The 57,115-nt window shown below is 70.3% G+C and carries 52 protein-coding genes and 8 pseudogenes (2 of these 60 only partly in view); 40 read left to right on the top strand and 20 right to left on the bottom strand.

Going from position 1 to position 57,115, the window contains the following annotated elements:
- The 3 genes from OG966_RS21720 to OG966_RS21710 all read left to right on the top strand — a co-directional run.
- Positions 1-112 carry the final stretch of an SDR family NAD(P)-dependent oxidoreductase gene (locus OG966_RS21720; RefSeq protein ID WP_326651418.1) on the top strand. 728 nt of this gene lie to the left of the window's left edge, so only the last 112 of its 840 coding nucleotides appear in the window; its start codon lies beyond the left edge, outside the window; the stop codon is at positions 110-112.
- 150 nt (positions 113-262) lie between these two features.
- Positions 263-1,057 (top strand): GNAT family N-acetyltransferase, encoded by a 795-nt coding sequence (locus OG966_RS21715; RefSeq protein WP_326651416.1) that lies wholly within the window; start codon positions 263-265, stop codon positions 1,055-1,057.
- A gap of 62 nt (positions 1,058-1,119) precedes the next feature.
- A complete protein-coding gene (locus tag OG966_RS21710; protein ID WP_326651415.1) occupies positions 1,120-1,371 on the top strand; it encodes a hypothetical protein in 252 nt (83 codons plus the stop codon).
- 15 nt (positions 1,372-1,386) lie between these two features.
- Here the strand turns inward: OG966_RS21710 and OG966_RS21705 are convergent, their stop codons facing one another.
- Positions 1,387-3,225 (bottom strand): APC family permease, encoded by a 1,839-nt coding sequence (locus OG966_RS21705; protein WP_326651414.1) that lies wholly within the window; start codon positions 3,223-3,225, stop codon positions 1,387-1,389.
- Positions 3,226-3,435: 210 nt separating this feature from the next.
- Here OG966_RS21705 and OG966_RS21700 point away from each other — a divergent pair, with 210 nt between their 5' ends.
- Positions 3,436-3,999, top strand: a complete 564-nt coding sequence (locus OG966_RS21700; RefSeq protein WP_326651413.1) for a hypothetical protein — start codon at positions 3,436-3,438, stop codon at positions 3,997-3,999.
- A 130-nt stretch (positions 4,000-4,129) separates the two neighbouring features.
- Entirely contained in the window at positions 4,130-6,163 is a 2,034-nt protein-coding gene (locus OG966_RS21695) for an APC family permease (RefSeq protein ID WP_326651412.1), read from the top strand.
- Between the two features lie 1,185 nt (positions 6,164-7,348).
- On the opposite strand, the gene pspAB is transcribed toward OG966_RS21695, so the two are convergent.
- The 5 genes from pspAB to OG966_RS21670 form a co-directional block, all read right to left on the bottom strand.
- A complete protein-coding gene (pspAB, locus tag OG966_RS21690) occupies positions 7,349-7,927 on the bottom strand; it encodes a PspA-associated protein PspAB (protein ID WP_326651410.1) in 579 nt (192 codons plus the stop codon).
- 20 nt (positions 7,928-7,947) lie between these two features.
- Positions 7,948-8,871 (bottom strand): zinc metalloprotease HtpX, encoded by a 924-nt coding sequence (htpX, locus tag OG966_RS21685; protein ID WP_326651409.1) that lies wholly within the window; start codon positions 8,869-8,871, stop codon positions 7,948-7,950.
- Positions 8,872-8,876: 5 nt separating this feature from the next.
- Complete coding sequence (gene pspAA, locus OG966_RS21680; protein ID WP_326651408.1) at positions 8,877-9,155, bottom strand: PspA-associated protein PspAA; 279 nt, start codon at positions 9,153-9,155, stop codon at positions 8,877-8,879.
- Positions 9,152-9,970: a PspA/IM30 family protein gene (locus OG966_RS21675; RefSeq protein WP_442806812.1), complete on the bottom strand. Its 819-nt coding sequence runs from the start codon at positions 9,968-9,970 to the stop codon at positions 9,152-9,154. Before OG966_RS21675 ends, pspAA begins: the two co-directional genes overlap by 4 nt.
- Before the next feature lie 397 nt (positions 9,971-10,367).
- Positions 10,368-10,514: a hypothetical protein gene (locus tag OG966_RS21670; RefSeq protein WP_326651407.1), complete on the bottom strand. Its 147-nt coding sequence runs from the start codon at positions 10,512-10,514 to the stop codon at positions 10,368-10,370.
- 336 nt (positions 10,515-10,850) lie between these two features.
- Between OG966_RS21670 and OG966_RS21665 the strand changes: the two genes are divergently transcribed.
- The 4 genes from OG966_RS21665 to OG966_RS21650 all read left to right on the top strand — a co-directional run bounded on the left by OG966_RS21665 (position 10,851) and on the right by OG966_RS21650 (position 13,445).
- Positions 10,851-11,474, top strand: coding sequence for a hypothetical protein (locus tag OG966_RS21665; protein ID WP_326651406.1), 624 nt, complete (start codon positions 10,851-10,853; stop codon positions 11,472-11,474).
- A 13-nt stretch (positions 11,475-11,487) separates the two neighbouring features.
- Positions 11,488-12,219, top strand: coding sequence for a CBS domain-containing protein (locus OG966_RS21660; protein WP_326651405.1), 732 nt, complete (start codon positions 11,488-11,490; stop codon positions 12,217-12,219).
- Between the two features lie 21 nt (positions 12,220-12,240).
- Positions 12,241-12,654 (top strand): flavodoxin domain-containing protein, encoded by a 414-nt coding sequence (locus OG966_RS21655; protein WP_326651404.1) that lies wholly within the window; start codon positions 12,241-12,243, stop codon positions 12,652-12,654.
- Positions 12,655-12,749: 95 nt separating this feature from the next.
- Entirely contained in the window at positions 12,750-13,445 is a 696-nt protein-coding gene (locus tag OG966_RS21650; RefSeq protein WP_326651402.1) for a response regulator transcription factor, read from the top strand.
- Between the two features lie 17 nt (positions 13,446-13,462).
- Here the strand turns inward: OG966_RS21650 and OG966_RS21645 are convergent, their stop codons facing one another.
- The 4 genes from OG966_RS21645 to OG966_RS21630 form a co-directional block, all read right to left on the bottom strand.
- Positions 13,463-15,184 (bottom strand): sensor histidine kinase, encoded by a 1,722-nt coding sequence (locus OG966_RS21645; RefSeq protein WP_326651401.1) that lies wholly within the window; start codon positions 15,182-15,184, stop codon positions 13,463-13,465.
- A gap of 73 nt (positions 15,185-15,257) precedes the next feature.
- Complete coding sequence (locus OG966_RS21640; RefSeq protein ID WP_326651400.1) at positions 15,258-15,434, bottom strand: DUF2180 family protein; 177 nt, start codon at positions 15,432-15,434, stop codon at positions 15,258-15,260.
- Positions 15,435-16,069: 635 nt separating this feature from the next.
- A complete protein-coding gene (locus OG966_RS21635) occupies positions 16,070-16,603 on the bottom strand; it encodes a hypothetical protein (protein ID WP_326651399.1) in 534 nt (177 codons plus the stop codon).
- A 505-nt stretch (positions 16,604-17,108) separates the two neighbouring features.
- Positions 17,109-17,963 (bottom strand): slipin family protein, encoded by an 855-nt coding sequence (locus OG966_RS21630; RefSeq protein WP_326651398.1) that lies wholly within the window; start codon positions 17,961-17,963, stop codon positions 17,109-17,111.
- A 441-nt stretch (positions 17,964-18,404) separates the two neighbouring features.
- Here OG966_RS21630 and OG966_RS21625 point away from each other — a divergent pair, with 441 nt between their 5' ends.
- The 3 genes from OG966_RS21625 to OG966_RS21610 all read left to right on the top strand — a co-directional run bounded on the left by OG966_RS21625 (position 18,405) and on the right by OG966_RS21610 (position 21,818).
- Positions 18,405-18,863: a universal stress protein gene (locus OG966_RS21625; RefSeq protein ID WP_326651397.1), complete on the top strand. Its 459-nt coding sequence runs from the start codon at positions 18,405-18,407 to the stop codon at positions 18,861-18,863.
- A 239-nt stretch (positions 18,864-19,102) separates the two neighbouring features.
- Positions 19,103-20,620 (top strand): cation-translocating P-type ATPase, encoded by a 1,518-nt coding sequence (locus OG966_RS40860; RefSeq protein ID WP_442806811.1) that lies wholly within the window; start codon positions 19,103-19,105, stop codon positions 20,618-20,620.
- Positions 20,601-21,818: an HAD-IC family P-type ATPase gene (locus OG966_RS21610; protein WP_326651396.1), complete on the top strand. Its 1,218-nt coding sequence runs from the start codon at positions 20,601-20,603 to the stop codon at positions 21,816-21,818. Before OG966_RS40860 ends, OG966_RS21610 begins: the two co-directional genes overlap by 20 nt.
- 26 nt (positions 21,819-21,844) lie before the next feature.
- Here the strand turns inward: OG966_RS21610 and OG966_RS40855 are convergent.
- Both OG966_RS40855 and OG966_RS21605 read right to left on the bottom strand, forming a co-directional pair.
- Positions 21,845-21,977, bottom strand: a pseudogene (locus tag OG966_RS40855) (CBS domain-containing protein); the annotation flags it as partial.
- Between the two features lie 33 nt (positions 21,978-22,010).
- Positions 22,011-22,483 (bottom strand): annotated as a pseudogene (locus OG966_RS21605) (Crp/Fnr family transcriptional regulator).
- Here OG966_RS21605 and OG966_RS21600 point away from each other — a divergent pair.
- From OG966_RS21600 to gap, 8 genes and pseudogenes are all read left to right on the top strand, one after another.
- A pseudogene (locus tag OG966_RS21600) lies at positions 22,443-24,095 on the top strand (pyruvate formate lyase family protein); the annotation flags it as partial. The pseudogenes OG966_RS21605 and OG966_RS21600 sit on opposite strands and share 41 nt — an antisense overlap.
- Entirely contained in the window at positions 24,092-24,838 is a 747-nt protein-coding gene (gene pflA / locus OG966_RS21595) for a pyruvate formate-lyase-activating protein (RefSeq protein WP_326651395.1), read from the top strand. The pseudogene OG966_RS21600 and the gene pflA, both read left to right, overlap by 4 nt.
- A gap of 87 nt (positions 24,839-24,925) precedes the next feature.
- Entirely contained in the window at positions 24,926-25,072 is a 147-nt protein-coding gene (locus tag OG966_RS21590) for a hypothetical protein (RefSeq protein WP_406731351.1), read from the top strand.
- A 152-nt stretch (positions 25,073-25,224) separates the two neighbouring features.
- Positions 25,225-26,130, top strand: coding sequence for a universal stress protein (locus tag OG966_RS21585; RefSeq protein WP_326651394.1), 906 nt, complete (start codon positions 25,225-25,227; stop codon positions 26,128-26,130).
- A 22-nt stretch (positions 26,131-26,152) separates the two neighbouring features.
- The gene (locus tag OG966_RS21580; protein ID WP_326651393.1) at positions 26,153-27,175 is read left to right on the top strand and encodes a zinc-dependent alcohol dehydrogenase; all 1,023 of its coding nucleotides are present in this window, start codon (positions 26,153-26,155) and stop codon (positions 27,173-27,175) included.
- 5 nt (positions 27,176-27,180) lie between these two features.
- Positions 27,181-28,053 (top strand): universal stress protein, encoded by an 873-nt coding sequence (locus OG966_RS21575; RefSeq protein ID WP_326651392.1) that lies wholly within the window; start codon positions 27,181-27,183, stop codon positions 28,051-28,053.
- 15 nt (positions 28,054-28,068) lie between these two features.
- Positions 28,069-28,336: pseudogene (locus tag OG966_RS21570) on the top strand (phosphoketolase); the annotation flags it as partial.
- Positions 28,337-28,390: 54 nt separating this feature from the next.
- Positions 28,391-29,404, top strand: a complete 1,014-nt coding sequence (gene gap / locus OG966_RS21565) for a type I glyceraldehyde-3-phosphate dehydrogenase (RefSeq protein ID WP_326655312.1) — start codon at positions 28,391-28,393, stop codon at positions 29,402-29,404.
- Between the two features lie 329 nt (positions 29,405-29,733).
- Here the strand turns inward: gap and OG966_RS21560 are convergent, their stop codons facing one another.
- Positions 29,734-30,162, bottom strand: coding sequence for an STAS domain-containing protein (locus OG966_RS21560; RefSeq protein WP_326651391.1), 429 nt, complete (start codon positions 30,160-30,162; stop codon positions 29,734-29,736).
- Positions 30,163-30,623: 461 nt separating this feature from the next.
- Between OG966_RS21560 and OG966_RS21555 the strand changes: the two genes are divergently transcribed.
- From OG966_RS21555 to OG966_RS21540, 4 genes and pseudogenes are all read left to right on the top strand, one after another.
- The gene (locus OG966_RS21555; protein WP_326651390.1) at positions 30,624-31,388 is read left to right on the top strand and encodes a universal stress protein; all 765 of its coding nucleotides are present in this window, start codon (positions 30,624-30,626) and stop codon (positions 31,386-31,388) included.
- Between the two features lie 1,483 nt (positions 31,389-32,871).
- Positions 32,872-33,213, top strand: a complete 342-nt coding sequence (locus OG966_RS21550; RefSeq protein WP_326651389.1) for a plasmid mobilization relaxosome protein MobC — start codon at positions 32,872-32,874, stop codon at positions 33,211-33,213.
- Positions 33,210-34,170: pseudogene (locus OG966_RS21545) on the top strand (relaxase/mobilization nuclease domain-containing protein); the annotation flags it as partial. The gene OG966_RS21550 and the pseudogene OG966_RS21545, both read left to right, overlap by 4 nt.
- Positions 34,171-34,758: pseudogene (locus OG966_RS21540) on the top strand (sensor histidine kinase); the annotation flags it as partial. It lies immediately after the preceding pseudogene.
- A gap of 63 nt (positions 34,759-34,821) precedes the next feature.
- Here OG966_RS21540 and OG966_RS21535 read toward each other — a convergent pair.
- The gene (locus OG966_RS21535; protein ID WP_326651387.1) at positions 34,822-35,526 is read right to left on the bottom strand and encodes a response regulator transcription factor; all 705 of its coding nucleotides are present in this window, start codon (positions 35,524-35,526) and stop codon (positions 34,822-34,824) included.
- A 258-nt stretch (positions 35,527-35,784) separates the two neighbouring features.
- Here OG966_RS21535 and OG966_RS21530 point away from each other — a divergent pair, with 258 nt between their 5' ends.
- From OG966_RS21530 to OG966_RS21510, 5 genes and pseudogenes are all read left to right on the top strand, one after another.
- Positions 35,785-36,693: a universal stress protein gene (locus OG966_RS21530; protein WP_326651385.1), complete on the top strand. Its 909-nt coding sequence runs from the start codon at positions 35,785-35,787 to the stop codon at positions 36,691-36,693.
- A 194-nt stretch (positions 36,694-36,887) separates the two neighbouring features.
- On the top strand, positions 36,888-37,772 hold the full coding sequence (locus OG966_RS21525; protein ID WP_326651384.1) for a universal stress protein: 885 nt from the start codon (positions 36,888-36,890) through the stop codon (positions 37,770-37,772).
- 446 nt (positions 37,773-38,218) lie between these two features.
- The gene (locus tag OG966_RS21520; protein ID WP_326651383.1) at positions 38,219-38,854 is read left to right on the top strand and encodes a hypothetical protein; all 636 of its coding nucleotides are present in this window, start codon (positions 38,219-38,221) and stop codon (positions 38,852-38,854) included.
- Between the two features lie 160 nt (positions 38,855-39,014).
- Positions 39,015-39,785, top strand: a pseudogene (locus tag OG966_RS21515) (HAD family hydrolase).
- 2 nt (positions 39,786-39,787) lie between these two features.
- Positions 39,788-40,507 (top strand): annotated as a pseudogene (locus OG966_RS21510) (glycoside hydrolase family 65 protein); the annotation flags it as partial.
- Here the strand turns inward: OG966_RS21510 and OG966_RS21505 are convergent.
- The 3 genes from OG966_RS21505 to OG966_RS21495 are packed head-to-tail and all read right to left on the bottom strand — an operon-like array spanning position 40,405 to position 42,334.
- Positions 40,405-41,061: a helix-turn-helix domain-containing protein gene (locus OG966_RS21505; RefSeq protein WP_326651382.1), complete on the bottom strand. Its 657-nt coding sequence runs from the start codon at positions 41,059-41,061 to the stop codon at positions 40,405-40,407. The pseudogene OG966_RS21510 and the gene OG966_RS21505 overlap by 103 nt on opposite strands.
- Positions 41,062-41,092: 31 nt before the next feature.
- A complete protein-coding gene (locus OG966_RS21500; RefSeq protein ID WP_326651381.1) occupies positions 41,093-41,707 on the bottom strand; it encodes a cation-translocating P-type ATPase C-terminal domain-containing protein in 615 nt (204 codons plus the stop codon).
- An 18-nt stretch (positions 41,708-41,725) separates the two neighbouring features.
- Positions 41,726-42,334 (bottom strand): Rv1733c family protein, encoded by a 609-nt coding sequence (locus OG966_RS21495; protein ID WP_326651380.1) that lies wholly within the window; start codon positions 42,332-42,334, stop codon positions 41,726-41,728.
- 972 nt (positions 42,335-43,306) lie between these two features.
- Here OG966_RS21495 and OG966_RS21490 point away from each other — a divergent pair.
- The 10 genes from OG966_RS21490 (at position 43,307) to OG966_RS40850 (ending at position 54,493) form a co-directional block, all read left to right on the top strand.
- Positions 43,307-44,494 carry an MFS transporter gene (locus tag OG966_RS21490; protein ID WP_326655311.1) on the top strand — a complete coding sequence of 396 codons (1,188 nt, stop codon included), beginning with the start codon at positions 43,307-43,309 and terminating at the stop codon, positions 44,492-44,494.
- A gap of 11 nt (positions 44,495-44,505) precedes the next feature.
- Positions 44,506-45,081 carry a hemerythrin domain-containing protein gene (locus OG966_RS21485; protein ID WP_326651379.1) on the top strand — a complete coding sequence of 192 codons (576 nt, stop codon included), beginning with the start codon at positions 44,506-44,508 and terminating at the stop codon, positions 45,079-45,081.
- Entirely contained in the window at positions 45,078-48,821 is a 3,744-nt protein-coding gene (locus OG966_RS21480) for a nitrate reductase subunit alpha (protein ID WP_442806736.1), read from the top strand. The genes OG966_RS21485 and OG966_RS21480 overlap by 4 nt, the downstream gene beginning before the upstream one ends.
- Positions 48,821-50,551: a nitrate reductase subunit beta gene (gene narH / locus OG966_RS21475; protein WP_326651378.1), complete on the top strand. Its 1,731-nt coding sequence runs from the start codon at positions 48,821-48,823 to the stop codon at positions 50,549-50,551. The genes OG966_RS21480 and narH overlap by 1 nt, the downstream gene beginning before the upstream one ends.
- Positions 50,548-51,204 (top strand): nitrate reductase molybdenum cofactor assembly chaperone, encoded by a 657-nt coding sequence (narJ, locus tag OG966_RS21470; protein WP_326651377.1) that lies wholly within the window; start codon positions 50,548-50,550, stop codon positions 51,202-51,204. Before narH ends, narJ begins: the two co-directional genes overlap by 4 nt.
- Positions 51,201-51,938 (top strand): respiratory nitrate reductase subunit gamma, encoded by a 738-nt coding sequence (gene narI / locus OG966_RS21465; protein ID WP_326651376.1) that lies wholly within the window; start codon positions 51,201-51,203, stop codon positions 51,936-51,938. The genes narJ and narI overlap by 4 nt, the downstream gene beginning before the upstream one ends.
- Positions 51,938-52,324, top strand: coding sequence for a cupin domain-containing protein (locus tag OG966_RS21460; RefSeq protein ID WP_326651375.1), 387 nt, complete (start codon positions 51,938-51,940; stop codon positions 52,322-52,324). The genes narI and OG966_RS21460 overlap by 1 nt, the downstream gene beginning before the upstream one ends.
- Before the next feature lie 800 nt (positions 52,325-53,124).
- Positions 53,125-53,556 (top strand): SRPBCC family protein, encoded by a 432-nt coding sequence (locus OG966_RS21455; RefSeq protein WP_326651374.1) that lies wholly within the window; start codon positions 53,125-53,127, stop codon positions 53,554-53,556.
- A gap of 30 nt (positions 53,557-53,586) precedes the next feature.
- Positions 53,587-54,312 (top strand): hypothetical protein, encoded by a 726-nt coding sequence (locus OG966_RS21450; protein ID WP_326651373.1) that lies wholly within the window; start codon positions 53,587-53,589, stop codon positions 54,310-54,312.
- 91 nt (positions 54,313-54,403) lie between these two features.
- Complete coding sequence (locus OG966_RS40850; RefSeq protein WP_406731375.1) at positions 54,404-54,493, top strand: hypothetical protein; 90 nt, start codon at positions 54,404-54,406, stop codon at positions 54,491-54,493.
- A 188-nt stretch (positions 54,494-54,681) separates the two neighbouring features.
- Here the strand turns inward: OG966_RS40850 and OG966_RS21445 are convergent, their stop codons facing one another.
- Positions 54,682-55,812: a site-2 protease family protein gene (locus tag OG966_RS21445; protein ID WP_326651372.1), complete on the bottom strand. Its 1,131-nt coding sequence runs from the start codon at positions 55,810-55,812 to the stop codon at positions 54,682-54,684.
- Positions 55,813-56,059: 247 nt separating this feature from the next.
- Between OG966_RS21445 and OG966_RS21440 the strand changes: the two genes are divergently transcribed.
- Positions 56,060-56,347, top strand: a complete 288-nt coding sequence (locus tag OG966_RS21440) for a hypothetical protein (protein WP_326651371.1) — start codon at positions 56,060-56,062, stop codon at positions 56,345-56,347.
- A gap of 151 nt (positions 56,348-56,498) precedes the next feature.
- On the opposite strand, the gene OG966_RS21435 is transcribed toward OG966_RS21440, so the two are convergent.
- Complete coding sequence (locus OG966_RS21435) at positions 56,499-57,026, bottom strand: SixA phosphatase family protein (RefSeq protein WP_326651370.1); 528 nt, start codon at positions 57,024-57,026, stop codon at positions 56,499-56,501.
- On the bottom strand, positions 57,023-57,115 hold the 3' portion of the coding sequence (locus OG966_RS21430; protein ID WP_326651369.1) for a hypothetical protein. Its footprint extends 714 nt past the window's final position; 93 of the gene's 807 nt are visible here — the last part of the coding sequence; its start codon lies beyond the right edge, outside the window; it ends in the stop codon at positions 57,023-57,025. Before OG966_RS21430 ends, OG966_RS21435 begins: the two co-directional genes overlap by 4 nt.

Here is a 57,115-nt window from a genome sequence, read left to right as displayed (position 1 = left end):
CGCCTACTACGACCGTGACCAGCGCGTCGACCCCGCCCCACTCGCCATCGAGGCGCGCACCATCAAGCGCCTCAACAAACTCGCCTCCCTGCTCGTCGGCCAGAACACCTGAAGGAGAAGACAGCCATGTCCAAGCGCGCCCGCAAGAAAAAGGCCCGCCGCAAGAGGAAGGCCAACCACGGCAGCAGGGCCGGCCAGCGCTGACCACCCCGCGGGGCGGCCCCTCCCGGGGCCGCCCCGCGACCGATACAGGGGACTCTCCGTGATCGAGCTCTCGACCCAGCAACTTCCCGCCTTCGCCCGGTGGTTCCCCGCCGGGGCACCGGGTCCGGCGGCCATGGCGGAACATGCTCTCACCACCGGCACCGGCCGCTGGTGGGCCGACCAACCTGTTCAGCCACGGGCCGCCGCCGTCGCCTGCGCCGACCACGTGCTGCTGCGCGGCGAACCGACCGCCCTCACCCCGGCCGCCCTGGCACCGCTCGCGGGCAGCTATGTCGAGGCACCCTCGCGGTTCCTGCCGGTCCTGGGCGCGGCCTTCGACCGGGTCGTGCCGTGGGAACGCATGGTGTACGTGCACCGCGCACCCGTACTGGCACCCCGACTGCAGCGGGGCGTAACGGTACGCCGACTGGTGCCCAGCGACGCTCCGGCGCTCGCGTCACTCACCGAGCTCGGCACCAATGCAGCCTGGATTCACTCCAGTTGGGGCGGCCCGGTCGGCCTCGCCGCCTCCGGTCACGGCTGGGCCGCCTTTCACAAGGGCAGGGTCCTGGCTGTCGCCTGCACCTACTTCCTCGGCAGCACATACGAGGACATCGCCTGCGCCACCGCCCCCAACCGCCGACGTCAGCACCTCGCCCTCGCCTGCGTCACCGCCCTGTGCGCGGACATCTCCGCCCGCGGCCGCACGGCGAGCTGGTCCTGCTCGCGCGACAACCGTCCCAGCCGCCTGCTGGCCTGGACTGCGGGCTTCAGGCTGGAGCGCGAGTACGTCCACTACCTCACCGGAAATCCCGCGGCGCGGAGCCTGGCGGGCGGCAGAATCCCGGCATGAGCTACGAGCCCGTGGTACGCAGACTGACCGCCGACGAGGAGTAGTTCACGATCCACTACACGGTGACCCCGCCCCTGCCGAACGGGGACGACGAGCCTCCCGTGCTGCTGTCGCTGCAGGCGGAGGACGACCTCGGCAACGAATACCTCGTCGGGGGCGGTGCCTACGGCACCGCCCCCGACGGCTCGTACACCGACGGCAGCATCACCGGCCAGCCGGCGCCCGCAGCAGGGGCACGTGTCCTGCGCGTGCGGATCACCTTCCTGCGCGGCGGCGAGGAGTTCCCGTACGAGCTGACGCTGCCCCTGCCGTGACAGTCCGGGAGGCTCTTACAAGCGGAACCGCAACCGGCAGATCACCGCGTCCGTATCGCGGCGCACCGCATGCGCGACGACAGCACCACGCTGGTTCTGCAGCACCCGCTGCCACAGACGAGCCGGTTCGACCTCGGGGATGAGCACGGTGATCCGGGTCTCCGGATCGGCGGCTGCCAGCTCGCGTACGTAGGCGGCCATCGGGCGGCCGACGGTGCGGCGGGCCGAGGGAACGCGGACCAGCGGGACGCCCGGGTTCCACAGGTCCCAGTCCCGCTCCAGGGCTTCAGTCTGCTCACGGTCCTCGGGGTCGGGGTGGCAGACCGTCACCGCGCGCACCTCATCGCCGAGAGACACCGCGGCGGTCAGGGCCTCGCTGGTGAGCCGGGTCAGGGAGGAGACCGGAACCAGGACCAACGACCGGTCACGGCGCGGGGGTTCGGGGATGCGGCCGACGCCGAGGCGTTCGCCGATCCTGCCGTACGCACGGTGGATGCATTCGAACCCGGCGACCAGCAGCGGCAGGGCGACCACGATCAGCCAGGCGCCGTCGTGGAACTTGGTGGCGGTGACGACGACCGCGCTGACTCCCGTGAGCAGCGCGCCCAATCCGTTGAGCACCGCCTTGCCTGCCCACTTGGGGCCGCGCACCTGGCGCCAGTGGATGACCATGCCGGTCTGCGCGATGGTGAAGCCGACGAAGACACCGATCGCGAAGAGCGGGACGAGGGTGTTGGTGTCGCCGCCGGAGAAGAGCAGCAGCGCGGCGGAGACGGCCGCGAGGGTGAGGACGCCGTGGCGGTGGACCTGCCGGTCGGCCTTGAGGCCGAAGACGTGCGGCAGGTAGTTGTCCCGGGCCAGCAGCTTGAGCAGGACCGGGAGGCCGCCGAAGGAGGTGTTGGCGGAGAGTGCCAGCAGAACCATGGTGGCGAACTGGATGACGTAGAAGGCGAGATTGTGGCCGAAGGACGCGTCGGCGAGCTGGGCGAGCACGGTGACGCCCTCGACCGGCTGCAGCCCGAATCGGGAGATGAGCACGGACAGGCCGATCAGCATCACGCCGAGCAGCGCGCCGAGCGCGACTTCGGCATGCTGGGCGCGGCGGGCGGCGGGGGCCCGGAAGGACGGGACGGCGTTGGCGATGGCCTCGACGCCGGTCAGTGCCGAGCAGCCCGAGGCGAAAGCCTTGAGAAGAAGCAGCGCGCCGATGGTGGTGGCGTTGTCCGCGAGAACGGAGGCATGGCCGGCGGCCGCCTCGGTGCTGACCGGTGCGTCGCGGAACAGCCCGATGACTATGAGCACCAGGATCGAACCGATGAACACGACGGTCGGCACGATGAAGACGCGCGCCGAGTCGACGATCCCGCGCAGATTCACCGCCGTGATCAGCACGAGGACCAAGAGGCACAGCCACAGCCGGTCGCCGTACAGCTGCGGGAAGGCGGAGGTGAGCGCGGCCACGCCCGCGGTGACCGCGACAGCGACATTGAGGACGTAGTCCAGGACCAGGGAAGCGGCCGCGACGAGGCTGGTACGGCGGCCCAGATGCGCCTTGGCGACCGCGTAACTCCCGCCGCCGTCCGGGAAGGCGGCGATCACCTGCCGGTACGAGGCGACGAGCACCGCCAGAAGTCCTGCGATGGCGAGCGTGACGGGGAGCGTGAAGCCCAGCCCGTAACCGCCGGCCGCGGCGAGGACCAGGACGATGGCCTCGGGCCCGTACGCCACCGAGGCCATCGCATCGAGTGAGAGCGCGGCGAGGCCGGTGACAGCGGTGAGCTTGTGACGTGCGCCGGTATCCGGCGGTTCCTCTGCGCTAGGCGCACTGCCGGTCTCGGTGGTCAGGACGGACATGCGGGTGGCTCCTTCGTTCCAGGTCCGCTCAGGGTGTGCCCGTATCCGGCCGGTCGCGCCCGGCGCTGGCGCGTTCTTGTCGCGAGATGGCCGTGTCTTCACGAATTTTTGACGAGAGCCGTCAGGAGGGCGTCAAAGCTGACCGACACCGCGTCAGTGGTTCATCAATGAGCCGGGCGCGGACCGTCGGCGCCCCTAGCGTCAGTTGGTATGGGACGGCGCATCACACGATCCGTTCCGGGGCGCGCCGCCGCCGACCGGGCGGAGCCCCCCGGAAAACACGCTTCCGATGACGGCTGGGCAGGTGATCTGCGGGCCGCGATCGGCTGCGCCACGTCGCTCGTCGCGATGCTGCTGCTGGTCGACGGAATCTCCGGCGGCCTCACCACCCCGCGCGCCGTCCTGTGGGCGGCGCTCGCCGTCCTGCTCTTCGTGCTGCTGCTGCCGGCACGGGTGACGGCCGGCGAGGGCTGGCTGGCCTCGCGCGGACTCCTGCGTGAGCGGTGCGTGCAGACCGACCGCCTGGTGGCGGTGCGCTGGTCCGACGGCGTCGCACAGCGGTTGGTTCTGCGTGACATGGACGGCGCGCGCGTCGAACTGGATCCGCGGGTGCTCATCGCCAATCCCCAGCTGTGGCGTCTGCTGGACGCGGGCGCCCGTGTCTCACTAGGGCGAGGGACGCTGCTGTGCGGCGCTACCGCCCTGAAGCAGCTTTCGCGGCGGATCGACGACGAAACGGCCCAGGCGGTCTTCAAGGTCTCCGGCCTGGAGTAGCGACAGCCGGCCCCCGTGGGTGCAATTGCGCCATATGTACGAACCCTAGGGGAATCCTAACGAGTTCTTGACGCCCCTCACGCCATCCGAGTCATGCCTTTGAGCGAGTGTGGCGGCTTACGCTCACGCCGTGTTCAACGTGACAGGGATTCTCAAACGGCTGGTCATCGGCCGGGCCAGGCGCAGCGAGGAGCTGGGCGAGACGCTGCTGCCCAAGCGCCTCGCCTTGCCGATCTTCGCGTCCGACCCGTTGTCCTCGGTGGCTTATGCCACGCAGGAGATCCTGCTGGTCCTCACGCTGGGCGGCCTGGCCTATCTGCATTTCACGCCGTGGATCGCGGCTGCGGTCGTGGCGCTGATGACCGTGGTGGTGCTCTCCTACCGCCAGGTGGTGCACGCCTATCCGAGCGGCGGCGGGTCCTACGAGGTCGCCTCGACGAACCTGGGCCCGTCCGCCGGTCTGGTGGTCGCCGCCTCGCTGCTGGTCGACTACGTGATGACCGTGGCCGTCTCGGTCGCCTCCGGCGTGGACAACATCATCTCGGCGGTGCCCGAGCTGGCCGACCAGCGGGTGCCGATGGCGCTCATCTTCGTCGCCCTTCTGACCGCGATGAATCTGCGCGGTGTGCGCGAGTCCGGCAGGCTGTTCGCCACCCCCACGTACATGTTCATCGGCGGCGTGCTGATCATGGTCGGCACGGGCCTGTTCCGCTACCTGCTCGGTGACGCGCCGGTGGCCGAGAGCGCCGCGTACGGCGTCGAGCCTGAGCCCGGGGACGTGAACCTGACCGGCCTGGCCCTGGTGATGCTGGTCCTGCGCGCGTTCTCCAGCGGCTGTACGGCACTGACCGGTGTGGAGGCGATCTCCAACGGGGTACCGGCCTTCCGCAAGCCCAAGTCCCAGAACGCCGCGACCACCATGGCCGCGATGGGCATCATCGCCATCACCATGTTCGTCGGCGTCACCACCCTCGCGATCGTCGCCAAGGTGCACATCGTCGAAGACCCCTGCCGGCTGACCGGCCTGACCGACTGCGACAGCTACACCCAGCGCACCGTGATCGCCCAGCTCGCTGCCTCCGTCTTCGGCGGCGAGAACAGCGTCGGCTTCTACTTCATCCAGGCCGCCACCGCCCTGGTGCTGATCCTCGCCGCGAACACCGCCTTCAACGGCTTCCCACTGCTCGCCTCGATCCTCGCCCAACACCGCTACCTGCCGCGCCAACTCCACAACCGCGGCGACCGGCTCGCCTTCTCCAACGGCATCCTGGCCCTCGCTGTCGTGGCCGGACTGCTGCTGTGGGCGTTCAAGGCCAACGTCACCAACCTCATCCACCTCTACATCCTGGGCGTGTTCACCTCCTTCACGCTCTCCCAGACGGGCATGGTCCGGCACTGGAACCGCGAACTGCGCACCGAGACCAACCCCACCGTCCGCCGCCGACACCAGGTGACCAGGATCATCAACGCCACCGGCGCGGTCGTCACCTGCCTGGTCCTGGTCATCGTGCTGGCCACCAAGTTCACCCAGGGCGCGTGGCTGGCGGTGCTCGCCGCGATCGTGCTCTTCGTGATGATGCGGGGCATCCGCCGTCACTACGACGCCACTTCCGCCGAACTCGCGGTCACCGACCCACGCGTCGAGATGGTGCCGCCCTCCCGGGTGCTGGCCATCGTGCTGGTCTCCACCATCCACAAACCCACCCTGCGTGCGCTCGCCTACGCCCGCGCGTTCAGGCCGGACCGACTGGAAGCCCTCACCGTCGCGGTGGACCGCGACGCGTCCAGCGCGCTCCAACGGCAGTGGGAGGACTACGGCATCGAGGTTCCGCTCAAGGTCCTCGACTCCCCCTACCGCGAGATCACCCGCTCCGTCGTCGAGTACGTCCGCTCGATAAGACGCGAAAGCCCGCGCGACGTGGTCGCGGTCTTCATCCCCGAGTACGTCGTCGGCCACTGGTGGGAAAACCTGCTGCACAACCAGTCCGCGCTATGGCTCAAGAGCCGCCTGCTCTTCACCCCGGGCGTCATGGTCACCAGCGTCCCCTGGCAGTTGACCTCCTCCGCCCGCGCCGACCACCCGGCCGCCCGCGCCCCCGGCGCGGTCCGCCGCGGAGAGCCCACCACGCCCCAGAAGGACGGTGACGTCAGCACGCACCGGTAACCGACCCGGCCTCACTCATCTGGACTTCCCGAGGGGCGGGGTACCGGCAACACGGCTATGCCGGATGCAGCGGCTCTTAAGGGAAGCAGCTCTCGATCACACGCGATCGCCCGGCGTGAAGAAGCCCGAGCGGCGCTCGGGGTACGGAGTGTTGCCCGACCCCGGAGCGAAGCTGCTTTCATCCCGCGCAGTTCGCGGATGAAACGCGTCAGAATCCGGCTCTCGGCTGGATCTTCTGGTAGCTCCTCGGAAGCATCTGATCGTTGCGGTGGGAAGGCCACCGCGATACGGACACGATGCTGGAGCGGGCAGCGCGAACAGGAGCTCAGGTCGCACCCGAGACGGCAAGCGCGCTGCGAGTAGACGCGCATCCGTCTCGTCGTGGATCGCTTCGCGATCAGCGCCACATCATCCAGCAGCCCTCACGGTTGGCCACGCACCATCGAGTGCTCCCGCAAACGCGATCCCGAGATGATTTCCGCGGACGCATGCCTCTCCACCGAACCGCGTCACATCGACCCCACTGACGAGCGAAGACTCTACCCGTGCCACTACGTGCCAGTCACGGGGGTACACAGCGGTCAAGAGAGGCACTCTACGGCTGCGGCGGAACAGCGTCCGCCAGAACCATTTTCGCTGGTCAGATAGATATTGACCACTGAAGTCCCGGGTGATTCCCAAGCTCAGAGCGCGGGTTCGATTCCCGTCACCCGCTCCAGAGTGAAACCCCAGGTCAGTGGCCTGGGGTTTGTTCGTTGTCTAGTCCAATTCGAGGGTGGCGTGCCCTCCGCGCGCCCTAAGTCGAGGTCAATTGGACCTTCAGGGGCCCCGCGGGTGCGAGTCGAGGCACTGCAGGGTGGGATCGTCTCAAATGGCGAGGCGGACTTTCGGTGACCTGCGTCACATGTTGAGCAAATGCCACTAAAGTCGCGTACGCAAAGGGCGACTTGTTGAGCGACCTACCACTGCGCAACCTGAGCCAGTCAGACAACCGCCGCCCCTTCACAAGAACAGCTGCCGCTTGGAGGTACTCCCGACAGGGCTGGATCAGTGGTGGGCGTGGACGACGGCATGCCCTTCCCACGGCCGATCATCATTGCCTTCGGAGGTCGCGTTGGCTGTAGAGCGCCGGAACGCGGCCCAGACACACCGTCAGAAGGTGGCCGCAGGTTTACAGGCCCAGGTCTACAGGCCGGGGGCGCCCCAGAGCGGGAACCAGCGGGTCAGGTCCTCCTCGACGCGCAGGTCGTCCTTGAGCGTGGCCTTGACCTGGAGTTCCAGCGGGTTGTCGCGTTTCTGGCCGGGCAGCGGAGCGAACGGGTAGAAGGTGCCGCGCTTGTAGAGGTAGACCAGCGCGAGGGGGCGCAGTTCGGCGTCGTGGAAGGTGGCCAGGGAGCACAGGAGTTGCGGGCCGAAGCCGCTGTCCTGCAGGGCGGTGTTCACCGCGTGCAGGTCGTTGACCAGGGCGGGCAGATCGCCGGGGTCGCGGCGGGAGAGCAGCCACGAGTATCCGTACGCGTCGTGGCTGAACTCCACCGGTACGCTGGCCCGTTCGGAGTCCGCGTCCAGGAGGGCTCGTACCTCCTGCTGGACTTGGGCGAATGCCCCGCCTTCGATGGCGGCGAAGCACACCGCGCCCTGGCCGGTCGGGGTGAAGCCGATCGCGGCCTGGAGGGTGATCGCTGCCGAGGGCAGGCCGAAGAGCTGGTCCAGGTCAGGCTTGACCGGCTTGCTCCGGCCGAGCAGGACGTCCAGGAATCCCACGGGTCCTCAGCTCCTTCTCGTCATGCCTCGTCGCGCGGTTTCCCGCCTGCCTCGCCCAGCTGCGCGGAGATCTCCGCGAGCGCCTCGATGCGGCGTTCCAGGCTGGGGTGGGTGGAGAACATGTTGGCCACTGCGGTGCCGGGTCCGAGGGCGGGGGTGAAGAAGAATGCGTTGAACGCCTGGGCGGTGCGCAGATCCTGGGTGGGGATGCGGGCGATGTCGCCGCTGACTTTGGTCAGCGCCGAGGCCAGGGCGGAGGGTTTCCCGGTGAGCATGGCTGCGGCGCGGTCGGCGGCCAGTTCGCGGTAGCGGGACAGCGCCCGTATGAGCAGGAAGCTGATGGCGTATACGAGGGCGGAGACCGCCATGACGATCGCGAGCAGGGCGGCGGTGTTCTGGTCGCGGTTGCGTCCGCCGAACAGCTGGGAGTAGAAGGCGAAGCGGACGATGAGTCCGGCGATCACGCCCAGGAAAGAGGCGATGGTGATCACGGCGACGTCGCGGTGTGCGACGTGGGAGAGCTCGTGGGCGAGGACGCCCTCGAGTTCCTCGGTCTCCAGGCGGCGCAGCAGTCCGGTGGTGACGCAGACCACGGCGTGGTCGGCGTTGCGGCCGGTGGCAAACGCGTTGGGCAGGTCCATGTCGGAGATGGCCACCCGGGGTTTGGGCATGTCCGCGGTGGCGCACAGCCGGTCGACGACCCCGTGCAGCCGGGGCTGTTCCTCGGCGGTGACGAGGCGGCCGTGCATGGCATACAGGGCGATCCGGTCCGAGAACCAGAACTGCGCAACCAGCAGCCCGGCGGCGATCACGACCACCACGACGACGGACTTGAGCAGCACGATCAGCGCGGCGATGAACGCCACGTACACCAGCCCGAGCAGGAACATCGTGACCACCATGCGGGAGGTCAGCTGCCGGTCGGGCTCGAAACGGCTGCGCATCGCCATCACCCCGGGATCAGACCCTCGTCGGAGAGCAGTTCCCGCACCTGCGTGAGGCTGGTGTCCGCATCGGGCAGCACCAGGTCGGAGGGCGTGATCCTGTCGTCCGGCAGGGGTGTGCCGAGGCTGCGCACCGCGTCCAGCAGGGCCGACAACGCGGAGGCGAAGACCTGCTCGTCGCCCGCGTCGGCGGCCGACTGCAGCGGGGCGTCCAGCTCGTTGAGCCGGTCGAGGTGCTCTTCGGCGATCTCGTACTGGCCCTCGCCGAGAATCCGCATGATCATGACGTTGCCTCCTGTTCCGGCGGTGCCTGCCGGGTCCCGCCGCCCTCCACCGCGGGTGGGGTGGATGCCGCCGGGAGCTGCGCCTTCATCATGGCCAGTTCCTTGTCCACGTCGCTGTCGGCGGTTACGCGCTCGAGTTCGGCCTGGATGTCGTCACGACCGGCCGGCAGGGTGGCGTCCTCCAGCGCCCCGGAAGCGAGCAGTTCATCCAGTGCACCGGCGCGTGCCTGCATCTGCTCGGTCTTGTCCTGGGCCCGCTGCATGGCCAGGCCGACATCGCCCATCTCCTCCCCGATGCCGGTGACGGCCTCGGTGATACGGGTCTGGGCCTCGGCCGCGGTGTAGGCGGCCTTGATGGTCTCCTTGCGGGTGCGGAACGCATCCACCTTCGCCTGCAGGCGCTGCGAGGCGAGGGTGAGCTTCTCCTCCTGGTCCTGCAGCGATGACTGCTGGGTCTGCAGGTCGGTGACCTGCGAGGCCACGGCGGTGCGCCGGGTCAGGGCCTCGCGGGCGAGGTCCTCGCGTCCGGCGGCCAGCGCCTGCTGGGCCTGTCCCTCCAGCTTGCCGCCGGACTGCTGCAATTGGCTGATCTGCAGCTCGATGCGTTTGCGGCTGGTGGCCACGTCCGCCACACCGCGTTGTACCTTTCGCAGCATCTCCTGCTGCTGGGCATAGGAGTAGTCCAGCACCTCACGGGGGTCCTCGGCCTTGTCCAGCGCCTTATTCGCCTTGATCCGGAACAGGGCGGCTATGCGGTGAGCGATGCTGCTAATAGCGGCCTTCTCTCGACGGGAGTGAGTAATCAGCCAGGCCATGCGCGCCATGCCGGCAGACATCCTCAGGCTCTGGTGCCGTGGTCCGGGCCGCAACCTCGGCCCTTGCGTACCCACGCCCTTCCCTGCGGGCCGATGAAGGCACGGGCCGCACGCTCGGCCTGGGACCATCCTCGCCTCGCGATACCCAGGGAGGGCAGGGCCCGACCGGCCCACACCGGGGGCCGGTCGGGCCTTGTGCCGGTCCGCGCCCGAGGAGCAGGCTCGACGACGCCGACCGGTACCACCCGGCACAGATCCATTCTCGGCGGCCAGCCGGCTGATCGGGCCGAGCCTGGCGGCCGTCCTCGACGTCGCCGCCCTGCCGCTGCCATGCCCTCGTACCTCCGGATGGCTCCGGAAGAAAGCTCAGGAGGCAGCGGCAGAGACCAACAAGCGCCTACTGGCCCAGGCGTACTTCATGGCGTTCGCACACCCGGATGACCGACACCTCCTCGCGGACCCTCTCCCCGAAGTTGGCCCGCTCTACCATCTCGATGGTGTCCACCCCGAACAGGCCCGGGTTACGGGAGTCCCTCCGACCCATCTCCGCCCCGCAGGCCCATGCGTGCGCCGTTCCGAACACCCCAAGCCTGCTGAGGAGACCTTGGTCGCCGGAACGGTGTCGTCGCGCCGCGTGTACTTCTTGGTGGCTCGGCCGACGAACTCCTCGGATGTGCCGTGTGTCCAGACCGGGGTGCCACGTCCGGCGTGTGCTGTCCACGGCTTGCGGCCGCTTCTGCCGTGAACTTGAGGGCGCCTCGTTTTAAGGGCCGGTTGGCCCCCCGCGCGGTCCTTCGGCCTACAGCGCGATGACGGCCAGGGCGGGACATTGGAGAAGCCACCGCACTCGCGGTGGCGGTGTCAGGAGGACGGGATCGCCATGGCAGTTCATGATCATTCGAGCGGGCGAGCGGGGCTGCGATTTCCCTCGCGCCGCAGGGCACCGGACTCGGCGACATCTGTGGCGGCGCGTGACACCACCCGGTCCACCGCGTTCGCCATGGTCTTCGCGGGAGTACGGATCCTGACCGGGTTCGTCTTCCTCTGGGCTTTCCTCGACAAGACGTTCGGGTGGGGGTACGCGACCGGTTCGGGCAAGGGCTGGATCGATGGAGGTTCGCCGACCAAGGGCTTCTTGAGTGGGGTCGCCGCGGGACCGTTGCAGTCGACCTTCCATGGCATGGCTGGTGACGCCTGGGTGAACTGGCTGTTCATGCTGGGGCTGCTGGCCATCGGCGTCGCCGTGATGGCGGGCGTGGCGCTGCGGTTCGCCGCGGTGGCGGGCACCGTGATGATGGCGTTGATGTGGGCTGCCGAGTGGCCGCCGGCCCAGCACCTTTCGACCGGTGCGCCGAGCATGTCGTCGAACCCCCTGGTCGACTACCACGTCCTGTACGCCGCGATTCTCATCGCGCTCGCTGTCGGCCATGCCGGTCGCGTGTGGGGCCTGGGCCGTGGCTGGGAGCGCATGGCGATCGTGCGCGACAACCGCTGGCTGAGCTGAGAGGACGAGGGGCATGCGGCACAGCAAGATCGGCTCCGTGATGACGGGCGACGTCGTATGCGTCGAGTTCGGCACTCCGTTCAAGGAGGTGGCCCGTCTTCTCGCTCACCACAGGATCAGCGGCCTGCCCGTCGTGGACGACGATGAGCGGGTGATCGGGGTCGTCTCCGGCACCGACCTGATACGCGACCAGGCAGGCACAGCGCGTTCCCCCGGGCCGTCGCCGCACCCGCGGCCCCTGCCCGACGGACAAGACATCGGGGACAGGGATGTCAGGGTCGGGGCACATTCGGCCGGCCGGCTGATGTCGAAGCCCGCCGTCACGGTGCACGCCGAGGACACCGTCGCCGTCGGCACGCGGATGATGGCGCAGCACGGGGTCGAACGGCTGCCGGTCGTCGACGAGGAGGACCGCCTCGTCGGCATCGTGACCCGGCGGGACCTGTTGCAGCTCTTCCTGCGGCCGGACGCACACCTGCACCGCGAAGTCGTGGAAGAGGTCCTGGGCGGTGCCCTGGGCCTGCCGCTCGCGGCGGTCGCTGTCGACGTCCACGACGGGGTGGTCACTCTCACGGGCGAGGTGGAGCGGCGCGTCGAGGCCACGGTCGCGCAGCGGATGACCCAACAGGTCGACGGTGTGATCGATGTCGTCCCCGAGCTGACCTGGCGTATCGACGACAGCGTGGGCGAAGCGGTGGAGGAGGACCTGAAGGACGTGGCGGACGCCTGGATCCACAAACTCTGAGACGTAGACGGAGGACCGGCCATGGCACGGCGAGCACTCGTCGCGTACGGAACGAGGAACGGTTCGACACGGGGAATGGCCGAGGCCGTCAAAGACGCCTTGCGCACCCACGGGATCGGGATCGGGGCCGAGGTGTATCCCGCGTCCGAGGTCAGCGACGGGACTCCTTACGACGTGGGGGTCCTCGGCGGCGCGCTGTACGCGGGCCGCCAGCACGGGGACGCCGTACGGTTCGCGCGCCGACACCGTGCGCGCTGCTGGATCGGGCGGTGTGGCTGTTCAGCAGCGGTCCGCTCGACGCATCGGCCGACGAGCGGGACATCCCACCGGCTCGAAGCCCGGGCGCGAGGCCAGGTGCTTGCCCATCAGCTCCACGCAGTCGGAGTCCGCCTGCTGGGTCTCTACGGGCCCGCCGGTAGCGGGCCGCCGCGCTGACGATCCCGGTCGGACGGCCTTCGGGGGCTACGGGCAGTGGTGAGTGCCGAACAGGCCCGGCACGATCGACGGGACAACCGACGCCGGAGGGCGATATGAGCCAGGAACGCGTCTTCACACCGGAGTCACCGATCCGGGTCTTCCTGCTCGACGATCACGAGGTCGTACGACGCGGGTTGCACGACCTGCTCGACCTGGAACCGGACATCGCGGTGGTCGGCGAGGCGGGAACCAGTGCGCAGGCGCTGGTCCGCGCTCCGGCGCTGCGTCCGGATGTCGCGATCCTGGACATTCGCCTCCCGGACAGCGACGGCATCACCGGCTGCCGTGAACTGCGTGACCGGATGCCGGAGTTGGCCTGCCTGATGCTGACTTCGTTCGATGATGACGACGCCCTGCTGGACGCGATCATGGCCGGGGCGGCCGGCTACGTACTGAAGCAGATCAAGGGCTCCGACCTGGTCACGGCGGTGCGTACGGTGGCCTCGGGGCAGTCGATGCTGGACCCGGCGACCACCGGACGGCTGATGAGCGGTCTGCGCGCACCCTCCGGGCAACCTGCTGCAGAGGCAGGACCGTTGGACGCTCTGACCGTGCGCGAACGCCAAATTCTGGATCCGATCGGTGAGGGACTCACCAACCGCCAGATCGGCAAGCGTCTCTATCTGTCGGAGAAGACCGTCAAGAACCACATATCGCGGCTTCTGGCGAAACTCGGGGTCAAGCGCCGCGTCCAGGCAGCTGTTCTGGCGGTCCGGCTGACCTCGCCGCCCCACCACCAGGACGCCTGATCCCGCTGGGCCACCGGCTAGCGGCGATCAGGCAGTGGGACGGCCCAGCGGAGCAGGGTGCCGCCCTCGGGCGGGGCGGTCAGGGTGAGTTCACCACCCAGGTTCCGCGCGCGCTCACTGAGATTGCGCAGCCCGCCGCTGTGTCCGCCGTCGCCGATTCCGACGCCGTTGCCGGTGACGGTCAGTGTGAGCCGCTCGTTGCGGACGACGAGTGCGATCTCCGCGGACGGGGTGTGTGCGTGCCGGGCCACGTTCGACAGTGCTTCGCTCAGCACCGCCACGACCTCGTCCGCCACGGTGTGCGGGACACCGGTGTCGAGCAGGCCCTCCATGAGCAGGGACGGAGTGAACCCCAGCGCGGGAACGGCTCCCTCGGCGGTCCTGGAGGCACGGGCCCGCAGGCCGTGGCCGATCACGGTGCTGTCGTGGTCGCGCAGACCGAAGATCGTGGACCGGATGATTTTGATGGTGGCGTCGAGGTCGTCGACCGCCCGGCCGATCCGCTCGGTCGCTTCCGGGTGCTCGACGAAGCGATTCGCGCTCTGCAGCGTCATTCCCGTGGCGAACAGCCTTTGGATGGCCAGGTCGTGGAGGTCGCGCGCGATGCGGTCGCGGTCCTCCAGCAGGCTCACCTGCTCGGCCGCCCTGCGTCGGTCGGCGAGTTCCAGCGCGAGGGCGGCCTGGCCGGCGAAACCGGGCAGCGGCGCGATCTCCGCCTGGGTGAAGGGCGGGCGTCCCGCGGTGCGCGCGAGTACGAGCACCCCGCGATCCTTGTCACCGGTACTCATGGGAACGGCGACCGCGGGCCCCAGCCCCGTCCACCGTTCGGGACAGTAGGTGACCCTCGGGTCACTCCCCACCTCCGACGTGACGATCAACTGCCCTGAGGCCAGGGCCTCCCCGCTCAGAGTCCCCCCGCGAGGCAGCCTCACACCACGATGCTGCGCGGCACCTTCCCCGAGCGCGAGTACCCCGCGCAGTTCCTGCGTCCCGGGGGTGACCAGTTCGACCACGCCGAGATCGGCCGACGTGATGTCCTGCGCCCGGTTCAGCATCAGCTCCAACACCTTCGTTTCAGGCGTTCCGGAGAGCAGGCCACGCGTGAGTTCGGCACTGGCTGCCAACCAGCGTTCTCTGACCTGTCCCTCCGCGTACAGACGGGCGTTGTCGATCGCCACCCCTGCGGCTGCGGCCAGGGTCGACAGGACGGCCTCGTCCTCGCTGTCGAACGGGAGGCCACCGCGTTTCTGGGTGAGGTAGAGGTTGCCGAACACTTCTCCCCGGACACGGACGGGCACACCCAGGAAGGAGTGCATCGGCGGGTGGTGCGAGGGAAAGCCGTGCGAGGCCGGGTGTTCCGACAGCTCTTTCAGCCGCAACGGCTCCGGATGGCTGATCAGCTCGCCGAGGAGCCCGTGCCCGGCGGGCGAAACCCCGATCCGTGCCTGCTCGGCCTCGCTGACCCCGACCGGGAGGAACTGCGCGAGGCTCTGATCGGGACCTACGACACCAAGTGCGCCGTATTCGGCATCGACCAGAACCACCGCGGCTTTGGTTATGTGGCGCAGCACCTGGGAGAGATCGAGCTCACCGCCCAACGACAGGACCGCCTCCAGCAGCCCGTGAAGGCGCCCCTGGGTGCCGCGGACCACCCCGATCTGCGCCTGAAGCCCTTCGAGCAGCTCGTCCAGGCGTAGTCGTGGCACCTTCTCGGACGGTGCGGGTTCCCTGACGTTCACTTGCTGCCTCCGGTCGCTTGGTCGTCCCGGGTGACCCTGCCGATACTGGTGCCCGATGGATGCCGCGGCCAGGTCAGAACTGGTGCTCCGCGTCATGACAGACGAGGCACGTAAGGCGGCGAGCAGGCTTCTTGAGAGTGGCGACGCCCATGCCCTCGTGCCGCTCCAGATGCGGCTCGGTGAACTTGACGTGATCAGGGCAGAGCGAGGCCCCGCAGTTCCGGCAGACGGCGACGGCCGAGGTGGTCACCCCGGACCTGGTGACAGTCGTAGCAGTTCATGCTTCCTTCTGCTCTCCGAGTGGTCGACGGATACGGCGGGGTGCGAAAGCACTGCCCGGCCGAGCCGAGTCCTGCAGCAGGTGCACGACGCTTAAGTGGCGCACAAGCTCGGGTGCCCCGTTCTGCGGTTCCCATGAGGGTGCGGTGGTGGTCATCGGCCGACATCACGGCGAGGGCAGAGGAGCGAAGGGGCGCGACCACCGACGCTGTGGCGAGCCCTTCGGGCTGTCTTGGTGGGATCAGGTAGTCCTCCCACCAGGACAGCCCCGTCAGCGTGCCGATCAAGGCGAGCGGGAGCACCACGGGTAGGAGCACCACGTACATGAGTACCGCCAGGACTTCGATGGCCTGTCGAGGAGGGCCGGGCAGGTGAAGACGCCTCGCTGGACGCATCGAGTAGCCCAGTGTCACCGTGTGGAAAGAAGCGAGAAACGGCCCTGCGACGGGTGAGCGGAAGTACTCCGGTGCGACATCGCGGTGGAAGCGGCGCGGCCGGGGGCCAGGGCGGCACCATCCACAGAAGTCCCCGGATTCGGCCCTGCACAGCCGCGGTCGCCCCTCGCTTCTGCTCATGTGCAAGGCGGGCGGACGAGGACGGGGCGGTTCAGTTCGGTCCGTGGTGCCTCTCCGCCGTGGCGGCGGGGAGCCGGCCCCGCGGCGAGTAGCCGGAGTCGCAGGGGGTGAACAGCACCCACAGCCCCGAACGGAGGCGGGCCGCGACGGAGCGCTCGGGCAGGCCGAGCGCTTGGGAGACCGCCACGCAGGAGCGGTCTCCGATGAGATGGAGCGCGAGCTCGATGCGGTCGAGCGGGGAGGAGGCGCCGTCGGGACAGCGGTCCCTGGTGACGGGCAGGTGTGCGCTAGCAGCGCGTGTCGGGGAAGGAGATGGGACGGCGGCGGGGTATTCGCCCGGGCTGAGGGCCGGGGGAGGGTCGACGGGGTCGGTGAGCACCTCGGCCAGGGCCGCGTCGACAACACCGGGGGTGTCCCTCATGAGCGTGGACAGGGCGTGGACGGCCATCAGGTGACGGTCGCACCATGCGACGACCGAGCGTCGGCGGGCGAGAAGCCGTTCGACCTGGTGGTGTTGGTGGGGTGACGCGTCGGCAGCCTGGGTCCTGCCCGGTGTGGTCACCACGGCCGGCTCCGTGGACCGGTCCCAGAGCCCGGGTTCGCCGGCCGAGGCTTCCCGGGAGGTCCCGTACGCGGCACCGGATCGTGGCCGGGTTCGTCTGCCCCAGTGAGCAGGGCTCGGCCGTCAGCGCCGTGCCGATGGGCTGGCAGTACCTGGGAGGTGGTGGGCATGGTGCTCCGTCCGGAAGCGGTCGGCACGGCGCCGTGGAGCGAGGCAGAACGTGCGTGTCCTCGCGGGAAGACGACTGGAGCGACGGTCCTCCCTGATGCCCCAGGACACGGTCATGGACTCCGGGCGCAGCGTCATGTGTCTCTGAATGCGGCCGTACGGCAGGAGAGTTCGGGATCGAGCCGGCAGCCGCGGGGGAAGCGCCGGGCGACCTTTCAGGGGCCGCCCTGGTGCATCCGTGTCAACTGGCAGTAAGCGCCAGGGGCCAGGACGTCTGATCGTCAGCGTAGCCCCATTCAGCCCAGGCGCAAGGGGACCACCACTACGGTGACACGGTTGATCAGACGGCCACGACTGCCCCGTTCAGTTCCGGGTCCGGGCTGGTCGTGGTGCGGTCGGCGGGCGGCGGCGTCGCGGAGCCTGCGGCCGCCGTCTCGCGGGCGAGGAAGGAGCCGAGTTCGCCGATGGTGCTCATGAGGGGGGCGGGGAAGACGACGGTGGTGTTCTTGTCCACGCCGATCTCCACCAGGCTCTGGAGGTTGCGCAGTTGGAGGGCCAGGGGATGGTCCATCATGATGTCCGACGCGTCTCCGAGGGCCGCTGCGGCCAGCGACTCGCCCTCGGCGTTGATGATCTTCGCTCGCTTCTCCCGCTCTGCCTCGGCCTGGCGGGCCATCGCCCGCTTCATGCTGTCGGGCAGCTGGATGTCCTTGAGCTCGACCAGGGTGACCTCCACGCCCCACTCGACGGTGGCGACGTCGAGGATCTCCCGGATGTCCAGGTTGATGCGGTCGGTCTCCGAGAGCGTCTCGTCGAGGGTGTGCTGGCCGACGACCTTGCGCAGGGTGGTCTGGGCGATCTGGTTGATCGCGGCGTGCACGTTCTCGATCGCGATGACCGACTTCACGGCGTCCACGACGCGGAAGTACGCCACCGCCGACACGTCGACGCTCACGTTGTCGCGTGTGATGATGCCCTGCGACTGAATGGGCATCGTGACGATCCGCAGTGAGACCCGGTGCAGGACATCGACGAACGGAATGATGAACCGCAGCCCCGGTTCCCGTGATCCGACGAGCCGGCCGAACCTGAACAGCACCCCTTGCTCGTACTGCTTGACGACCTTGACGGCCATGGCGATCGTCACGACGACCAGCAGGGCCACTATGACGATCAGGAAAACGAGTAGTTCCATGGTGCTGCTCCTCAGATAGGGCACGAGACCTCTGTCCTTCGCGCTCCAGCCGGAGCGCGAAGGACCACGGAAGCCGGACCGGGCTCGTGCACCGGAAAGAGCGAATGGCCCGCGGTGGCGGGCCCGGCCGGGCTTCGCAGTTCATGCCGTGTTCCGAGCATGGCTGGCTGCCTGCGGCGCAGTCAGAGGCCAACCGGTCCCCCATCGCGTTCGACTCGGCCTGGATACAGGTGGGCCATACGGGGAGGGCCATACGGCCCTGGAGGTAGGGCCGGTTGGCGGGCCGTGGGTTCGGCGAGGGTGCGTAGCGTGAGGCGTCCGTCCGGTATCCCGGTGACAGCCGCACGTACGCATCTGAACCTCCATCGAAATCCGGGGGCGAGCCTGCACTGCCCGTCGCGCAAGCTGTCTCTGTTCGTAACCGCCCGGCAGGAAAATGACATGGCCCAGCACACCGATGAGAAGCCCTGGCCCGTCGTCGTGGGGGTCGACGGCTCGCCCTGCTCACAGGCAGCACTGAGGTGGGCACTGGCGCAGGCCAAGCTGAGCGGCAGCGCCATCGAGGCGGTCGCCGCCTGGCAGTACCCGGAGGTGTACGGGTACAGCTATGGCTGGGTCCCGTCGATGCCCGAAGGAGGCGAGTTCGCCAAGGCCGCCGAACGAGCCGTGGAGGAAACCGTGGCCACCGTGCGCGAACAGCTGGACGACCCGGCCGAGGTGGCGATCCGCGTGGCCGAGGGCCATCCCGTGGAGGTACTGATGGACGCGGGCCGCAACGCACAGCTTCTGGTCCTGGGCAGCCGGGGCCACGGCACCTTCACCGGCATCCTCCTCGGCTCGGTAAGCCAGCACTGCGTGCAGCACGCACCCTGCCCGGTGGTCGTCGTCCCCCAACCGTGACCCGCGCGGCGCGAAGCCGACCGGTCAAGGGCGAGGACAACGACCGACCGCTCGTGGCGTGTTGGCCCTGACAGTCAACGGCTTCGAGGCGCATCCGCACGGTCTCAAGCATTTTCCTTCCGGGGAGGGCCCTTCATGACCCGGTCATCACACACCGATGAGCGGGATGCCCGCCCGGTGCGCCCGACAACGCGGAACAGGCCGACGAGCGGCGGCAGCCGGCGGAACTCTTCCGTGACCTGCGCACCTCCCCCTCGGGCCTCACCAGCCGGGAGGCGGCCCGCCGACAACTGGTCTACGGCCCGAACGTGCTGACCCGGTCCGGCGGCAGGCGCTGGCCGGGGGAGCTGCTCTCCCAGTTCACCCAGCCCCTGGCCATCCTGCTGGCCCTTGCGGCCGTCCTGGCATGGGCCGGAGGAACACCGGCACTCTCGGTCGCTGTTGTGGCCGTGATCCTCCTGAACGCCGGATTCGCCTTCGTCCAGGAGATGCAGGCCGAGCGGGCCGTGGAGGCGTTGGCCGCGTTCCTGCCGCCCACCGCCAGGGTCGTGCGCGACGATGTGCGGTGCGAGATCGCGGCCAAGGACCTCGTGCCCGGCGACATCCTCGTCGTCTCCGAGGGCGACCGGGTCTGTGCCGACGCGCGGATCATCGAGGGCACCCTCATGCTGGACCTGTCCTCACTGACCGGCGAATCGCTTCCCGTGACCCGCTCGCCCGAGCCGTCCGACGAGACCGGCTCCCTGCTGGAGGCACACGAACTGGTCTTCAGCGGCACCACCTGCAGCGGCGGCGAGGCAGAAGCGGTCGTGACCCTGACGGGTATGCACACCGAGCTGGGCCGCATCGCCGCGTTGTCCCAGCGCGTACACACGGAACGCAGCCCCCTGGAGAAGCAGGTGCGGCGGGCCACCTGGATCATCGCCGTCGTCGCTGTCGTGATCGGCGCGGCCTTCCTGCCCATCGGAGTCGCCGCCGGGCTGGGCTGGAGCGCGGCCATCGGCTTCTCCATCGGACTGATCGTCGCCAACGTCCCCGAAGGGCTGCTGCCGACCATCACCCTGGCCCTTGCCGCGGGAGTGCGGGAACTCGCGGCCGGCGGAGCCGTCGTCAAACGCCTCTCGGGAGTCGAGACCCTGGGATCGACGACCGTGATCTGCACGGACAAGACCGGCACCCTCACCGAGAACAGGATGCGGGTCACCCGGCTGTGGCTGGCGGGCGGCGAGATGGACGCGGCCCGGGCCGTTCACGAGCCGCGGGCGGCACTCCTCGCAGCGAGCGCCGCCGCCTCCACCACCGCGGAGGCACCCACACCGGCACAGCCTCAGGGCAGCGGCGATCCCACCGAACTCGCGATCCTCCGCCTGGCCGAGGAACTCGGCGTCGCCATCGTGCCCTCCCAGCGCAAGGCCGCCCGCCGCACGATCTTCCCCTTCGACGCCCACCTGAAGCGCATGTCCACCGTGAACGACGAAGCAGGCGCCACCACGGTCCACACCAACGGCGCCCCCGAAGCCGTCCTGCCCTGCTGCACCCGCCTCCTCGACCCACAGGGAAAGAGCGTCGAACTGGACGCCGCCCTGCGCGGAGAGCTGAGCGCCACCATCGACGGCTACGCGGCTTCCGGACTGCGGGTGCTCGCCATCGCCCACCATGTCCTGGACGACGGGCAGAAGGCGCCGGCAGAGCGGTCGGCGGCGGAATCCGACCTGACCCTGATCGGCCCTGGTCGCCATGGCAGACCTCGCACGTGACGGCGTCGCCGACGCCGTCAGGGACGCACACCTGGCCGGAATCCGTATCCACGTCATCACCGGCGACTACGGACTCACCGCCGCGGAAATAGCCCGCCAGGTCGGCATCGGCCACGTCGGCAGCCCGGTCCTCGCAGGCGACGCACTGGACCGGATGAGCGACAAGGACCTCGACGAACTGCTCTCGCGACGCCAGGAGATCGTCTTCGCCCGCACTTCACCAGAGGCCAAGCTGCGTATCTGCGAAGCCCTGCGGGCGCGGGGCGAGGTGGTGGCGATGACCGGAGACGGCGTCAACGACGCTCCCGCCCTGCGCCACGCCGACATCGGTGTCGCCATGGGCAAATCGGGAACAGACGTGGCCCGTGAAGCAGCCACGATGGTGCTCACCGACGACAACTTCGCCACCATCGTCTCCGCGGTCGACGCGGGGCGACGCGTCTTCGACAATGTCCGCAAGTTCGTGCTCTACATCTTCGCCCACGCGGTGCCCGAGGTCGTCCCCTTCCTCGTCTTCGCACTCTCCGGGGGTCACATCCCGCTGCCGCTGACCGTCCTGCAGATCCTGGCGATCGACCTCGGTACCGAAACGCTGCCCGCGCTCGCACTCGGACGCGAGCCCGCCGAGCCCGGACTAATGTCCCGCCCGCCGCGATCACGCAAGACGGGAGTCATCAACCGGGCCCTCCTCTTCCGCGCATGGGCGTTCCTGGGAACCATCTCCGCGGCCCTGGTCATGGGCGGCTTCCTCTTCACCCTCTGGCACGCCGGCTGGCACCCAGGAGATCCCACAGGCAGCGGCAACCCTCTGCACCAGGCATATCTGGAAGCGACGACCATCACGTTCGTCGGTGTCGTCGCCTGCCAGATCGGCACCGCGTTCGCCGCCCGCACCGACCGCGCCTCTCTGTTCACAGTCGGCGTCTGGACCAACCGCCTGCTCCTGTGGGGCATCGCCTTCGAGCTGGCCTTCACCGCGGCAGTCGTGTACGCGCCGCCCCTCCAGCACATCTTCGGCACGGCAGCCCTCAGCCCGGCTCAGCTCGCAGTCGTCGCACCGTTCCCGCTCATCGTCTGGGGAGCCGACGAAGTCCTCCGCTGGGTCCGCCGCCATCGCGACGCAACAAGGGACGCGACGCTCGATACGTCCGTGACATCACGCCTCGTAGAGGGGCGTACGGCAGAACAGACAGGGTGAGCAGCGGCATCAGTAAATGTCGAACTCGCGTCGGCCTTTGCCAGGTCGGACAGGTGCCGCCGCTGCGTGACGGGGGAGGCAGGGGTCACTGTCGCGGAACTCCTCCTTGGGCAGCGGATCGGCCTCCGACACGACACCGACGACACGGCCCTCATCTTCTGTTTCTGTTGTCGCTTCGGCTCGCGGGCGCGCTCAGCCCGCGCTGTCGGCGCCGTACGGGGCGTACAGGTCCAGCAGTCGGGTCCGGGCGAAGCGGAGACGGTGGGCGAGCACGTCACCGACCCACTGGGCGATGGTGTTGCCGATGGCCGGGTCTTCCTGGCACATCAGCCGGACTGCCGTGGCGTCGAACTCGTACGCCCGCACCGGAGTCGTCGCTTCGGCGCCCAGGTGCCAGACGTGCGGGCTGAACAGCCAGGACCAGCCGACGAGTTCGTTGTGCCGGAGGGTCTCGATGACGGCCGCGCGGCGGCCCGGCACATGCATGTCGAGCTGGATCGTGCCCGTGCGGTGATCCAGAACCGGTCGGCCCGGCTGCCCTCCTCGAACAGGCGCGTCCCTTGCGGGAAGGAGACCTCGTGGGCGAAGCGCATGAGCCGCTGCCAGTGCTCGGCAGGCAGCGCGCGCGGACTGCTCGACGCCGGGCCGTCGACGGCGGACACCATCCGGGACCGCGAGGAACTCGCCGAGCAGATGCGGGCGTTGGGCGAGCTGACGCGGATGGCGGCCACGTACGGCTGTGACGTCTCCCGCCCGGCCGTCACCGCGCACGAAGCCGTGCAGTGGCTGTACCTCGGCTACCTGGCCGCGGTGAAGGAGCAGAACGGCGCCGCGATGTCGCTGGGCCGCACGTCCACCTTCCTGGACGTCTACCTCCAGCGGGACCTGGACGAGGGGATCATCGACGAGACCCGCGCCCAGGAACTGATCGACGACTTCGTGATCAAGCTGCGGATCGTACGGTTCCTGCGCACCCCCGAGTACGACGCGCTGTTCTCCGGCGACCCGACCTGGGTGACGGAGTCCATCGGGGGCATGAGCGCGGACGGGCGGACCCTGGTCACCCGTACCTCCTTCCGCTTCCTGCAGACCCTCTACAACCTCGGCCCGGCACCCGAACCGAACCTGACGGTCCCGTGGTCGCCGCAACTGCCGTCGTCCTTCAAGGAGTTCTGCGCCCAGGTGTCGATCGACACCAGCGCCGTCCAGTACGAGTCCGACGAGCTGATGCGGCCCCGTACGGGTGACGACACCGCGATCGCCTGCTGTGTGTCGGCGATGGCGGTCGGGAAGCAGATGCAGTTCTTCGGGGCGCGGGTCAACGTGGCCAAGGCGCTGCTGTACGCGGTCAACGGCGGCCGGGACGAGATGACCGGCGAACAGATCGCGTCCCCGACGCCTCCGCTGACCGGGGAGTACCTGGACTACGACGACCTGTCCGCGGCGTACGACCGTGTCCTGGACTGGCTGGCGCGGACGTACGTCGACGCGCTGAACGTCATTCACTACATGCACGACAAGTACGCCTACGAGCGCGTCGAGATGGCGCTGCACGACCACCCTGTGCACCGTTTCATGGCCTGCGGCATCGCAGGTCTGTCGGTCGCCGCGGACAGTCTGTCCGCCGTCAAGTACGCGCGGGTGAAGGTGTTCCGGGACGCCACCGGCCTCGCCGTCGACTTCCGTACGGAGGGCGAGTTCCCGGCGTACGGCAACAACGACGACCGCGCCGACAGCATCGCCGTCGGCCTGGTGGAGTCATTCATGGCGAAGGTGCGCGAGCACCCCGCCTATCGGGACGCCGAGCACACGCAGTCGGTGCTGACGATCACCTCGAACGTCGTCTACGGCAAGCACACCGGGCACACCCCCGACGGGCGCCGGGCCGGACAGCCCTTCGCCCCCGGCGCCAACCCGATGAACGGCCGTGACCGGCACGGGGTCGCCGCCTCCGCGCTCTCGGTCGCCAAACTCCCGTACGAGCAGGCCCGCGACGGCATCTCACTGACCACGACCATCACCCCCGAGGGGCTGGGGCACGCCCCCGAGGAGCGTGCGGGGCACCTGGTCGGCATCCTCGACGCCTACATGGCCGCGGGCGGCTTCCACATGAACGTGAACGTCCTCGACCGCGCCACGCTGGAGGACGCCATGGAACACCCGGACAAGTACCCGGACTTGACCATCCGCGTCTCCGGTTACGCCGTCAACTTCGTCCGCCTGACCCGGGAGCAGCAGCTCGACGTGATCAGCCGCACCTTCCACGGATCGCTGTGAGCACCGTCCGCGCTGTGACGACCGGCCGGATCCACTCCTGGGACCTGTCCACCGGCGTGGACGGCCCCGGGACCCGGTTCGTCCTCTTCGTCTCCGGGTGTCCGCTGCGGTGCCTGTACTGCGCCAACCCCGACACCTGGCACATGCGGGACGGGCGGGAGGCCACTGTCGACGAGGTGATGGCGGAGATCGAGAAGTACCGCGCCTTCATCACCACAGCCGGCGGCGGAGTGACCCTCACGGGAGGCGAGCCGCTGCTGCAGTCCGCCTTCACCGGCGAGGTCCTGCGCCGCTGCAAGGAGGCGGGACTGCACACCGCCCTCGACACCTCGGGTTTCCTCGGCGCCCGCGCCTCCGACGAACTCCTCGCCGACACCGACCTGGTGCTCCTGGACATCAAGTCCTTCGACATCACGGCCTACCGCCACCTGACGGGCGGCGAACTCGCGCCCACCCTGAACTTCGCCACCCGTCTCGACCGGCTCGGCGTCCGGATGTGGATCAGATATGTCCTGGTGCCGGGCTGGACGGATGATGCGGAGTCCGTGGCGGGTCTGGCCGACTTCGTCGCGGGTCTCGGCTCGGTCGACCGCGTGGACGTCCTGCCGTTCCACAAGCTGGGCGCCGCCAAGTACGAGGCCCTCGGCGTTCCGTTCTCGCTGCGCGACACTCCCGTCCCCACTTCCGAACTGGTCGAACGTGTCCGTGAACAGTTCCGGGCGCATGGCCTGCCGGCCTACTGAGCGCGGCACCGGGCACAGCAAGCGCAGCAGGCAGTCCGAGCGTGACAGCGAGGGTGGCCGCCGGTGGCGGCCAGGGTGGCGTAGCGCATGTCGACGAACCCGTTCGTCGACCATCACCTCATCTACGCCGTCGCCCTGATAGCGCCGGCCGACGTCTCCGCCGGCGACTCCCTCGGCCTCGCCAGGCTCTGGGTGAAGCTCCCGCTGGTCCGCCGCAGCCGCCGGCTGCGGTGATCGCGGGAGGGGCGGCGGGCTCGTCGGTGGGCCCGCCGCGCCGAACACGTGCCAGGGCCCTTCGGTCCCTGCCAGGGCCCTTCGGTCCCTGCCAGGCGACTCGTCCGAGGACGAGGCTCTCATCAAGACCCCCGATCCGAGAGGTGGGCATCATGACCCGCACCGTCACCGTCGGCCTCCACGGTTCAGTTGAGAGCCGTGCGGCGGCCGAGTGGGCCGCGCGCGAGGCACAGCTGCTCGGCCTGCCACTGAAGCTGGTCCAGGTCTGGGAGCCGGTGCCGCCGGCCATGGCGGAGGCACCGCTGCTCGGCGCCGAGACGCAGCGGTACTGGACCGAGAGGATTCCCCGCGAGACGAGCGAAGGGATCCGGCTGCGCCATCCCGGCCTCGACGTGACCGGCGAACAGCTGTCCGGCCAGCCCGCCGACGTACTGGTGGGCGCCATGAAGGACGCGGAGCTGCTCGTTCTCGGCTCCCGCGCACTGGGCGGGATCGGCGGGTTCATGGTCGGCTCGGTCGGGCTGTCCGTCGTGGCACATGCCGACCGGCCGGTCGTGTTCGTCCGCGCCGGGGAACAGGCCGCCGACGAACACGAGATGGACCCGGTCGGCATTCCGTCCGCGGCGACTCCGTTCCGGCCCGTCGTCCTCGGCCTCGACATCGAGCACCCCGACGACGGACTGATCGGCTTCGCGTTCGCCGCTGCCGCCCGCCGCGGCACCTCCCTGCGCGTCGTGCACGGCTGGAACCCGCCCGCCTATTACGCCCACGGCCTGTCCGTCGACCTCGAACTGCACGGGGCCCTGGCGGTACGCGAATCCACCGCCCTCACCGAGGTGCTGCGCCCATGGACCGAGAAGTTCCCGGCGACCGAGGTCACCGAGGAGTGCCCCTACGGCAGCCCCGGCAACCACCTCGTCGACGCCTCCCACGGGGCTTCCCTGGTCGTCGTCGGCCGTCGTCGCCGCCGCAGCCCGCTCGGCGCCCACATCGGCTCCGTCACCCACGCCGTCCTGCACCACTCCACCGCCCCCGTCGCCGTCGTCTCCCACGGCTGACCCATCCCGAGGAGCAGCAATCATGAAGGCAGCGGTTGTCCGAGCCTTCGGCGAACCCCTGGTCATCGAGGACCGCCCCGACCCCGAGCCCGGCCCCGGCCAGGTCCGCGTGCGCGTCGAGGCGTCCGGGCTGTGCCACACCGACATCCACGCCGCCCACGGCGACTGGCCGCTCAAGCCGACCCCGCCCTTCGTCCCCGGCCACGAAGGCGTCGGACTCGTCGAGAAGCTCGGCGACGGCGTCACCCGCCTGTCCGTCGGGCAGCGGGTGGCCGTGCCATGGCTCGGTTGGGCCTGCGGCCGGTGCGAGCACTGCCTGTCCGGTTGGGAGACGCTGTGCGAGCAGCAGATCAACACCGGCTACGGCTGCGACGGCGGGCACGCCGAGAAGATGCTGGCCTGGGCGGACTTCGCCCAGCCGGTGCCCGATGGTGTGAACGCCGTGGACGCCGCCCCGCTGGCCTGCGCCGGGGTGACCACGTACAAGGCGCTCAAGGTCGCCGGTGTGCGGCCCGCGCAGCTCGTCGCGATCTCCGGGATCGGCGGGCTCGGCCACCTGGCGGTGCAGTACGCGAAGATCGCCGGGGCGACCGTCGCCGCGATCGACGTCACCGACGAGAAACTCGAACTGGCAGCCGAACTCGGCGCGGACCTCGTCATCGACGCCCGCAAGGACGACGTCGGCCAGGTCCTCAAGCAGCACGGAGGAGCGCATGCCGCGATCGCGCTGGCCGTGAACGAGGCTGCGGTCACAGCCGTCAACTCGGGCCTGCGGCGCGGCGGGAAGCTCGTCATGGTGGCGCTGCCCGCGCACGGCACGATCCAGGTCCCGATCTTCGACACCGTGCTGAACGGCACCTCGGTGATCGGCTCGATCGTCGGCACCCGGCAGGACCTCGCCGAGGTCTTCCAACTGCACGCGGCCGGCCGCACCAAGGTCATCTGCGAGACCCGGCCGCTGGCCGCCGTCAACGAGTCCATCGACGAGGTGCTGCGCGGCGAGGTCAGGGCCCGGATCGTCTTCGACCTCGGTACGGGAAGGTGAGGACGATGAACCTACCGATCGTCGTCGGAGTCGACGGCTCCGAGCCCAGCCTGCGGGCCGTCGACTGGGCGGCCGACGAGGCCGTACTGCACGGGCTGCCGCTGCGGGTGGTGTACGCGTCGCTGTGGGAACGGTACGAGGGCACCTCGCTCGCCGAGGACGTCGGCAAGCCGTCCGAGCAGGTGCTGGCCGAGGACATCGTGGAGACCGCCGCCCGGCGCGCTCGCCGGCGTCAGCCCGACGTGAAGGTCTCCACCGACGTGCTGCCCGAGGAACCCGAGTACGCGCTGGTGCGGGAGAGCCGCAGCGCCACGCTGCTGGTGACAGGCAGCCGTGGCCGCAGCGGCCTCGCCGAGGCGCTGCTGGGCTCCGTGAGCCTCACCGTGGCCGGGCACGCGCAGTGCCCGATGATCGTGATACGCGGCAACCACGACAACCAGGCCCGGACCGCAACGCACGGCCGCGTCGTCGTGGGCGTCGGAGAGAAACCGGCGGGCTCGGCGGCCGTGCGCTTCGCCTTCGAGGAGGCGCGGCGACGCGGGGTTCCGCTTGACGCCGTACGGGCCTGGCGGTGGCCCGCACACGAGAGCACCGACCATCCACTGCTCACCGGAGAACCCGCCCGGCTGCACGAGCAGCAGGCGGTGGAGACCCTGGAAACGGCGCTCCAGGACGCCCCCGCCGGCGTCGAGTCACACCGCCGCGCGGTCGAAGGCCACACCCGGACCGTGCTCGTGAACGCCTCACGGAACGCCGACCTCCTGATCATCGGAGCCAGGCGCCGCCCCGGGCACCACGGGCTCCAGCTGGGCCGGGTGACCCACGGCGTGCTGCACCACTCCGCCTGCCCGGTCGTCATCGTGCCCGAGCGAGGGTGAGCGCCGGGGCGCGGCGGCTTCCCGCACCAGGACCCCGGCTTCGTCGACCAGGTTCTCGACAAGAGCCCTGAGGCCGCTCGCGCCCGCTTGCCGCCGGACACCGACACCCGCCTGTCCGTCGCCGACCATGTCCTGCGCAGGCGGGACCACGTCGACGTGATCGTGTCCGGCAAACAGCCCTGCTTCGACCGGCTGTCCATGGACCAGGCCCGCGCCCACCGCGCGCGGCGCCGGGATGTGGGAGTGGGCCGGCACGGATCACGGCACCGATCCGCCCGAGGTCGCGGACTGGCCTGGAGCGCCTGAACCGACCACTCACCAAGAGGAGTTCACCGTCATGACCGTACGCGTAGGCATCAACGGCTTCGGCCGTATAGGGCGCACCTACCTGCGCGCGGCCCTCGACCGCGCGCAGGCGGGCACCCAGGACGTCGAGGTGGTCGCGATCAACGACATCGCCTCACCCGCCACTGTGGCCCACCTGCTGGAGTACGACTCGACGTTCGGCCGCATCGGCCGCGACGTCCAGCACGACGACAGCTCCATCACCGTCGACGGACGACGCATCGCAGTCACCGCCGAACGCGACCCGGCGGCCCTGCGCTGGTCCGACTACGGTGCCGGCGTCGTCGTCGAGTCCACCGGCCGGTTCCGCGACCGCGACTCCGCGGCCCTGCACCTCAAGGCCGGAGCCCACACCGTGCTGCTGTCGGCGCCGGGCAAGGGCGTGGACGCCACCATCGTCCTGGGCGTCAACGACGACACGTACGACCGCCACCGCGACCGGATCATCTCCGCCGCCTCCTGCACCACCAACTGCGTCGCACCGATGATGAAGGTGCTCCACGACGCCTTCGGTGTCGAGCGCGGCATGATGACCACCATCCACGCCTACACCAACGACCAGTCCCTGCTCGACGGCCCGCACAAGGACCTGCGCCGCGCCCGCTCGGCCGCGAGGAGCATCATCCCGACCAGCACCGGAGCCGCCCGCGCGGTCGGCCTCGTGATACCGGAGCTGGCAGGGGCGCTGGACGGCATCGCCGTCCGTGTCCCCGTCGAGGACGGCTCGCTCACCGACCTCGCCGTGGTCCTCAACCGTGAGGCGAGCGCGGACGAGGTCAACGAGGCGTTCACCGTGGCCGCCGAGGGATCGCTCAACGGCATCCTCCGGGTGTCGAAGGCGCCCATCGTCTCCCGTGACGTCATCGGCGACCCCGCCTCCTGCATCTTCGACCCGGCCCTCACCCAGGCCAACGGCACGCTCGTCAAGGTCTTCGGCTGGTACGACAACGAGTGGGGCTACACCAACCGGCTCCTCGACCTCACGGCGCTGGTGGCGGACGACTGACACGTCCCGAAGGGGACCGGTGCCGTCGGCCACCGGTCCCCTTCGCATGTCACGGGCGACCGGCGGAAAGATTGGGCCGACCGGCCCCCGGTCCATCCCGGACAGCCCATGGGCCCCCTCGCCGATCCGCTGCATGCCCGAAGTGCCGAGAGGGACATGGAGGAGCCCCCCGATGACGGACGACGTGCTCAACCAGCCCCCGGTTCACGCCCTGCTCGCGGACGGCACCACCGTGTGCATCCGCCCCGTGGTGCCGGGAGACCACGACTCGGCGGTGCGGCGGTCAGGGCGCCGTGGCTGTCCTGCCAGACCACGACACCCCAGCCCGGTCACGCGGTCATATGGGCCGAAGAGGCGTTGCTGAAGGACCGCTCGGGACCGGTTCCCGGCAGGGGGTGGGGCCGTTTGCCCCTGGGAGACGGCAGGTGGGGGTGTATCTCGAACACTCCGCCCAGGCCGGTGACCCGCAGGACCCGCAGAAAGCTGCCGCTGTCGGTGACCAGCCGCAGCCGGCCGTGCCGCGCCCGGACCCGGTTCCGGGTCCGGCACAGGACACCAAGCCCGGCGCAGTCGATGAAGGACACGGGACGCAGGTCGAGCACCAGATCGGGGTGCCGGCCCGAGGACAGGGCGTCGAGGCGGGACGCCAGCGGGATCGCCGCCACGAGGTCGATCTCGCCGCTCAACGTCACGAGGGTCGCCCCGTCGATGGCGCGTACCGTGCGAGACGGTGCGGACGTCATCTGGTTTTCGGACATGGTGAGATCAAAGCCGCAGTGGAAGTCCGTGCGGAAGGGCCGAACGGTCCCTGGCGGTGGGGCCCGGTGGGCCCGAGTACCTGCCGTACCCAACAAACCCCGCCCGGTCGGGAAGGTGGCCCGCTCGGCTCAAGCGGTCCCCCTCGAACGCAGGTCAAGCTGAATGTGCGGGGTCGAACCCGGCGCGAGCGGGGTGTCTGACTCGTATTGGCAGCTGAGATCCCGCCCTTTCCCCACGTCGCAAGCCGAACGGCCTTGTCCCAAGGGGCCGTTCGGCGTTCTGACGGGTCCTCATGACTCCTGTCCCTCGGGCCGGCGGACGACGAGCATCGTCGGTGGAGGCACTCCGGCCCGGATCGTCGGGCGGCGCCCCTGGTCCGTCACGGACCTGTTTTCGGCGCCTCCTGCCTCAGGCACACGCCCTGGGCACACCCCTGAGCGTGCAGAAGGGAAGCAGGCCCATGACTCTCCAACACGTGGTCGTCGGAGTGGACGGCTCACTGGTCTCTGTACGGGCGTTGGACCAGGCCGCGGAGGAAGCGGCACGGCGCGGCATCGCGCTGCGCGTGGTGTACGCCGTGCCCGACCGCGATGAGGCCGGCCCGGTTCTCGCGTCCGCCGCCTCGCGCGTGCGTGAACGGCACCCCGCCGTGCCCGTGGAGACCAGGGCCGAGGAGGGCGGCGTCGTGCGGGCGCTGGTCCGCGAGAGCACGGACGCGGTTCTCACGGTCGTGGGCACGCGGGGACTCGGTGGACTGGCCGGTTGGGCGTGCGGAGCGGTGAGTTCACGGCTCGCCGCGCAGGCGCACGGTCCGCTGCTGGTCGTACGCGGGGAACGTCCGCACGACGACCCCCGCGAGGTGCTGCTCGGCCTGGAGAGCGACATCAGCGCAGACGCGGCCCTCTACGCCATCAAGGAGGCGGAGCGGCGCGGCGCGCGCCTGCGTGTCCTGGATTCCTGGACGCACCGGCACACGAGTCCCGAACTGCCCTCGTTGGTACCGGCGACGAGCCCGGGACACGAGCGCCACCCCAGGACGGAGTTCGAGAGCCGGACGGTCCGCACCACCCCGGCGCAAGCCCTGGTGGAGGCCACCCGGGATGCCGCCGTCGTGGTCATCGGATCGCACCGGCCGGGCAGCCGGCACGGCGGACACCTGGGGCCGGTCGCACACGCCCTCCTGCACCACTCGCACTGTCCCGTGGTCGTCGTCCCCACCGGGTGAAGTACCCCCCGTTGACCTGGACAGCTTGATACAAGCATTCAAGCCGACGAGAGCGCGCCTCGCTTCAAGCCGCTGCGCGTCACATTCGAGAAGGTCCACCGGCATGATCCGAGGCCAACCCTCAAGGGGGCACGAGGGGCGCACGGTGCTGCAGAGGCTGTCACAACGCAGCGGCGGCCGTACGGCCGCCGACCGACGACGTTTCCGACCGGGAGCCGTACGGCCAATGCGTTGTCACGCTTCTTCGGCTCGCCGATGCCCGGCGCCTGGCTCCCGCAGCTGCTGACGCACCTCGGCGTCGATGCCCTGGGCGAGCCTGCGCTGATGCTTCGCTGTCGAGTGCTGGTAGATCAGCTGGGCCCGCTCCCGCGCCCGCCGCCTGACCGGCCCGCGCGTCCTCCCACCTCCTCCTCCACCACCTCCACCTCGCATTGTCGGCCCGCGCTCCCGCCTGATCTGAACCGCGCGAGCCTCATCGGGGACTCGGGGCGTCGTGCAGCGACGTGGCACCGCCCCGGTCAGCCATCCGTCGGTCCCCGGCCGGTCGTACGCGGCGAACGGGGACCGTGCCGACGAGCACCACGCCGGACCGGGGACCGAGCCCAACGAGATCGGGGACCGGGCCTCGGTCCCGGACGTTCCCCGAGACCAGGATCGAGACGGGGACCGTCCCGCGCGGAGCACCGCAAGAGCGTCCACCGGGACCGAGAAGGACGAGGCCGGGGACCGCTACAACAGTGCCGTCGGGGACCGGCATGGACAGTGGCGGGACGGGACCGGTTCACTCTGGGAAACCCCTGCTCAGGGCGCTATGAGGCCGGTCCCCGCAGCGGTCCCCGACTGCGAGGACCGGTCCCGCAACCCGCCCTGGCATCTTGGGGACCGTCTCGTGCGGCAACACGGGGACGGGGACGGGGATTGGGGACGGGGACGGTCCCCCTGACTCGACGTCAGGGGGACCGTCCCCAACGAGCGTCGCAGCGTGGTCCCGAACGATCCGGGGACCGTGGATCACGTCGCTTCGGGGACCGGTCCCCAGGAGCCCCGTCCGCTGGTCCCCGCCGACCCACGGTCCCGGACCATCTCCGACGGCCGGCCGAGAGCAGCCCCGGCACGGTCCACGCTCCTCACCCGCCCGGGACGATGGCCCGCCCTGGCAAGACAGCACGACCACCCGTCATCACGCAGACCCCACGGAGAACCGAGCGTGCACAACCAGCACCACGAACGCCCCACCGCACAGCAGGAGGCGACCACTACCCCAGACAACCGTGCAGCAAGTTGTACCGGGAGCAATGCTCCCGGAGTTCCCGCCCCAGGGGTGGCGGGTGCAGCCCGGCGCCAGGGGGCCCCGGACCGTCAGGCTGGGACCGAGGGCGGACCGCAGCCTGGAGGGAACCGGCAGGCCGAGTCCTTCTCGAAGAGACGTCAGCGCCCGCGTCAGCCAAAGTCGCGCAAGCGTCTGCACCAGCCCAGCTGCCGTATGAACGACGCCGAGTTCAAGCGTTTCACCGATGCCGCCGCCCACTGCGAGATGTCCAACGCCGCCTTTCTCGCCTACGCCGTCGACAAGGCCGCCCGCGACCTGACCCGCACCGCCGCCGAGATCGCCACCGAACGCGAGGTCATCCACGAGCTGTTCGCGGCCCGTCGCCACCTGGGCCGCATGCACGGCCTGTTCAACCAGGTCGCCAAGGCCCTCAACTCCGGCGCCGACGCTCCCCACCTTGATGCCTCGGCCAAGGCCGTCCGGAGCGCCGCTCGCCGTATGGAGGACGCAGCCGATGCCCTGCTCGCCCACCGCGACGGCGGTGCCCCTGCGTGATCCCCAGCATCCACAAACGCGGCAGCGAAACCATCGGCCTCATCAAATACCTCTACGGCCCCGGCACCGACGAGGTGCACATCGACCCGCACCTGGTGGCTGCCTTCGACCCGCTCACCCCCGACCCCGGCCGCGACCCGAAAGCCACCTACGAACAGCTTGAGCACCTGCTCGACCAGCCCGTCAACGCCCTGCCCGCCAGCAAGCGCCCCGAGAAGCACGTATGGCACCTGTCGGTGCGGGCCGCCCCCGAGGACCCGATCCTGTCCGACGAGGACTGGGCGGCCATCGCCCGCCGTATGGTCGCCGCCACCGGCATCGCCCCCGACGGAGACGAGCAAGCCTGCCGGTGGGCAGCCGTCCGCCACGCCGACGACCACATCCACATCATCGCCACCCTGGTCCGCGACGACGGCCGCCGCCCCCGCCGCCACAACGAGGCCCGCCGCGCCCAGGCCGAATGCCGCCGCATCGAAGTCGACTACGGGCTGCGCCGCGTCCCGCCCCGGGACGGCACCGCCGCCAAGCGCCCCACCAGCGCCGAACTCCACAAGGCGGAACGCGAGGGCAGGGAGCGGGCCGCCCGAGAGGAGCTGCGGGAGACCGCACGTCGGGCAGTGGCGGGAGCGACGAGCGAGGAGGAGTTCTTCGACCGGCTGGCCGCCGCCGGCCTACTGATCCGCAAGCGCGTCGCGCCCTCCGGCGACCTGCTCGGCTACAAGGTCGCACTGCCGGACAACCGCAACGGCGAGAGGGAGCCCGTGTTCTACGCGGGCTACACCCTCTCCCCCGACCTGTCCCTGCCCCGCATCCGCAAACGCTTCTCCGGCGACAGCGACGCATCCAGCCGAAGCGACAGCGCGCCCTCCTCCCGATCCCCCGGTCCGGCCGCCGCGCGGCGCAGTACGGCCACCGCAGCGTGGCAAACACTGCTGATCATCGATCACGGTGAGGACGATCGCCATCCAGCGGCTCTTCGCAGCCGGCATGACCCTGCAGAGCACCCAGCGCTTCATGGAGCACCCCGAGGGCATGGAGCGGCTGACACGGACCGTCGACGACCTCGACGACACCATCAAGATCATTCGGTCCACGATCTTCGGACTGCGCACCCACAGCGGGGTCGGGCGGGAGAGCGACGGCTTGCGCGGCCGGGTGGCCGAGGCGGTGAGTGCCTCCGCCACGTCACTCGGATTCCCGCCCGCGCTGCGCATCGAGGGACTCGTCGAGACCGATGTCCCCGGCGACATCGCCGACCATGCGGTCGCGGTGCTCGGCGAGGCTCTCAGCAACGCGGCCCGGCACTCCGGAGCACAGGCTGTGGACGTCCGGCTCCAGTGCGCCAGGGGCGAGTTGACGCTCACGGTGACGGACGACGGCTGCGGGGTGCCGGGTGACGTCGGACGCAGCGGGCTGAAGAACATCAAGGAGCGGGCCGTCACCTTCGGCGGAACTCTGACACTCGGCGAACGGCCGGAGGGCGGCGGCACCCGGCTGGTGTGGCGGGTTCCCGTGAGCGCGGACGGTGTCACGGACGGAGGCTGACCGCGGAAGGCCCGGCCCCGCCGGCCCGGACGACGAGGCGGGGCGAGGCAGGGCAGCGCGGACTCATCGCGTCGAGCGGTCCGTGGAGGCGGGCTGTTCGAGATGGCTGGCCAGGACCGCCGCCTGGACACGGCGTTGGACGCCGAGCTTGGCCAGCAGCCGGGAGATGTGGTTCTTCACCGTCTTCTCGGACAGGTAGAGCTTCTTGCCGATCTCACGGTTGGTGAGCCCGTCCCCGATCAACGCGAGGATGTCCCGCTCGCGCGGTGACAGGCCGGCGAGCTCGGGTGCGGGGGGTGCCGGTCCCTCGGTGGGGTCCGCCCGCAGGGAGCGCATCAGGCGGGCGGTCGTGGTCGGATCCAGCATCGACTGGCCGGAAGCGACGGTGCGGACCGCCGCGACCAAGTCGGACCCCCTGATCTGTTTGAGCACATAGCCCGCCGCCCCGGCCATGATCGCGTCGAGCAGGGCTTCCTCCTCGTCGAAGGAGGTCAGCATCAGACAGGCCAGCTCCGGCATCCGGCTGCGCAGCTCGCGGCAGACACTGATCCCGTCACCGTCCGGCAGGCGTACGTCGAGCACGGCCACGTCCGGGCGCAGTGCCGGCCCGCGCACCAGCGCGTGCTCGACGCTGTCCGCGTCGCCGACCACCGAGATGTCCGGCTCGGAGTCCAGCAGGTCGGTGAGACCGCGTCGTACGACCTCGTGGTCGTCCAGCAGGAAGACCCGGATCGGGTTCTGTTCCGTGAAGGTACGTGCCTCGGCCATGACGATCCCTCGTTCGCTGGTGGACCTCGGACCACGGACCACATGCCGACTGTGATGACGATCGTCACCCGTCCGAACCGCTCGCACCAGGGCCGACCGGGCCAACCCGAGCCCGCCGTGCCGTGCACGGGCGCGGAAGCATCAGGGCCGAAGGGCCCATCGGAAGAGCCTGCCCGGCCTCTGTCCCGGTGCTCGCCCCGGTACCAGGCTCGGTAGAAGAAGAGGGGCCCATGGGCAGCGACGCTGGAGGTACGGATCATGCTTCGACATGTCACCGCGGGGATCGACGGTTCTCCCGAAAGCCTGGCAGCCGCGCACTGGGCGGCCCGGGAAGCCACGCGCCGGGGCGCCGCGCTGTGCCTGGTGCATGCCTGGGAGTGGCATCCGCGTCCGGCTCCGTCCGTGCCGGCGGACATGTCCGAACGGGCCCTGGCCGAGGACCTGCCGGAACGGGCGGCGGACAGCATGCGCGCCGCGCACCCAGGTCTGCAGGTCATCGGCCAGGCACTGGCGGACTCGCCGGTCTCGGCCCTTCTCAAGGCGGCCGAGCAGGCCGAGCTGCTGGTCCTCGGCTCCCGTGGACTCGGCGGCCTCGCGGGGTTCCTGATGGGGTCGGTGTCGCAGCGGGTCGCCGCCAGGGCAACCCCTCCCGTGGTGTTGGTGAGGGTGGGCGGGAGCACCGCCGACGAGCACTTCTCGGCACCGGACGGCATCTCCCCGGACGAGATACCCGGGATCCCGTACCGCGATGTCCTTCTCGGTCTCGACACCGGGCGGCCCTGTGACGAGCTGATCGAGTTCGCCTTCGACGCCGCCAGGCGCCGGGGCTCCTCGCTGCGCGTGATCAACGCCTTCAGCCGTCCGCCGGACTTCGCGGCGGCGCACAGGATCGTCCCGGTGAGCGGCCCGGAGCTACGGGCGGAGCAGGAGCTCGCCGTGGCCGCCGCGCTGCGCCCCTGGTGCGAGAAGTTTCCCGAGGTCGCCGTCACCGAGAGCGTCACCGAAGGCCGTGCGGCCGACGAGCTGATCGGCGCCTCGGCCGGCGCGGCCCTCGTCGTGGTGGGACGCCGGATCCGCGAATCCCGTCTCGGTACTCACCTCGGCCCCGTCGCACACGCGGCGCTGCATCACGCGCCCTGCCCCGTCGCCGTCGTCCCGCACGCCTGAACACGCCCGGAGGAACAGGAGAGTTGACCCGGCTCGGACCGCCCGTACCCCCTGCTTCGCCGTCACCACCCGCGCCGGCCGGGAGTGCTTGCCACCGGCCGCGGAACCCGAGGAGCTGCCGGGGCCCAGCGGCCCCTCCTGACGCATGTCCCCTGCCCGGACACCGAATCGCGTCCCCTCAAGGAGGGCTCCATATGCTCCGCAGCGTCACCGTCGGCCTGGACGGCTCACCGGAGAGCCTCGCCGCCGCCGACTGGGCCGCCCGCGAGGCGCAGCTCCGCGACACGCCCCTGCGCCTCGTGCACGCCTGGCACTGGCAGCCCCACACGTACGCGTCACTGGCGGGCACCCTCAGACCGTCGCCCACGAAAGGACCGCACCGCGACTGGGCCGAACGCCTGCCGCGCGAGACCTCGGCCCGGCTTGCCGAACGCCATCCCGGTCTGCGCGTCAGCGCCGAACAGAGCACGGAGCGGCCCGTCACGGCCCTGCTGGCTGCCTCCCGGGACGCCGATCTCCTGGTGCTCGGATCCCGGGGCCTGAGCGGGGTGACCGGGTTTCTGGCCGGCTCCGTCGCGCTCTCCGTCGTGGCGCGGACCGAGCGGCCGGTCGTCCTTGTCCGAGCCGGTGAAGACGCCGAGACCGATCACCTGACGGGCGATGTCGTGCTCGGGCTCGACCTGGAGAACTCCGACGGCCCCGTGATCCGGTTCGCGTTCCAGGCGGCTTCCCGCCATGCGGCGAACCTGCGCGTCGTCCACGGCTGGAAGCCACCGCCCTCCTCCGGCTACGGCGACGCCTTCGACATCGAGCCCAACGCGGAACTGGGCGCGCGGGTGCGGCGCAAGCTGGCCGACGTACTCCGGCCGTGGCGGTCGAAGTTCCCCGGCGTCGAGGTGACCGAGCAGGCCCTGATCGGTACGGCGGGCTCCCACTTGGTGAACGCATCCCGGAACGCCGCACTTGTCGTCGTCGGCCGGCGGAACCGTCGTACGCGGGCCGGGAATCACATCGGACCGGTGACGCACGCGGTCCTGCACCACGCCGCCGCCCCGGTCGCAGTGATCCCGCACGATTGAACACGCCCTCGTTCGAACCGATCCGCCCTCGACGCCACTTTCATGGCACGGTCGGCCCGAACGGGCCCGTCCGGCAAGGAGCATCGCCGCCTGGGTGTACGACCAGGCGTTGATGAAGCCGCCGAAGTCCCCGAAGGCGTCCCTGGCGTACACATACGGGCCGACGAGCCGATCTGCCGTGTATCCAGCATCGCTCGGTGTCCACGCCTATGGGAGGGGCCTCCTGCCCGGGGCGGCGAGTCAGTCCGGAACGGGCAGCCGGCGGTGGAAGAGACCGAGGGCCCCGTCCGGTCCGCTTCGGAAGAGGGACGTTCGGCCCCTGTGACGGTACCCATGGGCCCCTGATGGTCCGACCGGTCCGGGCGGGACATTGAACGCAGGACGACGACGGCACGCGGACAGATATCGCGCTACGCCTACCAGACCCCCAGACAGGGATGAGCATCATGGCGGTTCACGAATCCCCCGGCCGGCACACGGGTTTCCACCTCCCGTCGCGACACCGGGCCGGGACGACCCGGAGGGCCGGCGAGACCACGACCGACACGGCCGACACGACGGCCACGGCGACCCGCGCCCGGGTCTTCGCGGGGCTGCGGATCGTCACCGGATTCGTCTTCCTCTGGGCCTTCCTCGACAAGACCTTCGGCTGGGGCTACGCCACCGCCGTCGGCAAGGGCTGGGCCGACGGCGGCTCGCCCACCAAGGGCTTCCTCAGCGGCGTCGCCGCCGGGCCCATGGAATCCACCTTCCATTCCTGGGCCGGAGCGGGCTGGGCGAACTGGCTGTTCATGCTCGGCCTGCTCGGCGTCGGCCTCGCCCTGGTCAGCGGCATCGCACTGCGGCTCGCCGCGGTCGCCGGGACCGCCCTGATGGCGTTCATGTGGATCGCCGAGTGGCCGCCCGCCAAGGCGCTGTCCGACGGCACCCCGAGCATGTCCTCCAACCCGGTCGTCGACTACCACGTCCTGTACGCGGCCGTTTTGATCGCCCTCGCGGTCGCCTCGGCCGGCACCACCTGGGGCCTCGGCAGGGCCTGGGCCCGACTTCCCGTCGTCCGCGACCACACCTGGCTCCGCTGAACACCGCCCGCACACCCAGGACCCCGCCCCCGACCGCAAGCAGAGGCACCGCCATGACCGTACGTGCAGGCATCAACGACTTCGGCTCCACGGGCCGCGACAACCGCCTCCTCAACCTCACCAACCTCCTCGGCATCACCGAACACGTCGCCACCCGCCGGTGACCGCCACCGCCGGACAGACGCTGGTACCGCGCCTGCAGACGGTTCGGGCCGTGGTGTTCGACACCGACGGGGTGATCACCGACTCGGCCCGGGCTGCACGCCGCCGCCTGGCAGTCGGCCTTCGACGCCTGCCTGGAGACGGCGGGTCAGCACCGCCCGTTCGACCCGGTGGAGGACTACCGCCGCTACGTCGACGGCAGGGCCCGGCTGGACGGCGCCGCCGCCTTCCTCACCGCGCGCGGGCTGCGGCTGCCGACCGGCACCCCCGACGACCCGCCCGGCACCGGCACCGTACGGGCCGTCGCCGCCCGCAAGGAGCAACTGTTCGCACGACGGCTGGCCGCGGGTTCGATCCCCGCCTGGCCCGGCACCGTACGGCTGCTGCACGCGCTGCGCGCCGAGGGCGTGCCGTGCGCCGCGATCTCGGCTTCCCGGCACGCGCCGGAACTGCTGGCGGGCGCGGGAGTACAGGACCTGTTCGAGGCCGTGGTGGACGGCAACGAGGCGGCCCGCCTCGGGCTGCCGGGCAAGCCCGACCCGGCGATCTTCCTGGAGGCGGCCCGGCGGCTGGGCGTACCGGCCGGGGAGGCTGCCGTCGTCGAGGACGCGCTGGCCGGTGTCGAGGCCGGCCGGCGCGGCGGCTTCGGCCTGGTGGTCGGGGTGGACCGGACCGCCGGGCCGACCAGTGCCGACGACCTGAGCGAGCACGGGAGGCCGACCTGGTGGTCGCGGACCTCGCCGAGTTGCTGACCGCCACGGAGGCGTGACGATGCCGGACGACTGGACCTTGAGCTACGAGGGCTACGACCCGGCGGACGAGCGGCAGCGCGAGGCGCTGTGCACGCTGGGCAACGGCTACTTCGCCACCCGGGGCGCCGCCCCGGAGACGGCAGCAGGCCCGTCCCACTACCCCGGCACCTACGTCGCGGGCTGCTACAACCGGCTGACCTCGACCGTCGCCGGACGGCAGGTCGAGAACGAGGACATCGTCAACCTCCCGAACTGGCTGCCGCTGCGCTTCCGCACCCGGGGCACCGGCGGCGACCGGCCAGGCACCTGGTTATCTCCGGACGACGGCACACTGCTTGCGTACCGGCAGACCCTGGACCTGCGCCGCGGCACCCTCACCCGGCGGATGCGGCTGCGGGACACCCAGGACCGCCTGCTGACGGTCGACCAGGTCCGCCTGGTGCACATGGGCGACCCCCATCTGGCGGCGCTGCGCACGGAGTTCACGGCCGAGGGCTGGACGGGTGAGCTGGAGGTGGAGTCCGCGCTCGACGGCGACATCACCAACGCGGGCGTGGACCGCTACCGCGACCTGAACGGCCGTCACCTCACCGAGTGGCACACCGGGTCGGCCGAGCCCGACACCGTATGGCTGGGTCAGCGAACGGTGATCCGGCGTCCGGTGACCCGCTCCGGGGTGATGCGCACCCACAGTTCGCGGTCGCCGCCCGCCCACGGTGCTGAGTGGGCCGCGCCGACGAGGTGCCGGGCGGCGGCGGGGTCGGTGACCCATTCGGCACGGCCGACGACGAGGACGCTCCAGCCCTCGCTCAGCGCCTCGTCGATGTGGTCCACCTCGAAGGCGGCCTCGGCTCCGGCGGCCAGAGCGGGCGTGGCGCCGCGCGCGGTGCTGAAGGCGACCGCGCCGTCCACGACCGTGTGGTTGACCGGGACGATGGCCGGGCCGTCGGGCGTGGACACCGAGACGCGTAAGACGCCGTGGGTGGACAGCCGGGCCCAACACTCCCCGGGGTCCAGCTCCGTCAGCTCGGGATGGTAGGCCGCCCGCCCGATGCCGGGCGGCAAGTCCGCATCGCTGCCGCGCAGTTGGGCCACAGTGGTCTCCAGCGCGTCGGCCAGCCGAATCAGGAAGCCCGTGCCCGGAGACGCGGTCGGCTGCTCCTCCACGTACCGCAGGTAATCCGAAGCCGTGCCCGCCCGTTCGGCCACCTGCTCCCTGGTGAGCCCCAACTCCTCGCGCCGCGCTGCCACCCGCCGTCCGATGTCTCCGGCGTTCCTCGTCGGTTCCGGCATGGCCGATCACTTCCTTTCGCCTTGTCACTCATCAGTCATGGGGTGGGGACCCGGTCACGGTCCGGGCACCGTCCGGGCGCCCGACGGCCCGGGTGGACCTGCTCTCCGCGCGGGCCGTGCCGAATCCGGTCAGCCCCACGGCGAGGGCGGCCACAAGACCGGGCCAGGACGGCGGCGAGGTCTCCAGGACGGCCCGCAGGAACGGCACGTACAGCGCGGCGGCTGCCAGCCCCACCGCGGCCAGCACCGCCCAGGGCAGGAAGGGGTTCTCGCGGGTGAACAGCCGCTCCCGCAGCCCCAGTACAACGCCGAGCTGGGCGGCCAGCAACGCGAGGAACAGTGTGGTCTGCCATGGCTGACCGGTGTGCCGGACCCACAGCCCCGCGGCGAGGCTCGTGCCGGTGACCACCGTGCCGAGGCGCAGTACCCGCTGCCACAGCCCGCCGCCGAGCACATGCTGCCCGGGCGGGCGCGGCGGGCGGCGCATGGCGTGCCGGGAGACCGGCTCGGCGCCCATGGCTACGCCCGTCAGACCTGAGCTGTCATGGTTCTCTCCGGGTTCGATGCGGTGGCCGCCGGTGGTGCGCGGTCTCGAGGCGTGCACCCGGCATTCGGGGGGTGCGTGCCGGTCCTGGCACGCGATCACCACTGCTGTCCGCCGCCGTCACGGCGGTGGAACCGTTGGGCCTTCCTGCCCGGGGCCCGGGGCGTTGTCAGGAGTGCTTCCGCTCCACCGGGGACCGGTGAGGGCCCACGTCCGCTCCCACTGCCCCGCACGGTGGCGGTCCAGCCCCATCCGTACGGCCCGGCGGCCGGCCAGCAGCGACAGGGCGACACCGCTCGCGGCCAGCATCCCGGCGAAGGCGGACAGTGCGACGGTCTGTCCCGGGGTGAGCGGCGCGCTGACGAGCCGGCCCTGCCCGTCCGTCCAGATCACGGTCCTGGCGCCCGCCCTGCTGCCCGCCGCGACCCGCACCCCCGCCGTACGGACCGTGTCGCCGGACGCCGTCCACCGCACAACCGCCCAGGTGCGGGCATACGTGCCGGGCCCCGGATCGCCAGCGTCCTCGGTCAGCACGGCGGAGGTACGGTGCCGCTCCTGGCGCTGCTGGAGCAGCACGCTTCCGACACGCACCGAGCTCAGGGCGCCGGCCAGGGGCATTCCCGCCGCCATCACCACTGACGTCACCAGGACGACCCATGCCTCGACGACATCCGAGCGGCGCCTGAGCGGATTGCGCCGCCACCGCCACCACCTCACCTTCATGCCCATGGCCGACCCCGCTTTCCGATCACGGCGGTACGAGTAACCCGCAGCGACGGTCGCACACACACCGCACACCGGAGCAGAGCCCATCGGCCCGTACAAGGGGCCGATGGGCCCCGTTTGACTGTCGTCGGAGGCTGACCGGGTACCGCTCAGGCCGACGAACGTCCTCACTGCGGGGCCCAGTTCGGCAGTCCGCCAATTGGTGGGGAAATCCAGGGGACGTCCCCAAGCACAGTGCGGGATCGGGGCCGACGTGGCCGACGCACCGCAGGTCTTGATTCCCTGGAGCGCACCGCAGTCCCTGCCCACGGGATGGGGCTAGGCTGAGGCCGGACGCCCTGGACCCCGGCGGCATACTGCCAGTTGACACGGATGCATCGGTGGCGCCCTCTTCGGCCGCCTGGTGCCTCCCCCGCGGCCACCGGTTCCGTTCTGTCTCCCCTCCTCCCCTCATACAGCCATGCTCGCTGCGCAGCGCCCCGTTCTCCCCCGGCTGGGCGGAACGTCACCGCGACCATCGCCGGCAGCGGCTGCCTCCGCACCCCTGTACCGCGCGATGAGAGGTCTCACGATGACTCCTTGTCCGCGCCGACGCGCTCCGGCGGACCCGAACACCGCCCGGCACATGTACCTCGGTCGGCTCGGGAGATGAGGACCAACGGCCCCTGCCGTGGGAGCCAGCCCCTGGCGATTCTTGCGGGGACGGCGTGGTCGGGCCACCACGGCCACGAGACACGGGACGCGACCGTCCGACGGCACTTTTGAGGAGCCGAGGAAAGCATGCCTACGATGCCCCGCCCTGCGAAGCCGGAGACCCCGACAGGCAAGTCCTCAACAGGCAGGTCCTCAACAGGCAGGTCGCCGACGGGCGACCGGGCGGAGAACCCGCAGGAAGCCATCGGCTCGCCCCGGTCCCCCGGTCCCGCCACGAACGCGCAGGCCCAGGCGCCGCCGTCGGCCGGCCGACGGTGGCTGATGCTGGCGCTTGCCACGGTCGGGTTCGCGGTGAACTTCTGGGCCTGGGCGTTGCTGAGCCCGCTCGGCCCGCGGTTCAAGGACAGCCTGCAACTGAGCGCGTTCCAGCAGGCGTTGCTGGTCGCCGTGCCGGTGGTGGTGGGCTCGTTGGGCCGTATACCGGTGGGTGCGCTGACGGACAGGTTCGGGGGCCGGGTGATGTTTCCGCTGGTCTCCGCGGCCACCATCGTCCCCGTCCTGTACCTGGGGCTGGCCGGACACTCCTCCCTGAACCAGCTGCTGGTGGGCGGGTTCTTTCTCGGTATCGGCGGCACCGCGTTCGCGGTGGGGGTGCCGTTCGTGAGCGCCTGGTTCCCGCCCGAGCGCCGGGGGCTCGCGATCGGTGTCTTCGGTGCCGGGATGGGAGGCACCGCCATCAGCGCCCTGACCACGGTGAACCTGGTCAAGACGCACAGTCTGGCCACGCCGTTCGTGGTGACCGCGATCGTGCTGGCCGTCTATGCGACGCTGGCCGCGTTCCTGCTGCGCGACGCTCCGGGCCGGGCTGTGCCGGCCGGGACCATGACGGACCGGCTCGCCGCCACCGTCAGGCTCGGCGTGACCCGGCAGGCGTCGGCGCTGTACGCGGTCGCGTTCGGCGGCTATGTCGCCTTCTCCGTCTATCTGCCCACCTACCTCAAGTCCGGGTACGGCCTGGCGCAGGCCGACGCGGCCAACCGGATGGCCGGGTTCGTGCTGCTGGCGGTGGTGATGCGGCCGGTAGGCGGCTGGCTGTCCGACCGGCTGGGTCCCACCCGCGTACTGACCGTGGCGCTCGCCGTGGTCACGGTGAGCGCGGCCGTTCAGTCCTTCGCCCCGGCGCTGGCCCCGCTGGGCACCATCGCGTTCCTGGCGATCGCCGCCGCGCTCGGCGCGGGCAGCGGTGCCACCTTCGCCCTCGTCGCCCTGCTCGCCCCGGCCGGCAAGGTCGGCGCCGTCACCGGCGTCGTCGGCGCGGCCGGTGGGCTGGGCGGCTTCGTCCCACCTCTGCTGATGGGTTCCCTCTACGGTGCCTACGGCGACTACGCGGTCGGGCTGGCCCTGCTCGCCCTGATCGCCGCCACCGCCCTGGCATTCACCGCGACCACCGTCCGCAAGGCCGTCACCCGTGGCGCCCACCGCACCCCGACGGCACCCAACCCGGCCTGAGACGAGTCACCATGTGTGAGTACTGCGGCTGCCAGGCATTACCCCAGATCGCCGAACTGACCCGCGAACACGACCTGGTCGTCAATCTCATCGGGGACGTCCGCAAAGCGCACGGCGACGCAGACGTACCCCGGATGGCGTGGATCGCGCGCCGCGTCTCCGCCGTTCTCGTGCCGCACACGGCGGTGGAGGAGCAGGGTCTCTTCCCGCCGCTGGCGGAGCAGTTTCCCGACGGCATGGCGGCGCTTCGGGCCGAACACCGGCACATCGAGGCCGTCCTCGGCGAAGCTGCCGCGGGCGTCCCGGCCGACCCCGTCTGGCCCCGGCGGCTCCTGGACGCCCTGGATCTGCTGCGCGACCACATCCTCAAGGAGCAGGACGGTGTGTTTCCCGCCGCCCTGGCCGGGCTGAGCACCGAGGACTGGGAGGCCATGGACGCGGTCCGCTCCCGCGTCGGCACGCTGAGCGCGGATTTCGCCACAACGGGATTCGCCACGACGGAGTTCGCCCCGGAAGCCGGTGTCGATCAGCAGCACGCCGGATCACAGCAGGACGGGCCGCTGACGCCCGGGAAGGCGGCATCGTGAGCCCAGAAACCTCAGGAACCGACCCGCAGGCACGCCGACCAGCCGGTCTGGACGGGGAGTTGTCGGACGCACTGGTGAGCACCCGCCGGTTCTTCACCCGAGCCGAGGTCTCCGCCGACCACCGCACCCTGTACAAGATCGGTGGCCGGAAGGCCGACGACTTCTATCGGGACCGTTGGAGCCACGACAAGGTGGTCCGCTCCACGCACGGGGTGAACTGCACCGGCTCGTGTTCGTGGAAGGTGTACGTCAAGGACGGGATCATCACCTGGGAGTCCCAGCAGACCGACTACCCCACGGTCGGCCCGGACAGCCCGGAGTACGAGCCGCGCGGCTGCCCGCGCGGCGCCGCGTTCTCCTGGTACACCTACTCGCCCACCCGCGTCCGCTACCCCTATGTGCGCGGAGTGCTCCTGGAGATGTACCGGGAGGCCAGGGCCCGGCTCGGTGACCCGGTGCTGGCGTGGGCGGACGTCGTCTCCGACCCGAAGCGGTCCCGGCGCTACAAGTCGGCGCGCGGCAAGGGCGGCCTGGTGCGGGCGAGTTGGGACGAGGCGAGCGAGATGATCGCCGCCGCCCATGTGCACACGATCAAGGAGTACGGTCCCGACCGGCTGGCCGGGTTCTCGCCGATACCGGCGATGTCGATGGTCTCCCATGCCGCAGGGGCCCGCTTCTACTCGCTGCTCGGCGGGGTGATGCTGTCGTTCTACGACTGGTACGCCGACCTGCCGGTCGCGTCCCCGCAGGTCTTCGGGGACCAGACGGACGTACCGGAGTCCGGCGACTGGTGGGACGCCGGCTATCTGATCATGTGGGGCTCGAACCTGCCGGTGACCCGTACCCCGGACGCGCACTGGATGGCGGAGGCCCGCTATCGGGGGCAGAAAGTGATCGCGGTCGCCCCGGACTACGCCGACAACGTGAAGTTCGCCGACGAGTGGCTGCCCGCAGCGCCGGGCACCGACGGGGCGCTGGCGATGTCGATGGGACACGTGATCCTCAAGGAGTTCTTCGTCGACCGCCAGGTCGGTCACTTCACCGACTACGTCAAGCGGTACACCGACCTGCCCTTCCTCGTCACCCTCGAACAGCGCGGCACCGGGGCGGACTTGACGTACGCCCCGGGGAAGTTCCTGACCGCCGCCGACCTGGGCGGCATGGCGGCCGAGGCGGAGAACGCGGAGTTCAGGACCGTCCTCCTCGACGCCGCCACCGGCGACCCTGTCGTCCCGAACGGTTCGCTCGGCCACCGCTACGGCGAGTCCGGCGCCGGGAAGTGGAACCTCGACCTCGGCGACACCGACCCGCTGCTGACGGCGGCCGGAGGCGACGGCGGTGAGGACCCCGTGCCGGTGGAGCTGACCCGGTTCGACACCCCGGACGGGACCGCCGGACAGCTACGGCGCGGCGTCCCCGTACGCCGGGTCGCCGGGCAACTGGTGACCACGGTGTTCGACCTGCTCCTCGCCCAGTACGGCGTGGCCCGCGACGGGCTGCCGGGGGTCTGGCCGACCGGCTACGACGACCCCGACCAGCCCTACACCCCGGCCTGGCAGGCGGCCATCACCGGAGTGGCCGGTGAGACGGCGGCCCGCATCGCGCGCGAGTTCGCCACCAACGCCGAGGAGTCCAGGGGCCGCTCCATGATCATCATGGGGGCGGGGACCAACCACTGGTTCCACTCCGACACCATCTACCGCTCCTTCCTCACCCTGACCACGCTGACCGGCTGCCAGGGCGTCAACGGCGGCGGCTGGGCCCACTACGTGGGGCAGGAGAAGGTCCGCCCGATCACCGGCTACTCGGCCATCGCGACGGCCGCCGACTGGCACCGGCCCGCCCGGCAGATGATCCAGACCGCGTACTGGTACCTGCACACCGACCAGTTCCGCTACGACCCCTTCAGCGCCGACACCCTCGCCGCCGCGGGCGCGGGCGGCACGTTCGCCGGGAAGAGCACCGCCGATGTCATCGCCGCCTCGGCCCGGATGGGCTGGATGCCGTCCTACCCGACGTTCGACCGCAACCCGCTCACCCTCGCGACGGACGCGGAAGCCGCCGGGCAGGAGGTGCCGGAGTACGTCGTGGACCAACTCAAGTCCGGGCGGCTGAAGTTCGCGGGCGAGGACCCGGACGCACCGGAGAACTTCCCCCGGGTGCTGACCATCTGGCGGGCGAACCTGCTCGGCTCCTCCGCCAAGGGCAACGAGTACTTCCTCAAGCACCTGCTCGGCACCGACTCCGCCGTCCGCGCCACCGAGGCGCCGCCCGGCGCCCGCCCACGCGACGTGGTGTGGCGGGAGGAGGCACCGGTGGGCAAGCTCGACCTGCTGCTCACCCTGGACTTCCGGATGACCAGCACCACCGTCTACTCCGACATCGTGCTGCCAGCGGCGACCTGGTACGAGAAGCACGACCTGAACACCACGGACATGCATCCGTTCGTGAACTCCTTCAACCCGGCCATCCCGCCGCCGTGGCAGACCCGCACCGACTGGGACGCCTTCAACACGATCGCGGCGGCGTTCAGCCGTCTCGCCGAGGGGCGGCTGGGCACCGTGAAGGACGTGGTGGCGGCGCCGCTGCTGCACGACACCCCCGACGCGATGGCCACCCCGCACGGCCGTGTCCGGGACTGGAAGGCCGGCGAGTGCGAGCCGGTCCCGGGCCGGACCATGCCCAGGCTGGTGGTGATCGAGCGCGACTATCCGGCCGTCGCCGACCGGATGACCGCCCTCGGCCCGCTCCTCGACACCCTGGGCGCCACCACCAAGGGCGTCACCTTCGACGTACGCCAGGAGCTGGAGTACCTGCGGCACAAGAACGGCGCCGTACGCGGCGGTCCCGCCGACGGCCGCCCTTCGATCGCCCGGGACGTGCAGGTCTGCGAGGCGATCCTGGCCCTGTCCGGCACCACCAACGGACACCTGGCCACCCAGGGCTTCCGCACCCTGGAGGCCCGGACCGGCGTCAAGTTGGCCGACCTGGCCGCCGAGGCCGAGGGCAAGCGGGTCACCTTCGCCGACACCCAGGCGGGCCCCGTCCCGGTCATCACCTCGCCCGAGTGGTCGGGGACGGAGTCCGGAGGGCGCCGCTACTCACCGTTCACCATCAACGTCGAACGCCTCAAGCCCTGGCACACCCTGACAGGACGTCAGCACTTCTTCCTCGACCACGACTGGATCGCCGAACTCGGCGAGTGGATGCCCGTCTACCGGCCGCCGCTCAACATGCACGCCCTCTTCGACGAGCCCGAAGTGGGTGATCAGGGCGAACTCGGCATCACCGTGCGGTACTTGACCCCGCACAACAAGTGGTCCATCCACTCCGAGTACCAGGACAACCTGTTCATGCTCTCGCTCTCCCGGGGCGGCCCGACCGTCTGGATGAGCAAGGAGGACGCCGCGAAGATCGGCGTGCACGACAACGACTGGATCGAGGCGGTCAACCGCAACGGCGTCGTCGCCGCCCGCTCGGTCGTCTCCCACCGTATGCCGGAAGGCACCGTCTACATGCACCACGCCCAGGACCGGCTCATCGACGTCCCCCGCACCGAGACCAACGGGCGGCGCGGCGGCGTCCACAACTCGCTGACCCGGCTGCTGGTCAAGCCAAGCCATCTCATCGGCGGCTACGCCCAGTTGACGTACGCCTTCAACTACCTCGGCCCGACCGGCAACCAGCGCGACGAGGTCACCGTCATCCGCCGCCGCACCGACCAGGAGGTGACGTACTGATGGCCCCGACAGCCGCGACGCCCCCGACCGCAGCGCCCGGCCGCCGGGTCATGGCCCAGATGGCGATGGTGATGAACCTCGACAAGTGCATCGGCTGCCACACCTGCTCGGTCACCTGCAAACAGGCATGGACCAACCGCCCCGGAGTCGAGTACGTGTGGTTCAACAACGTCGAGACCCGCCCCGGCCAGGGCTACCCGCGCCGCTACGAGGACCAGGAGAAGTGGCGCGGCGGCTGGGACCTCAACAGACGCGGCAACCTGAAACTGAAGGGCGGCGGCCGGTTCAAGAAGCTCATCAACATCTTCTCCAACCCCACGCTGCCCTCGCTCGACGACTACTACCAGCCCTGGACGTACGACTACGAGACGCTGACCAACGCGCCGCTCCAGGAACACACCCCGGTCGCCCGCCCCAAGTCCCTGATCACCGGCAAGGACATGAAGATCACCTGGTCGGCCAACTGGGACGACAACCTCGGCGGCTCCACCGACCACGGCGACAAGGACGTACTGCTCGCGGGCATCGCCGAGAAGGTCAAGTTCGAGTTCGAGCAGACCTTCATGTTCTACCTGCCGCGGATCTGCGAGCACTGCCTCAACCCGTCCTGCGTCGCCTCCTGCCCCTCCGGCGCGATCTACAAGCGCTCCGAGGACGGCATCGTGCTGGTCGACCAGGACCGCTGCCGGGGCTGGCGGATGTGCGTGTCCGGCTGCCCGTACAAGAAGATCTACTTCAACCACCGCACCGGCAAGGCCGAGAAGTGCACCTTCTGCTTCCCGCGCATCGAGGTCGGCCAGCCCACCGTCTGCGCCGAGACCTGCGTCGGCCGGCTCCGCTACATCGGCCTGGTCCTCTACGACCCCGACCAGGTCCTCGAAGCCGCCTCCACCCCCGACGACACCGACCTCTACGAGGCGCAGCGGAAGGTCTTCCTCGACCCCGACGACCCGCAGGTGGCCGCCGACGCGGAGCGGTCGGGCATCCCCCGGGACTGGATCGAAGCCGCCCGGCGCTCCCCCGTCCACGCCCTGATCAACACGTACAAGGTCGCCCTGCCGCTGCACCCGGAGTACCGCACCCTGCCCATGGTCTGGTACATCCCCCCGCTGTCCCCGGTCGTGGACGTGGTCCGCGACACCGGCTACGACGCCGAGGACCGCGGCAACCTGTTCGCCGCGATCGACGCCCTGCGCATCCCCGTGGACTACCTCGCCCAGCTGTTCACCGCCGGCGACCCGGCCCCCGTCGACGCCGTGCTGCGACGGCTGGCCGCCATGCGCAGCTACATGCGCGACATCAACCTCGGCCGCGAACCCGACGCGACCATCCCCGCCGCGGTGGGGATGACCGAGGAGCAGATGTACGACATGTTCCGGCTCCTGGCGCTGGCCAAGTACGAGGACAGGTACGTCATCCCGCCCGCGCACGCCGAACAGGCGCACAGCCTGGAGGAGTTGGCCACCGAGTGCAGCCTCGACTTCGAGGACGGCCCGGGCATGGGAGGCTCCGGTCCTTTCGGCGAGGCGTCCGGCGACGCTCCGACCCCGATCGCCGTGGAGAACTTCCACCTGCAGCGCGACCGCCAGAGAGCCGACGCCGTCGACACCCCAGCCGCCCCCGGCGACAAGTCCACCCGGCTCAACCTCCTCAACTGGGACGGCAACGGCCGCCCCCAGGGCCTGTTCCCCAGTTCCTCCGGAGCCGACGAGAGCGAGCCGCGCCCATGACCCCCGCCGGCAAACGCAGCCCCGCTGCCCGAATCCCCGCCGCCTGGCAGGTCCAGTCCCTCCTCCTCGGCTATCCCGACGAGCGGCTGCTCGAACAGGCGCGGCTCGTACGGGCGGTAGCCGACACGCTGCCCGACCGTGTCGCCGCGCCGCTGCGCCGATTCCTCGGGCACCTCGACCGGACGCCCGCCACCGACCTGGCGGCGGACTACGTCACCACCTTCGACCACCGCAAACGCAACTGCCTCTTCCTGACGTACTACGCCCACGGCGACACCCGCAATCGCGGCGCCGCGCTGCTGCGCCTCAAGCAGACCTACGCCGCGGCCGGACTGCGCCTGACCGACGACGAACTGCCCGACCACCTCTGCGTCGTCCTCGAATTCGCCGCCACCGGTGATCCGGAAACCGGGCAGCGCCTGCTGACCGAGCACCGGGCCGGCCTGGAACTGCTGCGCCTGGCACTGCGCGACGCGCGCTCCGCCTGGGCCGACGTCCTGGACTCCGTATCGGCGACCCTGCCCCCGCTGGCCGGCGACGAGCGCGAAGCCGTCGCCAAGCTCGCCGCCCAGGGACCACCCGAGGAACAGGTCGGCCTCGCGCCGTTCGCACCCCCGGAGTTCGTGCCCGCCCCGACGGGAGGCCGGTCATGACCCCGGACGCGAACGCGCTCGACGTCGTGCTGTGGGTCGTCCTGCCGTACATCGCGCTGGCCCTGTTCGTCGTCGGCCATGTCTGGCGCTACCGCTACGACAAGTTCGGCTGGACCACCCGGTCCAGTCAGCTGTACGAGAGCAAGCTGCTGCGCATCGGCAGCCCGCTGTTCCACTTCGGGGTCCTGGCGGTCGTACTCGGCCACGTGGGCGGCCTGGTGATCCCGAAGGACTGGACCGGAGCCATCGGCGTCAGCGAACACGCCTACCACCTCATGGCCACCACGCTGGGGACCATCGCCGGGGTCAGCACCCTGGCCGGGCTCGCGATCCTCGTCTACCGCCGACGTACGGTCGGGTCGGTGTTCAGCGCCACCACCCGCAACGACAAGCTCATGTACGTCATGCTCACCCTGACCCTGGCGCTGGGGCTGTCCGCCACCGTGGTCAGCAACATCATCGGCGGAGGGTACGACTACCGCACGACCATCTCCCCGTGGTTCCGGTCGGTCTTCTACCTGTACCCCGACCCCGCGCTGATGGCCGGTGCGCCACTGCTGTTCCGCCTGCACGCACTCAGCGCCCTGCTGCTGTTCGGCATCTGGCCGTTCACCCGGCTGGTGCACATGCTCACCGCACCGCTCGGCTACCTCACCCGCCCCTACATCGTCTATCGCAGCCGGGACGCGCGGCTGGGCTCCCGCACGCCCCGGCGCGGATGGGAACGCACCTGATGAACACCCACCACAACGGTCCTGCCCGGCCTCACGAGACACACCTGTCCGCCGGTGAGATCACCAACCTGCCGGCCATGGGAGAGGAGTTGCTCGCCGACGCCAGGTCCGCGAACTCCGGAAGCTCCGGGCGAACGGCACGAACCGTCGTCGCACTTCCAGGACTCCGCGTCACCCTGATCGCGCTCGCGGCGGGTTCCGAACTCGCCGAACACGAGGCCCCGGACGCCGCCACCCTCACCTGCCTCACCGGCCGGGTGACACTCCGCGCCACCGACCGCACATGGCGCCTCGGCCAGGGCGACATCGTCGCCATTCCCGACCAACGGCACAGCCTGACCGCCGAGACGGACGCGACGGTACTCCTCACCGTCCGGCTGGCATGAACACCGGCGGCCACGGCGCATCCACCACAGCCGCGGAGCGATTCGATTCCAGGACCTCGGGCCAACTGCACGCCACGTGCGCTGGTACCGCGCCGCCGTACAACACGATCAACCGGAACCGCGGGCGACTCAAGTGCCAGCAGAACAGGCGTCTCATTCGACCGCCCCTGAACCCCCCTCCGTGTGCTTCTGCGATGGCGCCCTTCCGGCCCGCGCTCGCTTCCAGGGCTTGGCAGCTCGTCGGCCACTGAGCGGGCTCCCGACGACTCCGATCCGACGGCGTGCCCATAGCGTGCCCGTAAGACCGGTCAACCACGGTCAACAGCGGTGCGATCCTGCACCTCCGGGCGCCACGCCCGGCTATATATGCCCAGGTCAGAAGCTATTCGGCCGCCCAAGCGCCGTAGCTTCCCAAGCTCAGGGCGCGGGTTCGATTCCCGTCACCCGCTCCATATGAAAGCCCCAGGCCAGCGGCCCGGGGCTTGCCTATTGTCCAGACCAGTTCGGGAGGGCTCCGTGCCCTCCGCGCGCTCGTACCACTGCGGGTGTGCGGCCTCTTCGGGATCAGCCTACGGATGAGACCACGGTGGAGGAGCAATTCATCTGGGTGACAACGCGCCGCATCAAGCCTCGCCCTCACCGCCACCGCCCTCCGCCCGGCCCTCCTGCTCCCGTGCCGCCCCGACGCCGGACGGCACCGGCCCGCCGGCCCGCCGGCACTGACGCCGGCCGCCATCGGTCCTCCGGGGGCACACTGGAGACAGGGCCCATAAGCCGTGAACCAAGGTGTGAGGTGGCCGATGAGCACTCTCGAAGAACAGATCGACATCGGTGTTCCGATGGAAGTGGCCTGGGACTGCCTCCACCGCGTGGAGACCTATTCGCAATTCCTGGAAGGAGTACGCGAGGCTCGTTCGGGGGGCGGGCACCGGGCGCACCTGGACGTCGACGCGGGCGGCCGGGCTCAGGAGTTCGAAGCCGAGATCACCGACCACGGCAAGGAAAACATGATGGAGTGGCAGACCACGCGCGGTCCCGACCTGGCGGGAACGTTCGCACTGCTGCCCATCGACCGGGAGCACACCCGAGTCCAGGCCCGGATCGAGTACGACCCGGGCACCGTCAGGCAAGCGTTCGGCGGGCCGAAGGGGTTCGCCCAGGCAACCGCGATCGAACGGCTCGTACGGAATGACCTCGAGCACTTCAAGGAGTTGGCGGAACGGGAACGGTGAGCCGCGCGACGGTTCCCACCGGGGGCTTGTGTGCCTGCGCCACGTTGTCACTGGTGCGATCTGTCGAATCTGTACCCGGGGGCGCTGCCCGAGATTGAGCTGTCCGCTGGCACCATCGCGTACGACAACACCGGTGGCGACGGCCGCGTCCTGGTCTTTGCCGCACGGGCTCACGATCGGCGGCCCAGTGTGGCGGAAGGCGGTGGCGGGGCTCGCCGGGGACAGCGGTGTGTGCCCGCGCAGCTGCTGGGCGCGCATCGCGGTGCCATGCGCGAGAGGCCGATTGTCACCGCCTTCGGCAACCCCGAGGTCATCTGGGCATCACGCCTTCAGGCCGAGCCAGTGGACGATTTCGAAGGCGAGTTCGACATTCGGCCCTCGGCCAGAGAGCGGCGCCGGGAGCATGTTCTCGCCGTGGTCGAGACCGTTGAGGACGGTGTCTCGGTGGGTGACAGCCGTCCGGACGCGGCTGACGCGGACCGTTCCCGCGATCCAGGGGCGCGCGCCCTGCTGATCCAGCAGGGCGCGCAGCGCGATATCGCCCGGCACCTGCGGGCCGCGTTCCCCGACGAACTCGACGAGGTCGGCGCGGGAGCCCTCGTCGGCGCGATGACCGGAGCGGTCAGCGGGGCGCTGTACGCCCCCTGGAAGACCCCGAAACAGCCGAGGCATTGGCCCGTACACCCGCAGCCCCTGCGCGCCCGGATCCGGAGCGCGGCCCAGGCCGCACTCCAGCCTTGGGCGCCGGCTCGCTAACGGTCGGGGCGGCTACGCAGGCATCGGCCCCATGACAGCCTCGTGAAAGCGCGGACTACCTGCGGCCGGTGACACCCTCGTCGTCCCGTCGATGGACCGGCTCGGCCACTCCATCCAGGACCTGATCGCGATCGTGTCCTGCCTGCACAATCGCGGCATCGGCTTCACCTCGCTCCACTAGTCGCTCAACACCACCACACCGGGCGGCGCCTGGTCTTCCACGTCTTCGCCGCCCTCGCGCATCCGCGAACTCGTCGTGGAGGGCACCAACGATGGCCTGGACGCCGCCCGCGCCCGCGGTGCCCGCCTCCGTGACGTCGACGAGCCTGGCCGAAGGGCGCACATCACCGACGACTCTGCGGGACCCGGTCAGTTGGACCCTTGGCCCCCCAGCGTGTGCCGCTGCATCAGCCGTGAAATGTCCTTCGCGGTGACGATCCCCACCAGATGCCCCCCGTCCACGACGAGAATGCGCATGCCGGTACCCGGGCGGAGCCTGTCGAGAGCCTCACTCAGAAGATCACTCGGAGCGGCAACCGCGCACTGCGACAGCGGGATCGCCACCTCGCGCACGCGCAGCGCCTCCCGGCGCGCTCCCGGTATCCCGGCAAGCCTGCGTACCTGAACGATCCCGCTGGGACGGCCTTCGAAATCGAGCAGCGGCACAGCGGAATGGCGGGAGTTCACTGCCACCTCATCGATGAAACGCTGGACGGTCAGCCAGTCGGCACCGGTGGTCACCGGGCTGGACATGGCATCGGCCACCCGCACGCCCCGCAATGCCGTGCGCATCACGGCGCGTTGCCGCTCCGCGCCGGCGACGACCGTGATGAAGAGACCGACGAAGACGAGCCACAGCCCGCCCGGCGCCCCGCGCAGGAAGGAGATCCAGCCGAAGGCCATCAGCAGCACGCCCACGACCTGACCGCTTCGGGAGGCCGCCCGATCCGCACGTTCCCGGTCTCCGGTGCGCCACCACAACAGCGCCTGCACCACCCTTCCGCCGTCGAGCGGCGCAGCGGGCAGGAGGTTGAATGCGCCCAGGAACAGGTTCGCCCAGCCGAGCCACACCAGAACGGCGGCGGGCACCGCCCAGCCGGACAGCGCGTGCAGCCCGATTCCCGCTCCGAGCGCGGCGCCTCCGACAGCCAGGCTGGTGAGCGGCCCGCTGACCGCCACCGCGAAAGCCACCGCTGCGGTCTGCGGTCGCCCCATCCGGGTCATTCCGCCCAGCGCCCACAGCGTCACATCCTGTACCGCGATCTTCTTCCTGCGGGCAGTCGCGGCGTGTGCCGTCTCGTGGAGCAGGAGGCTGCCCATGAGCAGCACCGCGCCTACGGCACTGGCGAAGGTGTACACCGCGTCCGAGCGTCCCGGAGTCCATGCGGGGAGGGTCTGGCGGCCGAGACCGTACGCGAACAGGACCACCAGCAGCGGCACGCTCCAGTGCATCCGCAGCGGTACACCGACAACCTGTCCGATACGGACCGAGCCGTTCATCGTCGTCTCCTGCCGGCTCGGCATCCGGTCCACCGGGCAGGACCTCGCGACCTGCACTCCGTAAACCGACCAGCACGGCACCCACCTACAAGTGTCGCTCTCGGAATCTCCCGCGGTCGGCCAGAGGCCACAGGGGGCGCTCGCTTCTCAGGTCCGTGAACTCCGTTCGTCCCGTCGCCGCGCAGGTACGGTCGGGGAGGGCGCCGGATCTAGGGTGGACGTACCGACAGCACTGTGGAGGTGCGTCATGGGGCACAGCCACCACTTCCACCTCGATCAGGGTGACCATTCGATCACCGTGAACGTCGGGCCCGGAAAAGACGGAGAGATCGAGCTCCTGGTGAACGGCAAAGTGATCGCGTGCCTGAAGGAGCACGGCCGTGGGACGAGCCTGCTGACCGGCGAACTGCCCGACGATCCCACCCGCCCGTTCCGGGTCCGGGTACGCCAGCCGCACCTCGTCCCGTCCAGGCTCAGATGCACGCTGGAGCTGGACGGCGTAGAGCAGCCCATGCCGGAGAGGCCCATGGTGTGAGCTCCCTGCTCCGCGACTATGGGCGGGATCAGGTGAACAGCGTGCTCCCCTCCAGGTCCGACGAACCCGCACCACTGGTGCAATGAGCTGCCGCAACCCCAATTCAGGATCAGCCGCCGTGGGCGCACCTCTGGGCGTCCGCACCGTCCCGTCATGGCTTCGCGCCGCGGGGCACGACCATCTCGGTCAGCCGGGCAGCACCCGGTTCCAGGCCCGACCAGAGCCCTGACAGGCACAGCACGGCGATCGCGGACGTCGGGAACTTCGTACGCGTCTGCTCCAGGGCGTAGCCGTCCGCGTCACCGGTGAGCATCAGGACCAGGTCCTGCACGCCGGGGTTGTGCCCGACCAGTATCAGCGTCCGTACGTGCGCCGGGATGTCCCGTACCACGCCGAGCAACTCCCCGGCGCTCGCCTGGTAGAGGCGTGCGTCGTGGGTCACCGGCGTGGTGGCGTCGAGCTCGTCCGAGACGAGGTCCCATGTCTGGCGGGTGCGCCGGGCGGTGGAGCACACGACGAGGTCGGGAACGCAGTCGGCCTCGCGCAGCCAGCGGCCGGCGGCCGGGGCCCCGCGGCGGCCGCGCGGGGCGAGAGGCCGCTCGTGGTCGGCCACGTCGTCGGGCCAGGCGGACTTGGCGTGCCGCAGCACGACCAGGCGCCGGGAGTCGCCTGCGGTCACGGCGTCTCCTGGTGCTGGTGGCCGACCTCGCGCGCGAGGTCCAGCCCGAGGACGCGGTCGAGATGGGCGAACGTCTCGAACTTGGCACC

The organism is Streptomyces sp. NBC_01750 (assembly GCF_035918095.1).
Classification (GTDB): domain Bacteria; phylum Actinomycetota; class Actinomycetes; order Streptomycetales; family Streptomycetaceae; genus Streptomyces.
Note: the sequence above shows the minus strand (reverse complement) of the source record. Positions and strands in the feature narration are given on the sequence as shown.

Bases quoted from the DNA above. Each gene is read 5' to 3' on its own strand.
- OG966_RS21630 (WP_326651398.1), bottom strand. From the start codon at position 17,963: ATGGAACTACTCGTTTTCCTGATCGTCATAGTGGCCCTGCTGGTCGTC.
- OG966_RS21580 (WP_326651393.1), top strand. From the start codon at position 26,153: ATGAAGGCAGCGGTTGTCCGAGCCTTCGGCGAACCCCTGGTCATCGAG.
- OG966_RS21490 (WP_326655311.1), top strand. From the start codon at position 43,307: ATGCTGGCGCTTGCCACGGTCGGGTTCGCGGTGAACTTCTGGGCCTGG.
- OG966_RS21560 (WP_326651391.1), bottom strand. From the start codon at position 30,162: ATGTCCGAAAACCAGATGACGTCCGCACCGTCTCGCACGGTACGCGCC.
- OG966_RS21520 (WP_326651383.1), top strand. From the start codon at position 38,219: ATGGCGGTTCACGAATCCCCCGGCCGGCACACGGGTTTCCACCTCCCG.
- narJ (WP_326651377.1), top strand. From the start codon at position 50,548: ATGACCCCCGCCGGCAAACGCAGCCCCGCTGCCCGAATCCCCGCCGCC.
- OG966_RS21700 (WP_326651413.1), top strand. From the start codon at position 3,436: ATGGGACGGCGCATCACACGATCCGTTCCGGGGCGCGCCGCCGCCGAC.
- OG966_RS21530 (WP_326651385.1), top strand. From the start codon at position 35,785: ATGCTTCGACATGTCACCGCGGGGATCGACGGTTCTCCCGAAAGCCTG.
- OG966_RS21650 (WP_326651402.1), top strand. From the start codon at position 12,750: ATGAGCCAGGAACGCGTCTTCACACCGGAGTCACCGATCCGGGTCTTC.
- OG966_RS21660 (WP_326651405.1), top strand. From the start codon at position 11,488: ATGCGGCACAGCAAGATCGGCTCCGTGATGACGGGCGACGTCGTATGC.
- OG966_RS21610 (WP_326651396.1), top strand. From the start codon at position 20,601: ATGGCAGACCTCGCACGTGACGGCGTCGCCGACGCCGTCAGGGACGCA.
- narH (WP_326651378.1), top strand. From the start codon at position 48,821: ATGGCCCCGACAGCCGCGACGCCCCCGACCGCAGCGCCCGGCCGCCGG.
- narI (WP_326651376.1), top strand. From the start codon at position 51,201: ATGACCCCGGACGCGAACGCGCTCGACGTCGTGCTGTGGGTCGTCCTG.
- gap (WP_326655312.1), top strand. From the start codon at position 28,391: ATGACCGTACGCGTAGGCATCAACGGCTTCGGCCGTATAGGGCGCACC.
- OG966_RS21575 (WP_326651392.1), top strand. From the start codon at position 27,181: ATGAACCTACCGATCGTCGTCGGAGTCGACGGCTCCGAGCCCAGCCTG.
- OG966_RS21665 (WP_326651406.1), top strand. From the start codon at position 10,851: ATGGCAGTTCATGATCATTCGAGCGGGCGAGCGGGGCTGCGATTTCCC.
- OG966_RS21590 (WP_406731351.1), top strand. From the start codon at position 24,926: ATGTCGACGAACCCGTTCGTCGACCATCACCTCATCTACGCCGTCGCC.
- OG966_RS21625 (WP_326651397.1), top strand. From the start codon at position 18,405: ATGGCCCAGCACACCGATGAGAAGCCCTGGCCCGTCGTCGTGGGGGTC.
- OG966_RS21505 (WP_326651382.1), bottom strand. From the start codon at position 41,061: ATGCCGGAACCGACGAGGAACGCCGGAGACATCGGACGGCGGGTGGCA.
- OG966_RS21675 (WP_442806812.1), bottom strand. From the start codon at position 9,970: ATGGCCTGGCTGATTACTCACTCCCGTCGAGAGAAGGCCGCTATTAGC.
- OG966_RS21585 (WP_326651394.1), top strand. From the start codon at position 25,225: ATGACCCGCACCGTCACCGTCGGCCTCCACGGTTCAGTTGAGAGCCGT.
- OG966_RS21555 (WP_326651390.1), top strand. From the start codon at position 30,624: ATGACTCTCCAACACGTGGTCGTCGGAGTGGACGGCTCACTGGTCTCT.
- pspAA (WP_326651408.1), bottom strand. From the start codon at position 9,155: ATGATCATGCGGATTCTCGGCGAGGGCCAGTACGAGATCGCCGAAGAG.
- OG966_RS40850 (WP_406731375.1), top strand. From the start codon at position 54,404: ATGGACCGGCTCGGCCACTCCATCCAGGACCTGATCGCGATCGTGTCC.
- OG966_RS21550 (WP_326651389.1), top strand. From the start codon at position 32,872: ATGAACGACGCCGAGTTCAAGCGTTTCACCGATGCCGCCGCCCACTGC.
- OG966_RS21535 (WP_326651387.1), bottom strand. From the start codon at position 35,526: ATGGCCGAGGCACGTACCTTCACGGAACAGAACCCGATCCGGGTCTTC.
- OG966_RS21440 (WP_326651371.1), top strand. From the start codon at position 56,060: ATGGGGCACAGCCACCACTTCCACCTCGATCAGGGTGACCATTCGATC.
- OG966_RS21525 (WP_326651384.1), top strand. From the start codon at position 36,888: ATGCTCCGCAGCGTCACCGTCGGCCTGGACGGCTCACCGGAGAGCCTC.
- OG966_RS21445 (WP_326651372.1), bottom strand. From the start codon at position 55,812: ATGAACGGCTCGGTCCGTATCGGACAGGTTGTCGGTGTACCGCTGCGG.
- OG966_RS21670 (WP_326651407.1), bottom strand. From the start codon at position 10,514: ATGGGTCGGAGGGACTCCCGTAACCCGGGCCTGTTCGGGGTGGACACC.
- OG966_RS21460 (WP_326651375.1), top strand. From the start codon at position 51,938: ATGAACACCCACCACAACGGTCCTGCCCGGCCTCACGAGACACACCTG.
- OG966_RS21655 (WP_326651404.1), top strand. From the start codon at position 12,241: ATGGCACGGCGAGCACTCGTCGCGTACGGAACGAGGAACGGTTCGACA.
- OG966_RS21455 (WP_326651374.1), top strand. From the start codon at position 53,125: ATGAGCACTCTCGAAGAACAGATCGACATCGGTGTTCCGATGGAAGTG.
- OG966_RS21495 (WP_326651380.1), bottom strand. From the start codon at position 42,334: ATGGGCATGAAGGTGAGGTGGTGGCGGTGGCGGCGCAATCCGCTCAGG.
- OG966_RS21705 (WP_326651414.1), bottom strand. From the start codon at position 3,225: ATGTCCGTCCTGACCACCGAGACCGGCAGTGCGCCTAGCGCAGAGGAA.
- OG966_RS21485 (WP_326651379.1), top strand. From the start codon at position 44,506: ATGTGTGAGTACTGCGGCTGCCAGGCATTACCCCAGATCGCCGAACTG.
- htpX (WP_326651409.1), bottom strand. From the start codon at position 8,871: ATGCGCAGCCGTTTCGAGCCCGACCGGCAGCTGACCTCCCGCATGGTG.